We start from the raw sequence: 57,671 nt of genomic DNA, 5'->3' as shown, positions 1-57,671 counted from the left end.
TTGGCGTTGATGTCGCGCAGCACCGGCACACCACCGTAGCCTGCAACCAGATTATCGATCTCAAGCATCGAGATGATCTCCGAAATAGGCATCCACGACGCGCTGATCCCGAAGGATCTCGTCGGGCGTGCCCTGCGCGATCTTCTCGCCGAAATTGATAACCACCATACGCTGCGCCAGCCGCATGATGACCGGCATCACATGCTCCACCATCACGATGGTGACACCCTGCTTGTTGAGCTCCTCGATGATCGCGATCGGCGCGGCGGTCTCGGCCATGGTCAAGCCGGCCATCACCTCGTCGAGCAGAATGCAGCGCGGATCGGTAGCGATGCACTTCGCCAGTTCCAGCAGCTTCTTGTCCTGCAGCGACAGTGTCGCCGGCGTCTTGTGCTCCTTGCCGCCAAGGCCGACACGCAGCAGCGCCTGCGCCGCATAGTCGATGGCCTCGCGCATCGGCCGGCGCGTCAACGCTGCGGTCGTGACGACGTCGAGCGCCGTCATGTCGGCAAAGGACTGGACGATCTGGAACGAGCGCATCAATCCACGGCGCACCAGCCGATCCGGCGACACCCCGATAATGCTTTCACCGTCATAAACGACGTCGCCCGCAGTCGGCGGAATGAAGCCGGAGATCACACCGAACAAAGTGGTCTTGCCGGCACCGTTCGGGCCAATGATGCCGAGAATTTCGCCTTTCTCGACGTCGAAGCTCACCGCGTTGAGCGCGACCAGCCCGCCGAACCGCCTGGTGATGTTGGAGACTTCCAGAAATGCCACAGCCGTCCACTCTTTATGTTGCGCCGAGCCTCAGTGCAGGACCGATCAGGACTTCGGCCGCGGCGGCACCTGGGCGAATTCCTTCGGGAATACGACCTGCTGATCCTGCTCGGGAGTCCATTGGATGAACATCGCAGAGCCATCCTTGAGCAGACGGTCTTCCGCGAATTGGAGGCCCTTCGGCTTGGCAATGTAGAGGTTCGGATCGCCTGCCGGAATGTTGACGTTCTTCAGCGCCTCGAGCAATGCATCGCTCTGCAGCGACTTGGCATTCTCGAGCACCTGCTGCAGCACGCGCGCCGCCTGGGCGTATTGCACCGCGCCCTGGCCGATTTTTTCGAGCTTGGCGACATCGCGCAATTCCGAGACGATCTTCTGCATCGACTCGATCTTGGCGCCCGCGCTGAAGCCGGTCATGCCGAACAGGTTCTTCGTCAGCACGGCCTTGCCGATCTCGGGGCCGAGATCCTTCCAGAGCGACAGATCCGAGTAGCCGCCGGTGCCACCGCAGAAGATGCTGCCGTGATAGTTCAGATTGTAACGCGCCTGATGCAGCAGGATGCCGTCGCGCGGCGTCACGAGGCCGACAACGACGTCCGGCTTGAGCGAGCGGATACGAACCATGGCCGCCGTCTGGTCCTGCGCACGAATATCGAGCGCGGCTTCGCCGATGATCTGGATGCCGCTGGCCTTCAGCTTCTCGACCAGGAATTTGTTCGACTGCTGGCCGGCCTCGTAATTCGAATAGGCCATGACGGCAGTCTTGATCGGAAACTTGAAATCATCGCGCAATGAGATGACGAAGTCATGCATGGTCTGCGCATAGCCGCGATCATAGGGATAACCCAGCGTGAACATATAGTTCGACTGCGACCCACCAGCCCAGACCGACAGCGTCGGAATCTTGGCTTCGTCGACCACCGGCGTCAGCGCCAGCATCTGTGCGCTGAGAATGGTGCCGGTCAGAAGCTGCACCTTTTCCTCGGTGATCAGGCGCCGCGCTTCGGCAGCGGTCCGCGCCGGCTGGCTGGTATCGTCCGCCAGCACCAGCTCGATCCTGGCGCCGCCCTTGCTCTTGATGCCGCCTTCGGCATTGATCTTCTTGATGATGTATTCGAAAGCCGGCTGGCCTTCCTGCGCGTAAGCCGCAAGACCGCCGCTCATCGAATTGACCATGCCGATGCGGATCGCCGGCTCGGCAGCGCCTGCGCTGCGAATGAACGGCGCGGCGATCGGCCCCGCCAGAACGGCAGAGGCACCAAGTCCAAATGTGCGGCGGGTCATGGTCATGTCATATCCTCCGATGCGCAACGACGCTGAAGCGGCGCGCTTTCTTGTTCTGTTACTGGGCGCTGGAGTGTCGAACACTGCGTTACAGATTGGGAGTCTGCATATCGCAGTCGGGCAGCGTTTTTCGGACTTAGCCGCGTTTGCGCAGCTGCGTCAAATTGCGGCGCATGGAAATCGCGAATGAGGGCCATGCATCCGTGACGGGGCTTTCACAGTCGCGCAATCGCAAAGCCTGCACGCGGGAAGTGTACAACCGTCGCGCCGAGATCGGGATCCTCACGCCGCAAAGCGATGCTGTCATGACCCGCAGAAACAAACGCACCGATGACGGGATCGAAACCCCAATCGGTCGGCATGACCGATACCATTACGCCTTCCTTAAACGGCAGACCTTGATCATCTGCAATATCGTTATGAGGAGAAGCAGATGTCGCCATAGGCTGACAGAGCCGCGCTATGTCCAGCGCCTGCTCGGGCGACAGCTCCTCAACCATTCCGTGCCCCAGCGCGGCAACCCGGTCCATCCACGCGAGAACGCGCGGATGCTCGGCAAGACCTTCGCTCTCACCGAGATTGCGGCGCGCGTACCAGAGCGGATGGTAGACGGCGATGTCAGCAAGTGATGGCGCGTTGCCGAGCAGGAATGCGTCGCCATGCGCAAGCCAATCGCTGAGCCAGGCTAGATGAATGCGAAACCGGTTGCGGAGCGCAGGAATCTGCTCACGCATCTTCACGCTGTCCCAGCCATCGAACTTGCCTGACGTGAAACTCGCGCGATCGGCATGGAGCTCTGGCGGAAAACGATCGCCGTTCAGGCCGAAGACCAGTCCAAGAGCATTGGCAAAGAGCGCGCGATCGGCCCAGGCCGCGATGATATCGGCCTGACCGCGCGTGCCCGTCGGATAAAGCGTCGTCTCGGGAAAACGCCGCTCAAGCTCCGCAAGAATGCGGCGCGTATCGCAATAGATGTCGGCCCCGACCTGCAGCACCGGAACGCGGCGATAGCCTCCGGTGAGCGCCACGAGCTCTGGCTTCGGCGCGATCCGCGGCTGGATCACTGACTGCCAATGCAGGCCCTTCAATCCGAAGGCGACGCGCACTTTCTCGGCAAACGGCGAACGCGGATAGTGATGCAGAACAAGATCGGTCGCCGTCACTGCATCCCTTGCCTGTCAGCTATGTCGCATGCACCGCAGTCGTCGCGCCGATGGAATACATCGCCTCGAATTCGGCAATCGGATGCGGAAGTCCATCCGGACCGGTGATCTCAACATCCCAGCTGCCGTCATCGAGCAGCTCCCTGGCCTTCTTGACAGCTCCGGCCGCGTTGTCGCGGCGGAGTGAAACAGTCCCTGACGTATCGGTTCCCCTGACGAAAAACGGCAAGTCACGTCCTCCCTGTGTGAGGCGCCCCGCAATGCGAGACCGCGCGCGACGTCTTGATCGCGTCACTCTGCGCATCAGACCACAGGACTCACGGCAATTCCAGCAACTTGCCGTCGCAATCATCATGAACCTGTTATGCAGCCCCGCGCTGCGCTGCGGGACGCGTCAACACGAAGAAGACGAGGGTGCATAGGGTCAGGAATACCGCCATTGAGATTAAAACTGCGGGCAATCCCCAGGCGGCGGCAATCGGACTGGTAGCCGATTGCATCACGGCGGTGCCGAGGAAGAATGACAGGTTTGCTGCAGAGAGCGCTTTGCCAATATTCTCGGCAGCGACGACCTGGCGGATCATCGCATAGACGAGCGGCTGCATCGCGACGAGAAGGCCGACGACCACAAGCAGGCCGGTATCGACTGCCACGGGCATCACTGGCAGGCCGAAAAGCGTGGCCAACGGATAGCCCGGTGCACCGAGCGCCATCACGAGTAGCAACGCGGCGGCGCACAAATGGACCGCAAACAGCAGCATGCGGCGATGACCCAGCTTGCGATCGAGCAGGCCCGACAGCGCCGGTCCGATCACCAGCGCCACCGTAAACAACGCCAGCACATTGCCGGCCTCAATCCGCGACAGTCCCTTGATATTCATCAGCCAAGGGCCGGCCCAAAGGCCACGCAACACAAGCTGAACCGCAAGTGACACGAAAGCAAGGATCACGATACCGCGCACAGCACGTGACACACCGAGTTGCAGAACCGAAACCATCTCGCCCAGAAGCGCGCGCGGCTGGCCTTCGGGACGCGATGCCGGCACCATGACCGCGATCAGCATCGCCACGACAATCGCCGCTGCGGCGGCAATCCAGAATCCGGCGCGCCATCCCCAGCGCTCGACGACGTAAGCAAGCGGACTGGCCGACAACAGCAGCCCCGCATTGCCGAATGACAGAATGATGCCGGACCACAGACCGAACTGCGCTGGTGTCAGCCGCTTGGCCGCGAGTGTCATCGGGCACATCAGCATGCCCGACGTCGCCATGCCGATCGTTGCCTGCGACACGAAGAACGAGAGCGGCCCGGTCGACAGCGCCGCAATCGCCGCGCCGCAAACCGTACCGGCGAACAGTACGAGCGACACCGTACGGATGCTGTAGCGATCCAGCGCGACGCCGACCGGAATCTGCAGGAGCGCGAAGAAAAAATGATAGGCGGAAGTCAGCGCGGCCAGCGTCTGCGGCGTGACGCCGAGATCGGTCGACATCACATCGATCGCGACCGCAGGCGTGGTGCGCAGCATGTTGGACAGTACATGCCCGCAGGTCAGAATGAGCATCGCGGCCACGAGCGCTACGCTCACGGGCGGATCGATGGCAACGGGCTTGAAGGCAGAAGAGTCGGCGGCACTGGTCATGGCGCTCGCCTACGCGGAAACACGGCGCGCATCAACCGCCACGAAAGCCGTGGCGGTCATGCTCTCTCAATGCTGCGGTGCAGCTTAAGCTGCAGATGCCTCGATGCGGATCGGGATCGATTTGTAAGCCGGCGTTCCCGACTTCAAATCGTGCTGGTCGAGCGACACGAGCACATTGGCCTCGGGATAATAGGCCGCTACCGATCCTTGCGGGATGTTGTAAGCCACCGCCGTCACCCGACGCAGTGCGCGCGGTGCGCTGTCTGGACGGTCCAGCACGATGTCGATCAGATCACCGTGGCTGAGCCCGCGGCGGGCGAGGTCCTGCTCGTTGACGAACACCACATCGCGCCGCCCGGTGATGCCGCGATAGCGATCGTTCATACCGTAGATCGTGGTGTTGTACTGGTCGTGGCTGCGCAGTGTGGTCAGCGTCAACGCGGTCTCGGCGGGGCCGTCCTCATAGAGGCCGGAGAAGACCAGGAACTGCGCCTTCTTGCTCGGCGTCAGCCATTCCCGTTCCGAGGCGGCGTTGCGCAGCCGGAAGCCACCCGGCTTCTTGATCCGCGCATTGTAGTCCTCGAAGGCCGGAAAGACCGACTCGATGGCGTCGCGGACCTTGCTGTAGTCGGCGACGTAGTCCAGCCACTTCACCTTGGTATTCGGCAAAGTCGCGATGGCCATATCGGCAACGATCGCAGTCTCGGACTTCAGATGCTCGGACGCCGGCTTCAAGCCGCCGCGCGAGGCGTGCACCATCGACATCGAATCTTCCACCGTCACCAGTTGCGGACCCGTCGCCTGCACGTCGATCTCGGTGCGGCCAAGGCATGGCAGGATGATCGACTCCTTCGCGATCAGAAGATGCGAGCGATTGAGCTTGGTGGCGATATGCACCATGAGATCGAGGCTGCGCATCGCCGGATAGGTCTCCTCGGGATCGGACATCGCGACCGCGAGATTGCCGCCAAGACAGATCAACGCCTTCGAACGTCCATCGCGGATCGCCTTCACCGACGCGACGGCGTCATGACCATGCGCAGTCGGCGGCTTGAAGTTGAAGGTGCGTTCGATGCCGTCGAGCAGCGCAGCGTTGGGTACTTCGGTGATCCCCACGGTGCGATCGCCCTGTACGTTGGAGTGCCCGCGCAGCGGCGAGATCCCGGCGCCGGGACGGCCGATATTTCCGCGCAGCATCAGGAGATTGGCGATCTGCTGCACGTTGCCGGTGCCGTGGCGATGCTGGGTGATGCCCATGCCGTAATTGATGATGACGCTCTTGGCCGCGGCGTAGATGTTGCCGAGGTTTTCGATATCGGCGCGCGGCAGGCCAGACGATTTCTCGATGGCCTCCCATGAGGTCGCGTCGAGATCGGCGAGCAGCGCCTCGATGCCGTTGGTATGTTCGGCGATGAAGGCGCGGTCAAGCACGCCGGGGCCGCCTTCGGCAAGGCTCGCGGCGTCGAGCGCCACGACGGTCTTCATTATGCCCTTCAGCACGGCAATGTCGCCGCCGACCTTGACCTGGTAATAGGTCGACGAGATCTGCGTAGAGCTCAACGTCAGCATTTCCGCTGGATGCTGCGGGGATGTGAATCGTTCCAGCCCGCGCTCGCGCAGCGGATTGATTGAAACGATGGCAGCACCGCGCTTGGAGCATTCGCGCAAGGTCGTCAGCATGCGCGGATGATTGGTGCCGGGATTGTGCCCGATACAGAACACCGCATCCGCATGATCGAAATCCTCGAGCGTCACCGTGCCCTTGCCGACGCCAATGGATTCCGGAAGGCCCACGCTGGTGGCCTCGTGGCACATGTTCGAGCAATCGGGGAAATTGTTGGTGCCGAACTCGCGCACGAACAACTGATACATGAACGCTGCTTCGTTAGAGCAACGGCCCGACGTGTAGAATTCGGCCATGTTCGGATCGGGCAAAGCGCGCAAGCCGGCACCGATCCGCGCCATCGCATCTTCCCATGAGATCGGAAGATACTTGTCGCTGGCCCGGTCATAGGCCATCGGATGGGTGAGGCGTCCCTCATTTTCGAGGTCGTGATCATGCCAGTCCCAGAGTTCACTCACCGTATGGGCCGCAAAGAATTCCGGCGTCGTGCGCTTGGCCGTTGCTTCCCACGACACCGCCTTGGCACCGTTCTCGCAGAATTCGAAGGACGATGTATGCTTTGGATCAGGCCAGGCGCAGCCCGGGCAATCGAAGCCGTGCGGCTGGTTCATCGTCAGGAGGCCATGCGTTTCGTTGACCACCGCCAACTGTCCGCGCACAGCGTCGGCCACTGCTTTCAACGCGCCCCAACCTGCGGCGGCACCTTTGTAGTTTTCGACGCCCTGAACCTGCTTCTTCGCCATCGCGATCCGTCCTTCGTCGTCAGGGCCCATATGGCCCAACCTAATTCCGCCTCGTAGCATTAAAGGCTGTAATACAGCGAATAGATGCCATCAACTTTGATTGACCGACCCCTGCGCTGTATTGAACGATACGAATGCCGCGACACCTGTTCACCAAGGCTATCGCCCGATTGATATTTTGAATGGAGCGCCGATGACCTCTTCTTCCCTGTTCCAGCCGCTGCAAGTTGGCCCGTATCAACTCAGCCACCGGGTTGCGATGGCGCCGCTGACGCGCATGCGGGCCGAGAAGACAACGCTCGCGGCCTGGACCCTCAACGCCGAATATTACGCGCAGCGTGCGACCGAAGGCGGACTGATCATCGCCGAGGCCTCGCAGGTGATGCAGGAAGGCCAGGGCAACCCGAACACACCGGGCATCTATACGAAGGAGCAGATCGCCGGCTGGCGTCAGGTCACTGACGCCGTGCATGCCAAAGGCGGCATCATCTTCCTGCAGCTCTGGCATGTGGGCCGTGCCTCACATTCCTCATTCCAGCCCGGCGGTGGGCTTCCGGTGGCACCGTCAGCCATTGCGATCGACGCTACCACGCGGACGGCTTCAGGCGAGACGGTATCTTACGAAACACCCCGCGCCCTGGAGACCAGCGAGATTCCCGGCATCATCGACGCCTACCGGCAGGCCACGCGCAACGCCAGGGAAGCCGGCTTCGACGGCGTCGAGGTGCACGGCGCCAACGGCTATCTGCTCGAACAATTTCTGCAGACCCGCAGCAATCAGCGTACCGACCAATATGGTGGCTCAATCGAGAACCGCGCTCGCCTGCTGCTCGAAGTGACCAATGCCGTCATCGACGCCTGGAGCACGGATCGTGTCGCCGTCCGCCTGTCGCCTTATGGTGTCTCGAATGACTCCGGCGAAACCAATCCGATGCCGCTCTACAGCTATGTGGTCCGTGAGCTCGACAAGCTCGGCCTCGCCTACCTCCATTTCGTCGAGCCGCGCACCAGCGGCGTCGGCCGCGCGGAAGTGTTTCATAACAATGTGCCTAAAGCCTATGAGCTGTTCCGGCCGATGTGGAGCGGCGTGCTGGTCACGGCCGGCGGCTTCGACGGCACCTCCGCCGAGGAGGCCGTCGCTTCCGGCAATGTCGATATTATCGCCTTCGGCCGCCCGTTCATCGCCAATCCGGATCTGCCGGAGCGTATCAAGCGCAAGGCGCCCTTTACGCCTTATAACCGGGCGACGTTTTACGGCGGCGATGTGGCTGGCTACACCGACTACCCGGTGCTTGGCGCAGGCTAGTCTGCGGATTATTCAATAGAAAGCACTTCTGGCGCGCTATAGGCTGTGTATGGGCCCGTAGCGGGTCAGGAGTATCGCCCCATGGATTCCACCCTATCAGCCGCCGAGCTCGACGATCGCATCGCCATCCTTCGCGACAATATCCGGCAGTTGATCGAGCAGGCCACCGCGGCTTCCGGCGAGAGCAACGAGGAGCGCACCGCGGATCGGCTGGCTCAGCAGAATGAGGAGCTGGACCGGCTGATCGCCCAACGCGACGCCTTGGGCAAATAGCCGAGAGGACTACGGACTGGAAGCCTGCCCGGTTGTCGGGCGGGATGCGTAAAACCGCGGCTTTTCCTCCAGTAAACTTTTGGCTAGCTTGGCTGCATGAACGTTCAAGCCAAGATCGACATCAAGCACTCCACCTGCCCGCATGATTGCCCCTCCGCCTGCGCCCTCGACATCGAGGTGATCGGCGGGAACACCATCGGCCGGGTCCGCGGCTCCAAGGAGCAAAGCTATACCGCCGGCGTGGTCTGCGCGAAGGTCGCGCGCTATGCCGAGCGCATCCATCATCCCGAACGGCTGATGTATCCGATGCGCCGCACCGGCCCGAAGGGCTCCGGCCATTTCACCCGCATCAGCTGGGACGAGGCGCTCGACGAGATCGCTTTGAGGTTCAACGAGGCCGAGCGCGACTTTGGCGCGGAGTCGGTGTTTCCCTATTACTATGCCGGCACCATGGGCCTGGTGATGCGCGACGGCATCAACCGCCTCGCCAATGTGAAGAAATATTCGCGCTTTTACTCGACGATCTGCGCAACCATTGCCTGGGCCGGCTTTGCCGCCGGCACCGGCAAGGTCGCCGGCGTCGATCCGCGCGAGATGGCGAAGTCGGACCTGATCGTGATCTGGGGTACCAACCCCGTCTCGACGCAGGTCAATGTGATGACCCACGTCTCGCGCGCGCGGAAAGAACGCGGCACCAAGCTGGCGGTTGTCGACATCTACGACAACGACACCATGAAGCAGGCCGATATCAAGATCCTGCTGCGGCCAGGTACAGACGGCGCCTTCGCCGCCGGCGTCATGCATGTGCTGTTCCGCGACGGCCTAGCTGATCGCGACTATCTCGCCAAATACACCGATGCCTCGCCGGAGTTCGAGGCGCATCTTGCTTCGCGAACGCCGGAATGGGCGTCAGACATTTGCGGCGTACCCGCTGCGGAAATCGAAGCCTTCGCGCGCCTGGTCGGCGAGACCAAGCGCAGCTATTTCCGCCTCGGCTACGGCTTCACCCGCAGCCGCAACGGAGCCGCGCAGATGCATGCAGCGCTGTGCGTGCCCACCGTTACCGGCGCCTGGCAATATGAAGGTGGCGGCGCTTTCTTCAACAATGCCGCAATCTGGAAATTCGACAAGACGCTGATCGAGGGCCTCGACGTGCTCGACGAGAGCGTTCGGCGTCTTGATCAGTCGAAGATCGGCCGCATTCTGACCGGTGACGCGGAAGCCTTGCACAACGGCCCGCCAGTGAAGGCGATGCTGATCCAGAACACCAATCCGATGACGGTGGCGCCGGAACAGGCCTTGGTACGGCAGGGCTTTGCCCGCGAAGACCTGTTCGTCGCGGTGCATGAGCAGTTCATGACCGAGACCGCCATGATGGCCGATATCGTGCTGCCGGCGACCATGTTCATGGAGCACGACGATCTCTATTACGCCGGCGGCAACCAGCACATCTCGGTCGGTGCCAAGCTGATCGACGCACCGGAAGAATGCCGCTCGAACCACGACGTTCTGCAGGGCATCGCCACCCGCCTCGGCGCGAAACACCGCGCTTTCGACATGCATCCGCGCGACATCATCGACGAGACGCTGCAAGTCAGCGGTCGCGGTGGCATCGAAGGGCTGGAGGCCGACAAATGGCGCGACATCCAGCCGGATTTCCGCACCTCGCATTATCTCGACGGTTTCGCCCATGCCGACGGCAAGTTCCACTTCAAGGCGGACTGGTCGACAGTGCCGATGCCCAATGCCGGGCTGATGGGGGCGTGGGACGAGATGCCGTCGTTCCCCGACCACTGGGCGGTGATCGAACAGGTCGATGAGGCGCATCCGTTTCGTCTGGCCACGAGCCCGTCGCGCAGCTTCCTCAACACCTCGTTCAACGAGACGCCATCATCGCAGGCCCGCGAGGGTGCACCCAGTGTGATGATGCACCCCGTCGACGCGGCGAGGCTCGGCATTGCCGATGGCGATGCCGTGACACTCGGCAACACGCGCGGCGAGACGACCCTGACCGCGCGTATCTTCGAGGGCCTGCGGCGCGGCGTGCTGATTGCGGAATCGGTGCACCCCAACAAGGCGCATATCGGCGGTCATGGCATCAATATGCTGACCGGCGGCGAAGCCGTCGCGCCCTATGGCGGCGCGGCGTTTCACGACAACAAGGTGTGGGTGAAGAAGGCGGGATAGCCCGCCTTCTTACGCCGTCGATACCTGCACCAGGATGTCGGAGAAGGTCGGCGCACGTCCGAGATCGGCCATCGCCGGCGAAGTCAGCGCATGCACCGTTGCACTCTTGCGGGTCGAGCGTTGCCAATAGCCGCTCGGTGCCACCACCACGCCGGGCTTCACATCCGCCGAGATGGTGACGAGCGCCTCGAACGAGCCGCGATCGTTATAGACACGGATCGGCGCGCCCGCTTCGATGCCACGTACTGCAGCATCGTCGGGATGCAGTAGTACGGCCTGCTCGCCGGCATGATGGAGCTGCTTCGGCATATTGCCGAAATTGGAATTCAAGAATGCGTGGCTCTTCGGCGAGATCAGGCTGAGCGGATATCTCTTCGCCAGTTCAGGATTGGTCTGCGGCGATTCTCGTGGTGGAATATAGGACGGCAACGGATCGACCGGCTCGCCGGACTGTTGGCCACCATAGCCCTGCCGGAACAACGGCACGACGAAATTGCCGCCGGCGGCGATCGAGGATTTGAATTCGCATTTGCCTGACGGCGTGAAAAAGTTGCCTTCGCGATGTGGCGCGTAAGTATCGGATCGCTCGACTTTCAAGCGCGCATAGCCGGTTTGCTTCAATTGCTCGATGGTGATGTTTTCCAGCACGGGACTGGTCCAGTCCATCGAATCCGCAATCATCTCGTCATCGCTGCGGAAGAACGACGGATCGTCGATGCCCATGGCGGCGGCGAGCCTGCGAAACAGCTCGGTGTTCGATACGGCTTCGCCAAGGGGTTCGATCGCCTGGTTGTTGTAGGACAAATAAAGATGCCCCCACGAGAACATTAGATCCTTCTGTTCGAGCTGCGTCGTCGCCGGCAACACGATATCGGCAAAGCGCGCGGTGTCGGTCATGAAGTGTTCGCTGACGACGGTAAACAGATTCTCACGCGCCAGGCCAGCCTCGATCTTGCCCTGCTCTGTGACCATGGCCATCGGATTGGCATTGTAGACGAACAGCGACTTGATCGGTGGATCGAAACCAAGCTCGCCGGTGAGCACCGGGCCGAGTTGCCACAGATTCACGATGCGCAGATCCTCTCCCTGTAGGTCCGGGCGCATCAGCACGTCCCATTTCACCGGAAACGCCCAGATCGGCAGCTGCAGCAGACCGCCGCCGACGTGACGCCAGGCACCGATCAGCGCGGGCAGACATGAGATCGCGCGCACGGTCTGGCCTCCGCCGGCATGTCGCTCGACGGCGACGCCGATGCGGATTACCGCGGGCGGCGTGGTGGCATATTCACGCGCCAGCGTGCGGATGTCGTCCACCGCGATCCCGGTGATTCCAGACACGTAGTCGGGCGTGTAAATCGCGGCACGTTCGGCCAGCTCGTCATAGCCGATCGAATAGTTGTCGACGTAATCGCGATCGATCAGCCCCTCGGTGGTGATGACGTGGATGAGGCCCAGCGCCAGCGCCGCGTCTGTCCCCGGCCTTATAGCGATGTGCCAGTCCGCCTGCTGCGCGGTCCGCGTCCGTACGGGATCGATGACCACAAGCTTGGCACCGTTCTTCATCGCCTGCTTGATGTAAGGCCAGTGATGCGAGTTGGTGCTGAGCGTGTTGCAGGCCCAGAGGATAATGTACTTGGAATGGACGAAGCTCTCCGGATCGGTACCCGGCGTATGGCCTATCGTCATCAGATAGGCAGTACAGGCGCCGGAATCGCAGAACGTACGTTCGGCCACCGTGGCGCCGAGCTTGTTGAACAGGGGATCGCCGACATTGAGGCCGTTGATGATGCCCTGGGTGCCAAGATAGCTGCACGGCAGGATCGCCTTGGCGCCGTCCTCGGCGATGATCGTCTTCCATTTGCCGGCGATCTCGGACAGCGCGTCGTCCCATGAGATGCGCGTAAACTGGCCACTGCCCTTCGGCCCCGAGCGCCGCATCGGATAGAGAATGCGCTGGTCGCTATAGACGCGCTCCTGATAATCGTTGACCTTCACGCAGAGCCGACCTTGCGTGAACGGGTGATCCGGATTGCCCCGCACGGACACGGCGCGGCCATCTTCGACCGTCGTGATCATGGAGCAGGTGTCGGGGCAATCATGGGGGCATGCACCAATTACGGTTATCTGGGTCAAGCTGGCCTCCGCTGGCTACCGATCTGGGTCGATGCCGAGCATGCTGAGCTGACGGACTGTTGGCTTTTCCGAGCCTGCTGTTCTGTTTGCAAATCCTGCTGACCACGCGGCGGGTTCCGCCCCGCGCCCATGGCACAGGAATTGAATGTTAAGCGGCGATCATTTCAGCGAGTGGGGGTTGGCTATGACGATTGCAGGCCACGGCGCGGAAAAGTATGTCACCGGACATCTCATCGATGGGTCTCAGGACCGGAATTGGCCCCATCTGCTCGCGGAGCGCTGGAGCCATCGGGCCGGCGATTTACCCTCGGTGCTGCCACGAGATACCGAGATTGCCATGTTCCTGCGCGGCAACTCGGTCGTAGAGCGTCAGGGCGGCGGTATGCGGCAACGAACGTCGGGCCATCGCGGCACCATCTGGCTCTGCCCCGCCGGCATTCGCGAAGAATATATCAACGTCTCCGAACCGGTCGCGGACTGCCTGCACATCTATCTTCCCGGCCAGCCCTTTGAGGACACGCTTCTGCAGGATCTGGAAATCGATCCATCACGTATGACCTTGCGCTATGAGAGCGTCGATCATGATCCATTCATCGAACAGGTCGCCGAGCTGATCCTGCAGGAGCTGAATACCGAGACCTCCGCCGGCCGACTGCTGATTGAAACACTCAGCAGTGCATTGTCCGCACATCTCGTTCACAAATATGCGGCGAACGCGCTTCCGCTGAAGCCGCCACCGTCATCCGACAAGCCATTGGATCAACGGCGGCTGGCGCGGGTAATCGAATTCGTTGACGCCAACATCTCGCGCGAATTCGCGGTCGCCGATATGGCCCGCACGGCCTGTCTCAGCCCGGCGCATTTCGCGCGGGTGTTCAAGGTCCGAACCGGTCTCACACCGCATCAGTTCGTCAGCGAACGGCGGCTGACACTGGCGAAACAAATGCTGGCGGATCTGTATCGACCAATCGTCGATGTCGCCTATACCGCGGGCTTTTCATCTCAAGCCAATTTTACCCGCGCCTTCCGCCGGGCGACCAACATGACGCCCGGCCAGTTCCGCGGCCAGACAGCCGCCTATCGGATGTCCGACGAACTGTAGCGCTGGAGCTCGCAACTGGAGCTACCGCGCATCCTCCAGGATCATATCCGACGCCTTTTCGGCAATCATGATCACCGGCGCGTTGGTGTTGCCCGACATCAGGTCCGGCATGATGGATGCATCGATCACGCGTAGACCTTCCAACCCACGCACGCGCAGGCGCTGATCGACCACCGCTTTCGTATCATTGCCCATGCGACAGGTCGAGGTCGGATGATAGACCGTGCTGCCGCGCTGGCGGCAGTAAGCGAGCCATTGCTCATCGGTCACCGTGCCCGGGCCGGGCTCGACTTCCTTGGTCACGAAGGGCTTCATCGCCGGCGCGTTCAGCATCTTGCGCAGGATCTTGAGCCCTTCGACATTCGCCGTACGATCCGTTTCGGTCGCGAGATAATTGATGCGGATCGCCGGCGGCACCGAAGGATCCGCACTCTTGATGCGCAGCGAGCCGCGACTTTCCGGGCGCAGCTGACAGACCGAGGCGGAGAAGCCGGAAAACGGATGCAGTTTCTCGCCCATCTTGTCGGTGGAGAACGGCAGGAAGTGGATCTGGATATCTGGCGATGCCATGCGCGGATCGGTCTTGAAGAAAGCTCCTGTGGTGCCGGCAGCATAGGTCAGCGGGCCGGTGCGGAACGCCGCGTATTGCAGCCCCATCATCGCCCTGCGCACGGGATGATTGACGAAGTCATTGAGCGTGATCTTCTGCGGACACTCCATCACCATGCGGACCTGCATGTGATCCTGCAGATCACTGCCGACGCCGGGGGCATCGAGAAGGACCTCGATGCCGTGCTCCTTGAGCAGATCGGCGGGACCGACGCCGGAGAGCTGCAGCAGCTGCGGTGAATTATAGGCGCCACTCGACACCAGCACTTCCTTGCGGGCGCGCGCCTTACGCACCACGCCGTGCTGCTTGAACTCGATGCCGATGGCACGCTTGCCTTCAAACAGGATGCGCTGTGCCAGCGCTTCGGTCTCGACGCGGACATTGCCCTGCTTCAATGCCGGGCGCAGATAGGCCCGCGCGGTCGAGGCGCGGCGGCCACCCTTTGTCGTGGTCTGGAACCAGCCAGCGCCTTCCTGCGTGGCACCGTTGAAGTCGTTGTTCACCGGAATGCCGGTCTCGGCAGCAGCGGCGATGAAGGCCTCCGACAACGGATCGGGGCAGCGCGAATCCGACACCGGCAGCGGGCCACCGACGCCGTGATACTCGCTCGGCCCACGCGTCTGATTTTCCGCCTTCTTGAAATAGGGCAGCACATCGTCATAACCCCAGCCGGTATTGCCGAGCTGGCGCCAGCGATCGTAATCCTCGTGCTGACCGCGTACATAGAGCAGGCCGTTGATGGAGCTGGAGCCACCGAGCACTTTTCCGCGCGGCTGAAACACGGAGCGTCCATCGAGGCCCGGTTCGGGCTCGGTCTGATACATCCAGTTGACGGACTTCTCCTTGAAGAGCTTGCCGTAACCGAGCGGAACGTGAATCCAGATATTCCGATCCTTCGGGCCGGCTTCCAGCAGCAGCACCGAACATTTGCCGGAGGCCGACAGGCGATTGGCGAGCACACAACCGGCGGAGCCGGCACCGACGATGATGTAATCAGCCTCAATGGCATCAGCCGACGCGCGATGCGTCGACGCAGTTTGACCGCTCATGTTTCCCCCGACTGTTTTCAGCAACTGAAAACGGAAATGACGGGGATGTAAATGGGCGCGGCCGGAAGCATGGCACGCATGCGGCTAGAATCGTCGCAATGCGAAAGTGGGAGACTGCGCTAGGTAAGCTCCCTCTCCCCGCTCTGCGCGGGGAGAGGGTTGGGGTGAGGGGCGAGGCACATACGATGCAAAAGGAGTGGTCTCTCGGGTCGAAGACATGTGAACCGAGAGACCCGTGATGGAGGCTTCGTCCGAAACGGCCCCTCACCCGCCGCGAAGACGCGGCGACCTCTCCCCGCAATGCGGGGAGAGGTTAAGAAAGAGCGTTGCTTCAGTTATAACGGCTGATCGCCAGATCCTTCACGTCCAGCTCCGGTGCCTTGCCGGAGATCTGGTCGGACAGCACGCGGGCGGTGCCGCAAGCCATGGTCCAGCCGAGCGTGCCATGGCCCGTATTGAGATGCAGATTACCCAGATGCGTCGGGCCGACGATGGGCGGACCATCCGGTGTCATCGGGCGCAGGCCGCTCCAGAAGGTCGAGCGTGAGAGATCGCCGGCGGTCGGAAACAGGTCGGTCACCGACTTGTCGAGCGGCATCCTGCGCGGCGCAGTCGGCACCGGGTGATAATTACCGACTTCGGCGGTACCGCCGACGCGGATGCGGTCACCAAGGCGCGTGATGGCCACTTTGTAGCTTTCGTCCATGATCGTCGACTGCGGCGCAACGCTCTCATCGGTGATCGGCACAGTGAGCGAATAACCCTTTACCGGATAGACCGGCGCATCGATACCGAGCGGTCGCAATAGCAGCGGCGAGAAGCTGCCAAGCGCCATCACGTAACTATCTGCGGTGAAGACGCCCTTGTCGGTCGTGACCTGTGCGACGCGGCCGCCGGCGACATCCACCGACTTGATCGTGGTCTCATAAACGAATTTCACGCCGAGCCCGGCCGCGATCTTTTCCAGCCGCTGCGTGAACAGATGGCAGTCACCGGTCTCGTCCTCGGGCAGACGCAAACCGCCGACGAACAGATCCTGCACGCCGGCGAGGCCCGGTTCATACTTCACGCAGCCGGCACGATCGAGCACCTCATAGGGCACGGCATATTGCTTGAGTACGTCGATATCGCCGCCGGTCGCATCGAGCTGCGACTGCTTGCGGAACAGTTGCAGCGTGCCCTGGCTGCGATCGTCATAGGTGATGCCGGTCTCCGCGCGCAGCGCACGCAGGCAATCGCGGCTGTATTCGGCGATTCCCACCATACGCGACTTGTTCAGCGCATAGCGCGCGCTCGTGCAGTTGCGCAGCATCCGCAACATCCAGCGCCACTGATGCGGATCGGCCTGTGGCCGCACCACCAGCGGACCGTATTTGTCCATGATCCAGCCGAGCGCCTTCTTCGGCACACCGGGGCCGGCCCAGGGCGAGGCGTAGCCGGGCGAGACTTCGCCGGCATTACCGAACGAGGTCTCCAGTGCGGCGCCGGGCTGACGGTCGATCACCGTCACCTCGTGGCCTGCCTTGGCCAGATAATAGGACGTGGTGACACCGATCACGCCCGCGCCAAGAACCAGAACCTTCATCGCACCGTGCCTCCAGACCGGGCGGTCCACCGCACATCGATCTCATCCGAGTAAATTCTCTCATAGCGCTGACCCAGCGAGGTCAGCATTTCGTAGCCAATCGTGCCCGCGGTTGCGGCCAGCGCATCGAGCGACTGATGCCCACCGATGATCTCCACTTGCGAGCCCCGTGCCAACATGCCGGGCGGCAGATCGCCGAGATCGACGGTCAGCGAGTCCATCGAGACGCGCCCGGCAACCGCCAGCCTCCGCCCGCGGAAATAGACAGCGCCGCCATTGCCGAAGGCGCGCTGCAATCCGTCGGCGTAACCAATGGCCAATGTCGCCAACCGCGTCGGCTTCGTCGCCCGGAAAGTCCAGCCATAGCCGACATGGGCATCGGCTGCGACCTCGCGCATCTGGAGCACCTGCGCGGTGAGCCGAACCACTGGCAGCATCGGATTGCTTTGCGCGGGATGGGGATTGAGCCCGTAGAGCGCGGCGCCGGGGCGGACGAGGTCATGATGATAGTTGCGCCCAAGGAAAATGCCGGACGAATTGGCCAGAGATTGTCGCGCAGCAGGGAAGCGTTTCGCGAGCGCCTGAAACGCGGCGAGCTGGTGCGCATTGGCCGGATGCTCCGGCATGTCGGCACAAGCGAGATGGCTCATCACCATCTGGATATCGAGAACTGAGGTGTCCTTGCCCGAGAGTTCGGCGACCTCACGCGGCGACATGCCCAGTCGCGACATGCCGCTATCGACCTGAACGACCGCGGGCAGAATCCGGCCGCGTTGCCGCGCCTGATCCGACCAGGCCTCAAGCTGTTCGCGCGAATTGAGCACCGGAATGATGCCGGCTTCCGCGCAGTCACGCTCGCTGCCCGAGGGCAGACCGTTGAGCACGTAGATCGTAACGTCGCGGGCCAGATGGGTCTGGAGATCCAGCCCTTCGTCGAGATGCGCCACGAAGAAGGTGCGGCAGCCGGCCCGATAGAGTGCCGGCGCGACACGATCAGCGCCGAGGCCATAGGCGTCGGCCTTCACTACGCCGGCGCAGGTGACGCCGGGGCCGACCCGCTCGGCCAATAGCCGGTAATTGCGTGAGATGGCTTCGAGATCGATGGTCAGCACCGCGCTCGCATGCCGCGTGCCCGTTCCGCCTGTCCAAGGTGCCAGCATCACATCCCCCGCTACGAATGATCGCAACGGCAGTATCTCACCTTCCGCATGGCGCTTTACGGCGATTCCGGCCGCTGCTACGGTCATAAACGGTGATTATCGGCGTAAATTTACGTCCCTGTAGAGAAATCCTGCAAAACTTTGGCGAGAACCATGGCAAGCGACCTCGATTCGACCGACCGGAAGATCCTTCGCGAGGTTGTCCGGGATGCCCGGATCAGCCAGATGGCACTGGCAGAGAAAGTCGGCCTGTCACCCACCGCCTGTACCCGGCGTCTCACGGCCCTGGAAAAGAAGGGCGTGATCAAAGGCTATGCCGCCGAGATCGACGCATCCGAGCTCGGCTACATGATGACGGTCCACGTCCACATCACGCTCGACAAGCAGAGCGAGGATGCGCTGTCCGCCTTCGAGCGCGAGATCGCCAAATGCCCGGATGTCGTGTCGTGCTACCTGATGTCGGGCAATGACGACTATCTCGTCCATGTGCAGGCGCGCGACATGGAAGACTATGAGCGCATCCACAAGCAGCACCTCTCGCGGATGCCCGGCGTGGCGCGGCTGCATTCAAGCTTCGCGATGCGCAGCGTGGTGAAGCGCGGCGTCTCGGTGTCCGCGCTGACGGGCTGAACTTGCTTAACCTCTCCCGCCTAGCGAAGCTTCGCTTCGCCGGGCGGGGCGTAGGAAACAGGCGCGCTTAATTCGGATGCAAACCCGGCGCTTCCTGGCCGGTACGTTCGACATATTCAGTATAGCCGCCGCCATATTGCTGGATGCCGTCCGGGGTCAGTTCGAGCACGCGGTTCGACAGCGCCGCGAGGAAGTGGCGGTCATGCGACACGAACAGCATGGTGCCTTCGTAATCGCCGAGCGCCTTGATCAGCATTTCCTTGGTGGCCATGTCCAGATGGTTGGTCGGCTCGTCGAGCACCAGGAAATTCGGCGGATCGAACAGCATCTTGGCCATCACCAGACGCGCCTTCTCGCCGCCTGACAACACGCGGCAGCGCTTCTCGACATCGTCACCGGAGAAGCCGAAGCAGCCGGCGAGCGCACGCAGCGTACCCTGCCCGGCCTGCGGGAATGAGTCTTCGAGATTCTGGAAGATCGTGCGCTCGCCATCCAGCAGATCCATCGCGTGCTGCGCGAAGTAACCGAGCTTGACGCTGCCGCCGATGGTGACGTTGCCGTTGTCCGGCTCGGCCGCGCCGGTCACGAGCTTCAACAGTGTCGACTTGCCGGCGCCGTTGATACCCATCACCGCCCAGCGTTCTTTACGACGCACCGAGAAGTCCAGCCCTTCATAGATGGTACGGCTGCCATAGGCCTTGTGGATGTTCTTCAGGCTGACGACGTCTTCGCCCGAACGCGGCGCCGGCAGGAAGTCGAATGACACGACCTCGCGGCGCTTCGGCGGCTCGACGCGCTCGATCTTGTCGAGCTTCTTGACGCGGCTCTGCACCTGCGCGGCATGCGAGGCGCGGGCCTTGAAGCGTTCGATGAACTTGATTTCCTTGGCCAGCATCGCCTGCTGGCGCTCGAATTGCGCCTGCTGCTGCTTCTCGCTCATGGCGCGCTGCGCTTCGTAGAATTCGTAATCGCCGGAATAGGACGTCAGCGAGCCCGCATCGATCTCCATGATCTTGGTGACGATGCGGTTCATGAATTCGCGGTCATGCGAGGTCATGAGTAGCGCGCCCTCGTAGCCCTTCAGGAACCCTTCGAGCCAGATCAGGCTTTCGAGGTCGAGATGGTTCGAGGGTTCGTCGAGCAGCATCACGTCGGGGCGCATCAACAGAATGCGTGCCAGCGCGACGCGCATCTTCCAGCCGCCAGACAGTTTGCCGACATCGCCGTCCATCATTTCCTGCGTGAATGAGAGACCGGCGAGTACTTCGCGGGCGCGGCCTTCCAGCGCATAACCGTCGAGTTCCTCGAAGCGGGCCTGGACCTCACCGTAGCGCTCGATGATTGTGTCCATATTGTCGGCCTGGTCCGGATCGGCCATGGCCGTTTCCAGTTCCTTCAGTTCGGTCGCGACCACGCTGACGGGGCCGGCGCCCTCCATCACCTCGGCAACGGCGCTATGGCCCGCCATTTCGCCGACATCCTGGCTGAAATAGCCGATGGTGACGCCGCGCTCGACCACCACTTGCCCCTCGTCGGGCAGTTCGCGGCCGGTGACCATGCGGAACAGGGTCGTCTTGCCGGAACCGTTGGGCCCAACCAGACCGATCTTCTCACCCTTCAGCAGCGCGCCGGCGGCTTCGATGAAGACGATCTGATGACCGTTCTGCTTGCTGATATTGTCGAGGCGGATCATGGGAACTACGGGCTCACGAGACAGGGATTGAGGCCTGCCAATAAGGCATCCGGCCCGCCCAAGGAAGGATATTTTGCACCGCAAAAGAGCTAAGTGCCTGCCCGCATCTCGCTCAGGCTCTTCATCAGGATTTCCGCGAAAGTCGCCGCGGCTACCGGTAGTGTGCGACCGCGCAGCTGGCACAGCACTAGATCGGCGGTGGGCACATCGCGGGTATCGATCGGGCGGCCGACCAGCCCCATGCCGAGGTTCCCGGTGGGGGCTCCGATCTCGATCTGGAACGAGATCATGTTGCAGCGGAACACCAGCCCGCGCAGCATCTCGAAGGAGTTTGATTCCGCGAGCATGTTGAGGCGCAGATCGCGCCGGGTCGTGACCTCATCGAGAATCTGGCGGCCGCTCAAAGTCCGATCTGGCAGGGCTGCGGGATAATCGACACAATCGGAGAGGCGCAGCATCTTCTTGGCTGCCAGCGGATGATCCGAGCGGGTGATCACCACAAGACGCTGGGGAAGGCTGGCGATGACGCGCAGTGACGGCCACATCGCCGGACGATGCACCAGAGCGAGATCGACGTCGTAAGCCGCCAGCGCGGCCAGCGCGCGCTCGTGATCCATCACCTTGAGGTCGAACACCACTTTCGGATGCTTCTTCTGGAACGCAGCGACGCGCAGCGCCAGAAAATCCAGCGCCAGCGCCTGGCTGCAGGCGATCTGGATCGGACCGCGCCGCAGACCTCTGAGATCCTCGACCTGCGATCTCATCCGCTCGGCATCGGCAATCTGGCTGCGCGCGTAGCGCACGAACATCTCGCCGGCGGTGGTCAGCTTCACGCCCCGCGGCCGGCGCTCGAACAAAGGCGTGCCGATTTCGGCTTCGAGGTCCTGAATGCGCCGGTTCATCGCGGAAGGCGTCAAGTTGAGCAGTTCCGCGGCGCGGCGGATCGAGCCGGTGCGGGCCACTTCGACCACATGGGTCAGCAACCTCAGATGCCTCATTGCCCCTCGCTTCTCAAGTGATGCCTTTTTCACACCGGTCACTGGAAAAGATAGCAGCAGATGTGACCACTCGAATAGGCCTATCCTGATTCACACAGGAAGATAGTCGCGAGAGCGACGTCGCCCACCGACCAATCATGTCACGTTTCGCAACAGGAAAGCATCGATGACCGAACGCCGGGCACTTCGTGGATTACTGACGCTCGTATTAGCCTTGGGCGTAGCCGCAGGAACCTTCACTCTTGCCCAGGCTGCCGGGCCAACCAAGATCAAGTTTACCCTCGACTGGAAAATCCAGGGTCTGCATGCGTGGTACTACTGGGCGAAGGCCAAAGGGTACTTCAAAGATGAAAATCTCGACGTGACGATCGATCAGGGCGAAGGCTCGGCGGCGACCGTTACGCGGATCATGTCGGGCGCTTATGATGCCGGCTTCGGCGATATCAACGCCATCATTCAGAACGCCGCCACCAAGCCGGACGATGCACCGGTGATGGTCTACATGATCTATAACAAGACGCCGTTCGCGCTGCTCAGCAAGGCGGATGGACCGATCAAAACTCTCAAGAATCTCGAGGGATCCAAGCTTGCCTCGCCTTCCGGCAGTGCGTCGCTGAAATTACTGCCGCTGCTCGCCAAGCAGAACGGCATCGATTACAGCAAGATCAGCATTTTGCAGGTTTCGCCGGCCTTGCAGGAACAAATGCTGCTGCAGGGCCAAGTGGATTCAATCGCGGTGTTCGCGGCCACCAGCTATCTCAACCTGGTGTCGCTCAAGGTCGATCCCGACAAGGACTTCCGCTGGAATTTTTATTCTGACGCCGGCCTCGACCTCTATTCCAACGGCGTAATGGTGTCGCAGAAGCTGCTGAAGGAACATCCGGAGGCGGTGAAAGGTCTGCTGCGCGCCATTAACCGCTCGATCAAGGAAACCGTCCAGGCACCGGACGCCGCCATCGACCTGCTCGCCACCGAGGAACCGCTGATCAAGAAGGATATCGAGAAGCGGCGCCTGACCTACGTTTACAACAACTTCATCAACACGCCAGAGGTCGGGGATCTGGGCCTCGGCGAGCTCGATCAGAAGCGCCTGACTTCAGCGATCTCCACCATCGTCACCTCGTTCGAACTGCCGCGAACACCGAAGCCCGACGACGTGTTCAACGATACGTTCCTGCCGGCCAAGCCCGACCGGATGCCCCCGACCATCGCGCCGTAATGACAACGGCTCGCTCCACCGGCGCGCCGCGTCGCATCACCTGCGCTCATGTGCTTGGCCCGGACGGGCCGATGCCCGGCGCGCAGGTGATCGCGCTGCACGACGGCAAGATCCAGTCGATCGCGCGGACAACTGAAGCAGCAGAGCCGATCATGGCGCTGCCCGCTTTGGTCAATGCCCACGACCACGGCCGCGCGGTCCGCACCAGCTCCATCGGCGCCGACGCCAAGCCGCTGGAGTCCTGGATCCACTATCTTGCATTGTTTCCTGCGGTCGATCCCTATGTAGCGGCCTGCGTCGCGTTCGCCAGCAGCGCGCTGGGCGGTGCCGGTATCGTCATGAACCATTACACCCGCGTGCAGGGCTTCACTGATCTGCCGACCGAACTGGCCGAGGTATCGCGCGCGGCACGCGATGTCGGCGTGCGCACCGGCCTCGCCGTGGCAATGAGAGATCGCAATCCTTTGGTCTACGGTCCCTCGGAACCTGTGCTAGCAGCGCTGCCGCCGGACGTTCGGGCGGAGATCGCGCAGCGCTTCACGCGTCCGCCGCTGTCACCGCGCGATTACATGACGCTAGTGGACGAGATTGTCTCCGCCGCCGATGGCCCGACATTCGATGTGCAATATGGTCCCAATGGCGTGCAGTGGTGCAGCGACGCGCTGTTGCAGGTGACCGCCGACGCCTCGGCACGCACCGGCCGCCGTGTCCACATGCATCTGCTCGAGACCAAGTATCAACGCCAGTGGTGCGACGCCAATTATCCTGGCGGCGTAGTCCGCATGCTGGACGAGATCGGTCTGCTGTCCCCGCGGCTGACGCTGGCACATTGCGTCTGGGCCCGGCCCGATGAACTCGAACTCCTGGCCGAACGGGGCGTCGTCATTTCGGTCAATACCAGCTCCAACCTGCATCTGCATTCGGGTCTGGCTCCCATGACCCGGATGTGGACCGCCGGATGCCGGATCGCCCTCGGCATCGACGGCAAAGCATTCGACGACGACAACGATGCACTGCGCGAGCTCCGATTGTCACATCTGCTCCATGCCGGCAGCGGTTTCGATCAAGTCGTGACCCGCCACCGGGCGCTGCATGAGAGCGTAAGCAACGGCCGTTTCGCCGTCACCAATATCGCCAGCGACGGCGGCCTGCGGGACTGCGCCGATGCGGACATGCTGCTGCTGGACTGGAACGCCCTCAACGACGACGCGCTGCGCAGCGATCTCGACCCGATCAATCTGCTGTTCTCGCGGGCAACCGCGCGCCATATCCGGGAGGTGATCGTCGCAGGCCACACGATCGTGCGCGATGGGCATGTCACCGGGATCGACTTCACGGCCGCGCGGCAGGAGATTCTGGCGCAGATGCGCGCCGGCATGCCCTCTGGCCAGAACCTGGCTGGGGCCCTCGCTGCGCTCGACGGCGTGATTGCCGCAAGCTTTTGCGGATGCTGCTGACGCACCTCCGCCTCACGGTTCTGCAAGCGCCGGCCCGAACAACGCGTTATCTGGACAGCTCCAAGTGAGGCCTTTTTTGCACCGCTTAAGCAAAAAGATAGCAGCAGATAAGTTCACTCGGATGGGTTTAACTTTGCTCCTGAGGGCGGCCGCAGGCAGAAACACCCCACCGGCCGATCGTGTCACTCTTCTCAACAGGAACACACCGATGACCGGACGCCATGCATTTCGTGGATTGCAGACGCTTGCCCTGACACTGATCGTGACGGCCGGATCGTTTGTCGCCGCGCAGGCCGACACCAGGATCAAGATGGTCCTGAACTGGAAGTATGAAGGTCCGCAAGGCATGTTCTTCCTGGCGCAGGATCGCGGCTACTTCAAAGCGGAAGGCCTCGATGTCAGTTTCGACCAGGGTAACGGCTCTGGTGCGGCGGTGCCGCAGGTTGCCAACGGGGCCTATGACATGGGGTTCGGCGACATCAATGCGCTGATCGAACTTGCCGCCAGGAAGCCGGACGAAGCGCCGATCGGCGTCTACCAGATGTACAACCGCCCGCCTTTCACCGTGGCCGTGAAAGCCGACAGCCCAATCAAGACCCCCGCTGATTTCGTCGGACGAAAGCTGGGCGGTGCGGCCAATGACGGCGCGCTGAAGCTATTCCCGGCGCTCTGCGCGGCGACCAAGATCGACTGCACCAAGGTCGAGGTTACCAACATGCAGCCGAACCTGCGCGAACAGATGCTGATGAAGGATCAGGTCGACGGCGTGTTCGGCTACATCACCACCATCCGCTTCAGCGCCAGGCTGATCGGCATCGATCCTAAAAAAGAGATTCGCTTCATCAAGTTCGGCGACTACGGCATGGATCTGTATTCCAACGCCATCATCGTCTCGCGCAAGTTTGCCAAGGAAAACCCCGACGCCGTGAAAGGCTTCCTCAAGGCGCTCAACCGTGGCGTCAAGGATGCCATGGCCGATCCGAAAGCCGCCATCGAGGCCGTGCAGAAGCGCGAACCGCTGATCAAGCCGGAGATCGAACGCGCGCGCCTGGAAGCCACGCTGTCCGACGAAATGACTTCGCCGGAAATTTCAAAGATCGGCCATGGCGACATCAACGACGCACGCATGAGCAAGGCGATCGATATCCTCGTCAGCGCCAAGGAGCTGCCACGCACGCCGAAGGTCGGCGACGTATTCGACCGCAGCTTCATGCCGCCGCTGGCCGATCGCCCAACGGCCATCAAGGCCGCGATGTAACGACGAACCGGCCCCTCAGCATCATCGCCTCTCAACCGTCATTGCGAGCCCTGGCGAATTGGCGAAGCCAATTCGTTGGGCGAAACAATCCAGTCTTCTTCCGCTCGTGGCTTCTGGATTGCCGCGTCGCCTTCGCTCCTTGCAATGACGTGGAGGGGCCAGAGCAAACGACCCAAGAAAGATAACACCATGAAACTCTCCCTCGAAAACCGCGTCGCCATGATCACCGGCCCCGCCAAGGGTATGGGCGCCTCCATCACCCTCGCCTTTGCCGAACAAGGCTGCAAACTGGCGCTGCTGGGCCGCGATACCTCGGCGATTGAGCCGGTTGCCGCCGAGGTGAAAGCCAAGGGCGGCGAGGTGATCGTCATTCCCTGCGATCTCACGAAGTCCGAGCAATGCGAGGCCGCGGCGGAGAAAACCAAGGCGGCGTTCGGCGGGCGCATCGACATTCTTGTCAATGTCGCCGGCGGCTCCGGCCCGATCGGCAAAACGGGGGTGCAGACCACGCCGGAGGAGTTCGACGAGATCGTCACGCTCAACATGAACGGTTGCTTCCACTCCATGCGCGCGGCGTTGCCGACCATGATCGATCAGCGCTACGGCAAGATCGTCAATGTTGGCGGCACCTTCGGCATGCGCGGCCGCGCCGGCCGGATGGCCTACTCGGCCTCGAAATGGGGTCTGCGCGGCATCACCAAGAGCTTCGCGCTCGAGGTCGGCCCGCACAACATCAACGTCAATTGCGTGGCGCCTGGCATGGTCGATGGCCCGCGCTTTCGCGACAAGGTCTGCCGCGACATGGCGCTGAAGCTCGGCATCACCGAACAGGAAGCCGCCGAGCGTCACGCCATGGACTACGCGCTGCGCCGCGTCACCGTCGATGCCGACGTCGCCAATGCCTGTCTGTTTCTGGCCAGCGACGTCTCGCGCCAGATTACCGGCGTCGACCTGCCGGTCGATGGCGGTTGGGCCATGCTGTGAGCGAGGGGGCTAACATGAGCGACAAGGTCGATCTGGTCATCAATGGCGGCACCATCGTATCGCCCGATGCAAGCTACAAAGCCAGCATCGCCATCAAAGACGGCGTGATCCACGCTATCGGCGCGCCGGAGGCGATGCCGCCGGCGACGCAGATACTCGACGCCACGGGCCTTCATATTCTGCCCGGCGCCATCGACGTGCACGTGCATTTCCGCGATCCCGGCTATCCGCAGAAGGAAGACTTTGCCAGCGGCACTGCCGCGGCGGCCTTTGGCGGTGTCACCACCGTGTTCGACATGCCCAACACGCTGCCCACCATCAACAATGCGGAAGCACTGGCCGACAAGCACAGGATCGCCTCCTCAAAAGCCTATGTCGACTACGGGCTCTATGCGGTGCTGGGCGAAGACAGCATCGAACATGTCGACGCGCTGATCGATGGCGGCGTGATCGGCTTCAAGCTCTATATGGGCAACACTTTCGGCCGCATCCCCTCGCCGACCACCGGCGCGATGCTCGAAGCCTTCGAAGTGGTGGCCCCGACCGGCAAGCGCATCTCGCTGCATGCCGAGACCAATTCCATCATGGAGCGCCGCGAAGCGCGGCTGCGTGCCAGCGGACGCATCGAGCCGATCGCGCATCTGGCAGCACGGCCCGCCGTCGTCGCCGTCGAGGCCGTCGCTCGCGCGGCGATCCTCGCCGAATGGACCGGTGCGCGCATCCACGTGCTGCACATTTCCTCCGCTGCCGAATTGCAGCCGCTGGCCGAAGCCAAGGCGCGGGGCGTCGACATTACCGGCGAGACCTGCCCGCAGTATCTGCTGCTGTCGGAGACCGATTACGAAAAATTCGGCGGCGTCGTGCGCGTCAATCCGCCGGTGCGCGAGAAGCCCAACCAGCAGCCGCTGTGGAACGCGCTGATGGATGGCACGATCGACATGATCGCCACCGACCATGCGCCACATGCACCGGACGAGAAGACCCGGCGGGACATCTGGACGGTCGACTGCGGCTTTCCCGGCGTCGAGACCCAGATGCCGCTGATGCTGACCGAGATCAACAAGGGCCGCGCCACCATCAACGACTACGTGCGCTGGAGCGCCGAGAGCCCCGCCAAAATCTGGGGCCTGTATCCACGCAAGGGTACGCTGACGGTGGGGTCCGATGCCGATATCGCCATCGTCGACCTCAAGCGCGAATGGACCGTCGACGACGCGATGATCCAGTCGCGCGCGAAGATTTCGCCGTGGCATGGCCGCAAGGCCTCGGCACTGCCGATCCATACCATCGTGCGCGGCCGCTTCGTGATGAAGGACCGGATCTTGCAAGAGGAAGCCCGCGGCACCGGGCAATCGGTGCATGCGATCCAGCAGATGCCGCCGGCGATGCCGGCCAACACCGACTCGACCATGGCCGCGATCACCTCCGTGCAGAAAGCCTGACCCGATGAACGCACCGCTCGCCCACCCAAAGCCCCGCGCTGTGGACAATGTGATCGAGCTCGAAAAGGTGCTCGTCACCTTCGGCACGGCGAAGAACGCCGTGACCGCGCTGGCCGAGACGTCGCTACGCATAGACAAGGGCGAATTCGTCGCCCTGGTCGGTCCGTCCGGCTGCGGCAAGTCGACGATTCTGAAACTGGTGGCCGGCACGCTGAATGCGACCCAGGGCAACGTGTTCGTTGCCGGCCGCGAAATCGGCGCGGGCGCGGCACGGATCGGCATGGCGTTCCAGAACCCCACGCTGCTGCCGTGGCTGAATATCCGCGACAATGTCATGCTGCCACTGAAGATCGTGCCGCCGTTCAAGGAAAGCTTCAGCGCCAAGCGCAAGAACGAATATCGCGACCGCGTCGAGGCCTCTCTGACGCAGGTCGGCCTCGGCGGCTTCGGCGACAAGTTTCCCTGGCAGCTCTCCGGCGGCATGCAGCAGCGTGCCTCGCTGTGCCGCGCGCTGATCCATGATCCCACGCTGCTGCTGCTGGACGAGCCGTTCGGCGCGCTCGATCAGTTCACCCGCGAGGAATTGTGGGAGATCATGCAAAATCTCTGGATCGAAAAGCGGCCGACGGTGCTGCTGGTCACCCACGACCTCAAGGAAGCCGCCTATCTGGCGTCGCGCATCTGCGTGATGCAGGCGCGGCCCGGCCGCATCGTCGATGACAGCGCGGTGCCGTTCGCGCGGCCGCGCACCATCGACGTGTCGTTCGAGCCGGATTTCGTCACGCTGACCCAGCGCCTGCGCCAGCGCATCGTCGCGGCTCGCGCCGTTCAGGAGATCGTGTCATGAGCGAACGCGTCCGCCGCCAGGTCATGTCCACCGCCTGCATCATCGGCTTCTTCGTACTGTGGGAATTGTTGTGCCTGATGTTCCATGTCTCGGACATCGTGCTGCCGCGGCCGAGCCAGGTGCTTGCGACGCTCTGGACGCGCTTCCCCGCGATCTGGCCGCATGCGCTGCAGACGCTGTACACAACCATGGTTGGGTTCGGCTTCGGCATCGCGATCGGCATTCTCTTGGGCATGCTGATCGGCTCGTCGAAGCTGGCCTATGACGTCGCCTATCCGATGCTGGTGGGATTCTCGTCGATCCCGAAAGTCGCGGTGGTGCCGATCTTCGTACTGTGGTTCGGCGCGGGCACCGTGCCGGCGATCCTCACCGCGATGATCATGTGCATCTTCCCGATCGTCGTGAACGTCGCCACCGGCCTTGCGGCGACAGAGCCCGAATTGCAGGACGTCATGAAGACGCTGCGCGCGACCAAGCTGGAAATTCTGTGGAATGTGGGCCTGCCGCGCACCATGCCGTACTTCTTCGCCTCCCTGAAGGTGGCTGCGACGCTGGCTTTCGTCGGCACGGTGATTTCGGAGACCGTGGCCTCCAATCGCGGCATCGGCAATCTGATGATGATCGCGTCGTCCAGCTTCGATGTGCCGCTGGTGTTCGCCGGCCTGTTCATTCTGGCTGCATTGGGCGTCGGCTTGTATATTGTGTTCTCGCTGATCGAGGCGCGCGTCACCGGCTGGGCCGTGCGCAGCGACAGTTTTGCCGCCGGCGGCTGAACACAGGACATTCCATGACGCAGACACTGCTTCCGAGCCCGACGACCGTTCATTGGGGTTATTTCGACGCCACGCTGAAGCCGATCGCCGCCATCGATCCCGGCGAGACGGTCACGATCACAAGCGTCAGCGGCACGCGCGAGAACCTCCCGACAGAAGCGGGCATGACCATCCGCCCCGAACTTGTCGCCATCCTGGATGCCGTCACGCCAGAACTCGGGCCGCATATCCTCACCGGGCCTATCGCCGTGCGCGGCGCCCAACCGGGTGACGCATTGCGTGTCGAGATCCTTGATGTCCAGCTCGCGGATGACTGGGGCTACACGCTCTTCAAGCCCGGCATGGGCACGCTGCCCGACGACTTCGACTATTTCCGCCGCGTCCATATCGGACTTGATCGTGCCAGCGGCGCGGTAAAGACCCCATGGGGCATCACGCTAAAGGCGCAACCGTTCTTCGGTGTGATGGGTACCGCGCCGAAACCTGCGGTTGGCCGGGTCAGCACGACCATGCCCTCGCATTTTGGCGGCAATATCGACAACAGGGAGCTCGGCGCAGGCTGCGTTCTCTATCTTCCTGTCTGGGCCGAGGGTGGCCTGTTCTCCTGCGGTGACGGTCACGCCGTGCAGGGTGATGGCGAAGTCTGTGTGACCGCCGTCGAGACCGGCCTCACCGGCACATTCAAGATCGATCTCGTCAAGAATACGCAGTTGGAGGCACCTTATGCCGAGACGAAGGATCACCTCATCTCGATGGCCTTCGATCCCGATCTCGACGAAGCCGCGCGTATCGCGCTCCGCCGGATGGTTAGCATGATCGTCGCACGCACAACGCTGACGCCCGACGATGCCTATATGCTCTGCAGTCTTGCGGCCGATGTCCGCGTCACCCAGCTGGTCAATCTCGACAAGGGCATCCATGTGATGATGCCGCATGCGGTTCTGAACCAGTCGAAGCGCTAAACCGCGCGTTCGGCCGGCTCAAACGCGACCCCTTCGTCGTCGATCTTGTCGACGAAGGTTGCCGGTACGAGGCGCTTGCGATTGATGGTCAGATCGAACACGTCGAAACGATTGTAATAGCCGACCACGTCGTGGAACTGCTTCGGCTCGATGCAGCGCCGCAGGTCGAATTCGGCATAGGCGATGCCCTCCTCGTCCTGCAGCATGTCGCCGAGCACTTCGCCGGTCGGGTCGACGAAGAAGCTGGCGGCCCGCTGCGTGCGATCGATCACATCGACCACGTCGGGATCCCGCGCTATCAGGAAGTCGCGCATCGCCTTGTCCATATAGCCGGCGGTGACGATGCCGAAGGCCTTGGCCTCGAACGAATGCGCGCTGGCGCGAATGCGATTGGCTGCGACATTGTTGAAATTGCCGCCGCTGCTCGGGCGGCGCGTCGGCCACATCGGCGGCCAGCTCGAAATGTGAATCTGCTCGGCCTGCGCCATCAGTGTATAGCGGGCCAGCGGATTGGTGTTCTCGCCACAGATGAGATTGCCGACACGACCCACGGGCGTATCGGCGACACGGAGGCCCGCGCCATCGCCGGCAGCCCAGACCAGCTTCTCATAGAACGTCGGCACCAGCTTGCGGTGATGATTGAGAATACTGCCGTCGGGCCCGATCAGGACATTGCTGTTCCAGATCAGGCCGACGCTGACCGGCGAGCTTTCGCTGATGCCCATCGAAACCGTCACGCCAAGCGCCCGCGCCTCGTTGCGCAAGGCGGCCATTTCCGGACCTGTAATCGAGACCGACTGTTCGGCCATCGTCACGAACAGATCGTGATTCTCGATTGGCGCCCATAGTGCCGCCCAGACCGGAAACGCCGGGATATAAGTTTCAGGAAATGCTATCAGCTGCGCACCCGCGGCCGCAGCCTCGCGAATGATCGAAATCGCCTTCGCCGTGGTGGCCGCGCGATCGAGAAATACCGGCGCAGCATGGACCGCAGCGACTTTAACCTGTGACGACATCGTCATTCTTCCTCTTGCATCGATGCAGCCATGTCTCAGGCTCGTCGGAAGGCCCCGAAATGTCGCTGAACCATGTTCGAGGAGGAACCTATCCATTCAGGGCCGCGGGACCACCGGGCATTTCTGCAACCCGGGGTGCACGGACCACCATGCTTCGAGGATCGACCGGGCCTGGCTGGGCGCCTCGCTTCACCACGTCTGGTTTCGGGAGTTGTCGCCGATGCCGTAGCCATAGCTTGTCGGCGCACTCGCATAGGAATCCATCGGCCGCACCGGCGGAGCAACGGAAGGAACCGTCACGCGGGCGGGAGCATGGACACGTCGCTGCTGTACACGGCGGGCTGCGCTGATGTCGGTGGAGAGCCGGGGATCTCCGATCCAGCGATAGGCCTTGTCGGACGCCGCCGAGCTCTCCGCCATGGAGGTCAACATCACGAAAGCCACGGATGCGGGCACTAAGAGCCACCGCCGGGCCGATTTCATCATCGTGTTGCGCGCAGACATTTGAGCGATCCTTTCATAGTGGTTGAGATAGCGAGATATTTTGGGGTGGAGCATTGATGCGAACTATTCGTCAAAGGCGGGGCGATCATGCAAGCGTCCGTGGCCCGCTTCTGGATACTCCCCGAGGAGCATCACTGCTGTGTTGCGAGTGCGGACATCATCATGTTGTCGCGGCGCCAGACGTTGGGGCTGGCCCCGGTCGCGCGGCGAAACTGGCGGCACATATGGGCCTGATCGGAGAAGCCACAATCGATGGCGATCTCGCAGAGTGACTTGCTGGTGGATGTCATCAGCTCCATCGCACGCGTCAGACGGCGGGAGACGATATAGGCATGGGGAGACTGGCCAAAGGTGGTCTTGAACGCATTTGAGAAGTAACCGCAACTCAGGCGAGCGAGACTCGCGAGATCCGATACTTGGATCGCCTCATCCAGATTTGAATCAATGTGGCGCTTGATCCGCTCCGCCTGCCAGCGTGCGAGGCCGCCCCTCGCGGGGCTGACGGGCGACGGTTGGGAGGGCGCCTCGAGCAGCGATGCAGCCTGCCTGATGCAGCGAAGAGCCGCACCGACATCCGATCCAATCGCCTGCCGTGCATCTAGCAGGAGCTGGGCGACCGTCGTAGAACTTGCGTCAGACAATACACCGGCAAACGAGTCAGAATTCTGGGACTGTGAATCGAGCAGCATATCGGTCTCCTTTGGGTGGTGAATGCCATCGACATCGCGATGACTTCGACGATCCAAGGATGAGAGATTCCGGCCGCGCTAACCATTCTACGAGAATAGAGATTCAAGAAACGAAGGTAATCCCGCCCTATACCAAGGTTTATTTCGGGCGAGACGCCACAGACTTCGGACGACTTCACCATTCCCTGCAGGACGCACGCCCTGCTTCCTATTTTGCGGCTCAAATGACCAATTCTGATCGGGTGCACCGCCCCTCACAGCTGCCCATGGCCATTGCGACAGCTATCCTTGCTGCGGGTATTTTCGCGTTCGACGCCTTCAGCACGTTCGAGATCGCCGTCGCGGCGCTTTATATCGTCGTGCTGCTGATGGCGCTCCGTTTCACCAATGTCACGGGCATCATCCTGATCGCTCTGGGCTGCATCGGCCTGACAATCCTCGGCTATCTGATCGGCCACGCGAACGACCCCAATGAGGGAGCAATGCTGCGCGGCGCCGTCAGCGCGCTCGCCATTGCCATCGCCGCCGTGCTCTGCGTCCAGATCAGGATGTCGGACGCAAGGCTTCGGCGGAGCGAAGAGCGCTATCGCAACATCTTTCAGGGCACGAGTGTTGCCATCTGGGAGCAGGACTTCACGGAAGCGGCCAATGCCTGCGCGCCGATCCTGCAACAAGGCATTCCCCGATTGCGCGACTATCTCATCGCCAATGAGGGCTTCCTCAAACATTGCCTGTTTCTCGTCCGGACCCTCGACGCAAATGACGCCGCGAAGCAATTGATCGGCGATCTCGACCAGAAGAACGTTCGGCAGTCCTGGGATGCGGCACTTGAGCCGGAGACTTTGGTCGCCTTTCGCGAAATCCTGCTCGCATTTCTTGCGGGAGAAAGCTCATTCACGATTGAAGCGGCCATCCGTGCCGTCAACGGCGAGTTGCGCACGACCATCGTCACGGCAACCTTCCCCACCGATCGGTCTCGCTCCGTCCTGATCAATTCGCTCGATGTCACCGCCAAGATCGCAGCCGAGCAAGCGCTCCAGCAGAGCATCGCAGAACTCACCCGCGTCTCGCGCATCGCGACATTGGGGGCCCTGACGGCATCGATCGGCCATGAGGTCAACCAGCCGCTTGCCGCCGTGGTGACCAATGCGGAGGCCGCCTTGCGCTGGCTGTCGCGGGAGCGGCCCGATCTCGGCGAGACCACGGCCTGCCTCAAGGAAGTCGTGCAGGAGGGCCGCAGGGCCGGCGACATCATTCACCGGCTGAGGTCGCTCGCCGTGAAGGGCGAGTTGGCGCGCGGCCAGGTCGACGTCAACGCTATCGTCACGCAGGTACTGGCGATGGTTCAGCGCGATCTGGCACAGCACCAGATTTCAGCAGTCCTCGACCTGACACCCGATCTGCCCACCATCGTGGGCGACGAGGTGCAGCTTCAGCAGGTGCTGATGAATCTCGTCAACAACGCCGTCCACGCCATGAAGGCGAGTGCGACGAAGGAGCTGAGGGTGTGGTCGGCACTCGATGCGACGCGGGGAATTCTCGTCTCGGTGCGCGATTCAGGATCAGGTATCCCGGACGACCATATGCAACGCCTGTTCGCGCCGTTCTTCACGACAAAGGCCGAGGGAATGGGCATCGGCCTCTCGATCTCCCGATCCATCATCGAGTGGCATCACGGACGCATCTGGGCGGAACGAAACGAGAGTGGTGGAACCACCTTCCATTTCGTGATACCGACGGCCACCGCAGAAGGATCCGGCAACCTTGCCTAACGACGCAGAAGCACCTTTGGTCGTCGTCGTGGACGACGAAGCCGCCATCCGCACTGCGGTTGGCAGTCTGCTGCGCTCGGTCGGATATGAAGTCAGCTTCGCCTCCTCGGCGGTCGAGCTTCTCGAGAGCGACATTCTCACCAGGGCCAGCTGCCTTGTCCTCGATATTCGGCTGCCGATCGTCAGCGGCCTTGATTTCCAGAAGCGCCTGGCCGATCTCGGCGGCAATACGCCCATCGTCTTCATGACCGGCCATGCCGATGTGCCGATGACGGTGCGCGCCATGAAGGCCGGAGCCGTCGATTTTCTCGCCAAGCCGTTTCGCGATCAGGAAATGCTCGATGCCGTCGCGGGCGCCGTGGAGCGCGACCGCAAGGCGCGGCAAGAGCGCGATGGACTGGCCGATATCAAGGAGCGTTTCGGCACTTTGAGTGCGCGGGAACGCGAGGTGATGGAATTTGCCACCGCGGGGTTGCTGAACAAGCAGATCGCCGCAAAGCTGAACCTCAGCGAAATTACGGTTAAGATCCATCGCGGCAAGATGATGAAGAAGATGGACGCAAAATCCTTCGCCTCCCTGGTGCGCATGGCCGAGGCAATCGGCATGAAACCAGCTCCCGGTACCTCCCGATAAACCTCAGTATGATTTCGCTGCACGGCGTTATTTGACAATATTCTGGGCGAAACGGCTCAACACTGGGGTCGCTGTCAAAGCCGCCGTGTGGAGATTGCGTTGAACTCTGAACATGCCATTGCCATCATCGACGATTCCTCGTCGGTTCGCCGCGCGCTTGAAAGCCTGCTGCGATCGCTGGGCTTTATCGTCCTCAGCTTCGAATCCGCCGAAGCGTTTCTGACATCGCCGTCGGTGCTCGCTACGTCATGCGTAGTGACCGACGTCGAAATGCCGGGCCTCACCGGCATCGACCTCTATGAGCGCATGCGCTCGGACAAGAACCAGACGCCGGTCATTTTCATCACGGCCAATTCCGAAGAGAAAGTGCGCGCGCGACTGGGCAGCACGCCCTGCGTCCTCAACAAGCCGTTCGAAGTCGACGAACTAGCCGCCTGCATCAACCAGGCCATCGCGGCGCCATAGCCGCCCGCACCGCCCCGGTCGTCATGGCGCCGATCCCCCATGAATGACGGGCTCGCATGCCCTGCACGCCGTCACGCGGCGGTTTTAACCCGCGTAGGTGTCGGATAGTGTGCGCGCACTTACATGGGGGAATGACATGAGTTTGTCTGGAGTTTTTGCGCGCGTCGTTGCGGTCATCGGCGGCGCGGCGCTGCAGTGGCGCCGCCTGCAGGGCAATACACACGCGCCCGCCTGGGGCAGCGCGCCCGTTGTGCCAGAGGCCAAGCCGCAAGGCGCCATCCCCACGCTGAAGATGCCGACCGCTCAGGGCTGGGCCGCGGGACAGAAGCCAGTTGTCGCGCCCGGGCTCAAGGTCAATGCCTTTGCCTCCGGCCTGAAACATCCGCGCTGGATCAACGTGCTGCCCAATGGCGACGTTCTGATCGCCGAGGCGACGCAGGTTGCCGGTCCCGTCCGTAACATGTTCGGCTATGCGATGCAGGCCACGATGCGGCGGGCCGCGGCGCTCGGCGTCAGCGCCAACCGCATCACGCTGCTGCGCGACCGGGATGGCGATGGCGTCGCCGAGACCAGCCAGACCTTCATGGAGGGACTGAACCAGCCGTTTGGCATGGCGCTGCTGAACGACACGTTCTATGTCGGCAATGTCGATGGCGTGGTGGCCTTCCCTTATGTGGCGGGCGCTGACAGCATCACCGCGCCGGGCAAGAAACTCACCAATTTCAAGTCGGGCGGCCACTGGACGCGGAGCATCCTGCCGAGCCCCGATGGCAGCAAGCTGTATATCGGCGTCGGTTCGCTGAGCAACATCGCCGAAGGCGGCATGGAGGTCGAAGAAGGCCGCGCCGCTGTCTATGAGCTCGATATTGCGACGGGCAAGAGCCGCATCTTCGGCGCCGGCTTGCGCAACCCCGTCGGCCTCGCTTGGGAGCCGACGACCGGCGCGCTATGGACCGTGGTCAATGAGCGCGACGGCCTCGGCGACGAGACGCCGCCGGATTACCTGACCTCGGTGCGTGACGGCGGCTTCTACGGCTGGCCCTATTGCTACTGGGGCAAGACAGTCGACGACCGCGTGCCGCAGGATCCAGCGCTGGTCGCCACCGCGATCACGCCCGACTATGCATTGGGCGGCCATACCGCCTCGCTCGGCCTCTGCTGGCTGCCCGCCGGCACGCTGCCGGGATTTCCGGACGGCATGGTTATCGGCCAGCACGGGTCGTGGAATCGCAGCACGCTCAGCGGCTACAAGGTCGTCTTCATCCCGTTCGTGAACGGCAAGCCGTCCGGACCGCCGCGGGATATCCTGTCGGGCTTCCTCGCACCGGACGAGAAGGTGTCCTATGGACGCCCCGTCGGCGTCACACTCACCCCGGATGGCGCGTTGCTGGTGGCCGACGATGTGGGCGACGTGATCTGGCGTGTGACGGCCGCGGCCTAAGGGCGCGGAATAGACCGGCAGGCTCGTGGAGCACGCGTTAGTCGCGCGCCCCACGCTCCGACCTTACTTCATTGTCGGCATCACGAATTCCGGACCTTGCGCAATGCTCGTTGGCCAGCGGCTGGTGACGGTCTTGAGGCGGGTATAGAAGCGAACGCCTTCCGGTCCGTGCATCGAGTGATCGCCGAACAGCGAGGCCTTCCATCCACCGAAGGAATGGAACGCCACGGGCACCGGGATCGGCACATTGATGCCGACCATGCCGACGCGGATGCGATGAGCGAATTCACGCGCGACGTCGCCGTTTTGCGTGAAGATGGCCGTGCCGTTGCCGTATTCGTTGTCGTTGATCATGCGCGCTGCCGTCGCATAGTCCGGCGTACGCACCACCGCGAGCACCGGCCCGAAGATCTCTTCCTTGTAGATCTTCATGTCCGGCGTCACGTGATCAAACAGCGAACCGCCGATGAAGTAGCCGCCTTCGTTGGACCGGAAGTCCCGACCATCGACGACCAGCTTGGCGCCCTGTTCGACGCCGGAATCCACATAGCCGCGCACCTTGTCGAGATGCTGCTGGGTCACCAGCGGGCCCATTTCAGATTCAGCATTGAAGCCAGATCCGACCTTGAGCGCACGAATCTTTGGCTCCAGCTTGGAGATCAAGGCATCCGCCATCTTCTCGCCGACCGGCACCGCGACCGAAATCGCCATGCAGCGCTCGCCAGCTGAGCCATAAGCGGCACCCATCAACGCATCGACGGCCTGGTCGATGTCGGCATCCGGCATCACCACCATGTGGTTCTTGGCGCCGCCGAGTGCCTGGCAACGCTTGCCGGTGCTCGTCGCGGTCGAATAGATGTAGCGCGCGATCGGGGTCGATCCGACGAAGCTGATCGCTGCAACATCAGGATGATGCAGCAGCGCATCGACGGCTTCCTTGTCGCCATGTACGACGTTGAACACGCCGGCTGGCAGACCGGCTTCGGCCAGCCATTCAGCAATCAGAAGCGATGCCGACGGATCACGCTCCGAGGGCTTCAGCACGAAGGTGTTGCCGCAGGCCAGCGCCACCGGGAACATCCACATCGGCACCATGACCGGGAAGTTGAACGGCGTGATGCCGGCCACGACACCAAGCGCCTGACGTACGCCGTAGCTGTCGACGCGCGTGCCGACATTCTCGCTGACTTCGCCCTTCAGCAGCTGCGGAGCACCCACCGCGAATTCGACCACTTCGAGGCCGCGCTGGATTTCGCCCTTGGCGTCCGACAGGGTCTTGCCGTGTTCGGAGGTGATCACAGCCGCGAGATCGTCGATGCGATCTTCACAGATGCGCAGGAATTTATTGAGAATACGGGCACGACGCAGCGACGGCGTATCGGCCCAGCTCTCTGCTGCCGCGAGTGCGGCAGCAACCGCGGCACCCACTTCGGACGTGCTGGCGAGGCCCACCTGAGCGGTCTGCTCTCCCGTCGCAGGGTTGAAAACCGGCGACGTCCGGCCGCTGCGACCTGCCACCTCCTGTCCGCCGATATAGTGCTTGATTTCCGAAGCCATCGAACTCTCCTTTGATGCTCCGGCGGTCTTGCGCCGCTTCCCCGGCCCGGACAACGCGAAGTATTGCGGCTTCGATGTGCAGCAAATAGAGTCCAACGATGGATTGGGACAAAGTTCGGATTTTTCTGGAAGTCGCCCGTACCGGCCAGATTCTGGGTGCCGCCAAGCGGCTGAAACTCAACCATGCAACAGTGGCGCGCCAGCTCACCGCCCTCGAAAAAGACCTGAAGACAAAGCTGCTGAACCGGCAGACAACGGGCTCGTCGCTGACACCATCAGGGGTTGCCCTTCTCGCAGCGGCAGAGCGCGCCGAATCCGAACTGCTCAAGGTCGGATCGCAGCTCACATCGGCCGCCGACAAGGTGGCCGGCACGGTACGGATCGGCGCGCCGGACGGGCTCGGCAATTATTTTCTGGCTGACAAGCTTGGCGGCTTTGCCGCAGCCAATCCGGATCTCATCGTCCAGCTCGTGGCGCTGCCGCGCACCTTTTCGCTTGCCAAGCGCGAGGCCGATATCGTGGTGACGCTGGAGCGGCCCGACGAAGGCAAGCTGATCTGCACCAAGCTCACCGACTACACGCTCAGCGTCTACGCGTCTGAGGACTATCTGGCTCGGTCGACGCCGATCCGCGAGCCCGGCGATCTCGCCGACCACCTGCTGATCACTTACATCTACGATATCATCTACAGCCGCGCGCTGGACTATGCATCGACCTTCAGCGAACTGATCACCCGCCGCTTCGAATGCGGCAGCGTGGTCGGCCAGCTTGAAGCAGTTCGTGCGGGCCACGGCGTCGGCATCCTGCACGACTACGCGGCGCAGCTTTATCCCGAGTTGAAGCGCATTCTGCCGGCCAGTCGCTTTACGCGAAGCTACTGGCTGGTGTCACATCCTGACACGCATGATACGAGCCGGGTCCGCGAAGTGCGCCGCTATATCGTCGCCAAGGTGCGCGAGGCGCGCAACCAGTTCATCGTGCAATAGGTCACAGCCGCTGCGCTCAGATTGCGGAAACGACCGCGCCGAATTTGGTGAAGAACTCACCCGCCAGCTTCTTGGCTGTGGAGTCGATCAAGCGCCCACCGAGCTGCGCCAGCTTGCCGCCGATCTGGGAATCGACCTCATAGTACAGGATCGTTTCACTGTCGCTCACCGCATCGAGCCTGATTGCTGCGCCGCCTTTGGCGAAACCGGCGACACCGCCGGAGCCTTCACCCATGATCCTGTAGCCGTTTGGCGGGTCGAGATCACTCAGCGTCACCTTGCCCCCGAAGGTCGCTTTCACCGGGCCCACCTTGATCACGACCGTTGCCGTCATCTCGGTCGGTGACGTCATATCCAGCACCTGACAGCCGGGAATACACTGCTTCAGCACAGCGGGATCGTTGAGCGCGGCCCAAACCTTGTCGCGCGAGGCCGGAAGGGTTTGGCTGTCTTTCATCTGCATGGGAGTGACCTGTCTGCAAGCATGCGCGTCAGACCGCGCAATAACGTTCCTGGATTTCCTTGTCGGCAAGCAATGCCGCCGAGCTGCTCTCGTAAACGACCTCGCCCTGGTCCATGATGATCGCGCGATCAGCAAGGCGCAGCGCCCATTCCACATTTTGCTCGACCAGCAGCAGCGTGACGCCCTGATCGCGCAGCTTGCGGAACAGAACGCCCATCTCTTCGACCAGCACCGGCATGATGCCTTCCGAGGGCTCGTCCAGCAGGATCATCTTGGGTTTGGCGATGGTGGCGCGGGCGATGGCGAGCATTTGCTGCTCGCCGCCGGACATGGTGACGCCTTCCTGATCGAGGCGCTCCTTGAGGCGCGGGAAGCTCTCTGCGATTTCCTCGATGGCTTCGCGCTCGTCGATCTTCCCGCGGTTGGCAACGAGACCAAGCTGGAGATTTTCGCGCACCGTGAGTCCCGGAATGATCCGGCGCTCTTCGGGCACATAGGCAAGGCCGAGCCTGAAACGATCATGGGCGGGCATCGACGTCAGGTCGTTACCGTCGAATGTCATGCCGCCCGTGGTTTTCGACATCAACCCCATGACCGAACGGATCGTGGTGGTCTTGCCGGCGCCGTTACGGCCGACCAGCGCGACGACTTCGCCCTGCGCCACCGAGATCGAGACCCCATGCAGCGTATGGCTGGCGCCGTACCAGGCGTTCAGGTCTTTGGTTTCAAGCATAGCCATCGTTCTGTCCCAGATAGACGCGACGAACCTCGGGGTCCGTCTGAATGTCGTGCGGCGTGCCATCAGCGATCAGCCGGCCATGGTGCAGCACCAGAATCCGGTCGCTGAGGCCGAGGATCATCTTCATCTTGTGTTCAACCAGGAGGATGGTGCGTTCCGCCGCCAGCTTCTCCAGCAGCGCCACCATTTCCTTGGTCTCTTCCGGACCCATGCCGGCGGTCGGCTCGTCCAGCAACAGCACTTCCGGATTGGAGATCAGCGCGATGGCAATCTCCAACGCACGCTGCTGGCCATGGGCTAGAAACTTGGCGGTCTCGTCGCGCTTGGTGACCAGACCGACAGCCTCCAGCGCCGCATCGGCTTTGGCATCAAGCTCTGTGAACTTGTTCCGGTTGGTCCAGATATTGTAGCGCGAGCGACTGGCCTGCGCGGCGACACGAACGTTCTCGTGGACGCTCAGATCGGGAAAGATGTTGGTGATCTGATAGGAGCGCGCGATGCCGCGATGCACGAATTCGTGCTGCTTCGTGCCCTTGAGATCGTCCCCCTTGAAGCGGATCGATCCGCTGGAGGGGGTAAGCACGCCGGACAGCACATTGAAGAACGTACTCTTGCCGGCGCCATTAGGGCCAATGATAGAGGTGACGCGACCCGGCCGGAACTCCGTCGTCACGCCTTGCAGCGCGACGAAGCCGCCGAACCTCACTCCGATATCGTTGACGGCGAGAAGCGGCGCGTTCATCGCATGACCCTTGTGAGAAATGTGCCCCAGATGCCCTTGGGCAGGAACAGCACGAACAGCACGAAGATGGATCCGACGATGATCTGCCAGTGCGACGTCCACAGCGAGAACACGTCTTCCATCACTAGGAACACCAGCGCGCCGATGAACGGCCCGAAGAAGCTGCTGGCGCCGCCGAGCAGCGTCATCATCACGATCATCCCGGAGGACAGGTAGTGCAGCGAATCCAGTGGCACGAAGGCCAGATGCAGCGCCGACATAGTGCCGCCAAGGGCGCAGATCGTGCCTGACAGGGTAAATGACAACAGCTTGGTGCGCTCGACATTGTAGCCGCAGGTCCGCGCACGACGTTCGTTCTCGCGGATCGCCTCGATAGCTGCGCCGAATGGCGAGTTGAGAATGCGCGAGACGAGCCACAGCGCTAGCGCTGCGAATACCATCAGCACGTAGTATTTGTTGACCGGGTCGAGAAAATTGATCTCGAATCCGAACAGATTGATCTTGTTGACAGTGAAACCGCGCAGTCCGTTCTCACCACCTGTCCAGGACGGTGTCTGGAGCGCCACGTAATAGACCAGCTGCGCGAGCGCGAGCGTCACCATCGAGAAGTAGATGCCGCGCGTGCGCGTGGACAGCGCGCCCATGACGAAGGCCAGCAGCGCACCGCCAATAACACCCATCAGCACCGCGAGATACCAGGGCACACCGAACTGGCCGATGGCGATGCCGGTGATGTACGCCCCGGTGCCGACAAAGGCCGCGTGGCCGAACGACAGCAAACCGGTATAGCCGAATAGCAGATTATAGCCGACGGCGACCGTGCCGTAGATCAGGACGTTCACCGCCAGCGCCTTGGACGGCAGCAGCCACGGCAGCAGGCATAGCGCGAGGATCGACAGCGGGACGCGATATTTGGTCACGAGCGATTTGAAGCGCGCAGGCTTTCGCGCACTGGCGGAAGGAGAAACGGCGAGCGCCGGTGATGTCATGGTCCGCTCCGTTACGCGAGTTTGCCGAACAGGCCCTGCGGCCGGATCAGAAGAACGATGGCCATCAATGCGAACATCACGATGGTCGCCATTTCCGGTGCGAACAGCGCGGTCATGCTGATCACGACGCCGACCAGAAGACCCGCGATGATCGAGCCGACCAGCGAGCCGAGGCCGCCGATGACAGTCACGACGAAGGCTTCGGCCAGCACCAAGGCGCCCATTTCCGGATTAACTGACCGCATCGGCCCGGACAGCACGCCGCCGAGCGAGGCGAGACCGACACCGAGCCCGAACACCAGCAACCAGACCTTGCTGATATCGACGCCGAGCACCTTCATCATGGTCGGATCGCGCGCGCCGGCGCGCACGATCAGGCCGAATTTGGTCTTCTCCAGCCCCATCCACAGCAGCACCACGACCAGGAAGACGACGCCGACGACGAAGATGCGGTAGATCGGAAAGAAACCGACGCCGAGATCGACCACCCCGGTCAGTGATGACGGCGTCGGGAATGGAATGCCGTCACTGCCGAATACGATCCGCACGCCTTCCACCAGCACGTAGCTGAGACCGAAGGTGAGCAGAAGCGGATCGTCGATCGAACGGCCGTAAAGCGGACGTATCAGGACATATTCGATTGCCATCCCGAACACGCCGATCATGATGGGGGCAACGAGCAGCCCCCACCAGAAACTGCCGGTCAATGAGGCGACCCATAGCCCGGCATAGGCGCCGACCATGAACAGCGCGCCATGCGCGAAGTTCACCACACCGAGCATGCCGAAAATGATCGACAAGCCGAGCGCGGTGATCACGAGGATCGCACCGAGGGCAACTCCGGAGAAGAGTTGCATCAGAATGAGTTCTGTATCCATGGACGACGAATGCTTTCGTTAGGCCGGGAAGCCGAGTTCAGTGCAGCTGCGCAGCACGTTTTCCGAAGCCGGCTCATTGGCCACGATGCTGAACAGATCGCTGTCGCCCTTCATATCGGCCTTCTTTTTGGACTCGAGCACGAGGACCGACTGGACCGACTGGTGATCACATTTGCGATAATATTGCGGGCCCTTGGCGACATCGTATTTCAGGCCTTCCAGCGCCGCGATCACCTTGTCGGTGTCGGTACCGCCAGCCACCTGCATCGCCTGCAGCAGCGACGAGACGCCGGTATAGCCATAGGCGCCGTAGTCGGTCGGGATCGCGCCGCCATTGGCCGCGCGATAGGCGTCGTTGAACGCCTTTGCGCTCGGCAACTGGCTCTCAAGGCCCCAATAGTAATTTGAACCGCCAACGACACCTTCGAACACTTCCGGGCTCACCGCCAGCCGCTGGTTATGCAGCAACACTGGCACGACGATCTTGGCCTGCTGCTTGAGGCCGAAATCCACCGCCTGCTTGATCGAATTGGCCTGGTCGCGGCCGAAATTGCTGATGCACAGGATATCCGGACGCATCGAGCGCAGACGCGGCATGAAAGTCGAGTAATCCGCAGCACCGAACGGGTGCATGATCTCGCCAACGGTCTCGGCGCCGATTGCGGCCTGCGCACGCTTGAAGCCGCGCAGCATTTCATGGCCATAGGCATAGTCGGCCACGAGATGCGCGACCTTGGTGCCCTTCTTGAACGCATGGCGCGCCACGGCACCTGCGGTCATGGTTGGGTTGAGAGCTTCATGGAAGGTGTATTTGCTGAAGTCCTTGACCTCATTGATGGTGTCGGACTGGCTGATGGAGACATAGAGCACGCCGCGGGCACGCGTCACTTCATTGACCGCGAGCTGCACCGCGCTGGACAGCGATCCGACGATCGCATGGACCTTGTCTTTTTCGATGAGCTCAAGCGTGCGCGTTGCCGCCTCGCCGCCATTGAGCTTGTCATCGCGCACCAGCAGCTCGATCTTGCGACCGTTAACGCCGCCCTTGTCGTTGAACTGCTTGACGGCGAGCTCTGCGCTCTTGACCTGATCCTTGGCTTCCGCCGCGAACGGGCCGGTCAGCGGTGTCGGAAAGCCGATGCGGATCGTGTCATCGGCAGCGCGTGCGATCCACGGCATGGCGACGACGCTCGCGCCGGTGCCGAGCGCGGCCAGCACGTGGCGGCGCGAAATATGAGTGCGTTTGGTGTCTCGAATGTCCTTCGTCATGATGTCCTCCGTTTGATTTCTTTTATGAGTCAGATGTGTCCAAGCGCCTTGAGTATTCGTGCAGGTGTCATTGGCACCTGCGCGAGCGTGCCTCCGAATGGCTTCATCGCATCATTCATCGCATTAAGTGCTGCTGCCGATGCCGCAGCCGTGCCGGCCTCGCCGACACCCTTGGCGCCGAGCTGGGTATCCAGCGTCGGCGTCTCGACATGTCCGATTTCGATGTCCGGCATCTCCACCGCCATCGGCACGAGATAGTCGGCGAGCGAGCCATTGGTGAGCTGGCCGTTGTCTCCGTAGACGCATTCCTCGAAGAACGCCGCGCCAAGGCCCTGCACGACGCCGCCGCGGATCTGCTCGTCGACCAGCAGCGGATTGATGACCCGGCCGCAATCTTCGACGACCCATAGCTTGAGTATCTTGACCAGACCTGTCTCGACATCGAGTTCGAGATGGCAGGCCTGAACGCCATTGGTGAAGGCGAAGGGATAGCCCTGCGGCGCATAGTGGTGCGCGACGGACAGCTGCGCTTGGGTGCCGGGCGGCAGTGTATCGGAACGGAAGTAAGCGATGCGCGCGATCTCGGAGAGTTCGATACGCTGCTGGGCGGTCGCGACATCTACGATCCAGCCACTATGAATATCGAGCTTCTCCGGTTCGTCCTGCAGGATCGCCGCAGCCACCGCGAGAACATTGGCTTTTAGCTTTTTCGTCGCTTGCAGCGCCGTCTCGCCGCCAATGCCGGCGCCGCGACAGGCGTAGGTCGCGCCGCCATGTGGGGTAGTGTCCGTATCACCTGTCATCACCTTGATGCGATTGCTATCGACACCGAGATGTTCGGCGACGATCTGCCCGATGATGGTCTCGGTGCCCTGCCCGAGTTCGGTCACTGAAATCGAGCAATGGACATCCCCCGACGGCGTGATCTTGATGATGGCGCCATCCTGCGACGAGATGCGCGCACCGCCGACGCCATAGAAGGCCGGACCGGGATTGGTGATTTCCACAAAGGTGGCAATGCCGATGCCGCGATGAATGCCTTTGGTCCGCAGTTCCACCTGCTCGGCGCGCAGCCGGTCGTAATTCATCATCTCCTTCAGCTTGGCGAGACAGGCATGATGCGACAGTGCTTCGAACTGATAGCCGGTCGGCGACGTGCAGGGATAGGCATCGTCGGGGATCAAGTTGCGGCTGCGGATGTCGAACACATCCTGCGCGGTCTTGTCGGCGATCATGTCCACCAGACGCTCGGTGACGGTGCAGGCCACCGGATGACCGACGGCGCGGTACTGGCTCATCTGCACCTTGTTCTGGAATACCACTTGGAGATCAGCCCGGTAATTCCTGAACGTGTAAGGCGCGCCCATCAGGCGATAGACCTGATTGCCTTCGACCACACTGGTGCGCGGATAGGCCGAGAACGCGCCGATGCCGGTGACATCCTCCACATCCATCGCCAGGATATTACCGTCGATATCCGCCGCCATGCGCGCGCGGACGCGGTGATCGCGCGCATGGATGTCCGACACAAAGGATTCAATACGGTCGGCGACATATTTGACTGGGCGGCCCAGCATCATGCTGAGCCCGACCACCGCCATGTCCTCGTGATACATGTGCAGCTTCATGCCGAACGAACCGCCGATATCCGGTGCGATCACGCGGACGCGGGATTCAGGGAGGCCGTAGTGGCGGGCATAGATGTCCTGGAACTGATACGGCGTCTGCGTCGCATGATGCACCGTCAATTGCCCCTCGCTGGCATCGTAATCAGCGATGATCGCGCGCGGCTCCATGGTGACCGCCGTGTGGCGGCCGAAGTGAAACTCCTCCTCCACCACATGCGCGGCGCCGGCGAAGACATCCTCGACACCACCGGTATCGATCTTGCCATGGAAACAGAGATTGCTGCCGAGTTCCGGTGAAATCACCGGCGCATCCGGTGCGCGCGCAGCGTCGATATCGACAACGGCGGGCAGTTCATCGAACTCGATATACACCGCCTCCGCTGCATCTTCAGCCAGTGCGCGCGCATCGGCCACGACCGCGACAACCGCCTGGCCGGACCATACGACCTTGTCGATCGGCAACGGCAGCTGCGGCGGTGACTTCATGCCCTTGAAGTGATCCATGGTGCCGATCCATGGCGCGCACAGTTTTGCGAGATCCTCGCCGGTAGCCACCAGTCGCACGCCGGGCATCTCGCGCGCCGTCGTCGCATCAATCGAGACGATGCGGGCGTGCGCATAAGGACTGCGCACATAGGCGACATGCAGCATGCGCGGCAGAGTGATATCGGTGACGTAACGGCCGCGGCCGGCGAGCAGCCGCTTGGCGTTCGGGCGCGGCACCGAGCGGCCGATATAGGAATTCGGACGATCGAGTGGAGTCAGCACGCTCATGCGCCAACCTCCTCGGGAGCCGAAGCATTCGCGCCCGCATGACGATCGCGCGCGACCTTCTCGATCGCATCGACGATTGCCTCATAACCGGTGCAACGACAGTAATTGCCCGACAGTGCGTCGCGAATGTCCTCACGCGACGGCACACCTGGCTGCGACAACAGGGCGTGGGCTGTCATCAACATGCCGGGCGTACAGAAGCCACATTGCAGGGCGTTACGCTGATGGAACGCCTCCTGGATGTCCGCAATCACCGCCCGATCATTGAGACCTTCTACCGTCTCGATGGCCGCCCCGCTCGCCTGCACCGCGAAGGTCAGACAAGAATGTACGACGCGGCCATCCAGAATAACCAGACAGGCGCCGCAAACGCCCATCTCGCAGCCGGTATGGGTGCCGGTCAGTTCCAGCGTCTGGCGCAGGAAATCCGCTAGCGTGATGCGCGGCGCGATGCTGCGCGACACCTCAGCGCCATTCACCGTCATGGTGACATTGACGAGATCGCTCATGCGCCCTGCCTCCCGATCTCGCCCAGCAGTCGACCGAGAAGAACGCGCGCAAGATGGCGCTTCATGGCAGGCGGCGCGTGCTCGTCTTCAGGCGGATCGAGATCGTCGCCAACGACGGCCTGCGCCGCAGCGATCGCGGCCTGATCCAGCCTCTTGCCGACCAGACTGTCCTCGGCCTGCCGGGCGCGCAGCGGCGTGCTGCCGACGGAGAAGAACGCAATACGCACCTGTTTGACGACGTCATCGACGAATTCGGCGAGAACACCGCAGCCGACCAACGCAAAGTCGCCACGCCGACGCGCAAGCTCATGAAAGGCCCAGCGATGATTGGGCTGAACCACCGGCACATGAATCGCGACAAGAAGCTCGCCCGGTTCGATCGCTGTCTGAAACAGATCGAGGAAGAAATCGTCGGCCGGCACGCGGCGTACGCCGTCGCGGCTAGCAATTTCGAGCTCGGCGCCCAGCGCCAACGTCATCGCCGGGAATTCCGACGCAGGATCGGCATGAGAGATACTGCCGCCGAGGGTGCCTTTGTTTCGTATAGCCGGATGCGCCACATGCGGCGCGGCTTCGCTGTAGAGCGGCGCGTGCCGGCGGATCAACGGATCGGTCAGCACTTCGTGATGGCGGGTGAGCGCGCCGATGCGCAACCAGTCACCCTGCAGGTCGACACCACGAAGCGTCGAGATATGCGCGATGTCGATCAGCAATTGCGGCGCCTGCAACCGCAAGGCAAGCGCCGGCACGAGGCTCTGGCCACCTGCGATGTAACTCGCATCGTCGCCGGCTTCCTCGAACGCTTTCAAAGCCTCCACCACCGTGGAAGCCCTCACATAGTTGAACGCCCTCGCCTTCAACGTCTTCTCCCTAAACGTCTCGCGGACGTCCAGTTGTGACCATTTGGTCGGAAATCTAGAACACGTCGATTTCCCCGGGTCAACTTAAAATGACCATTTGGTCTCTTTTTCGAATTGAGCTATTCAGAACTCCCGCAACGCGAAGAAAAAATGGCAAAAAAGCCCATCAAATCAGTCGAAAGGCCACCGCGTCGCAACATGCGCGCGGCGGAGCGCGAGCGGTTCATCGTCGATGAAGCCGTGAAATTTTTCGCGGAACACGGCTTCGGCGGGCAGACGCGCGAACTGGCGAAACGCATGGGCATCACCCATTCGGCAATCTATCGCCACTTCCCGAGCAAAGAGGCGCTGATCGAACGCGTCTATGAAGAGATCTATCTCAGCCGCTGGTCGCCGTCCTGGGCCGGCCTGATCCAGGATCGCACGCTGTCGCTGCAGGCCCGGCTGTCGCGCTTCTATCTCGAATATGTCGAGCAGGTCTTCGAATACAACTGGGTGAGAATCTTCGTCTTCTCCGGGATGAAATCGTTCGACATCACCAAACGGTATCTTCAGATCGTCCGCGAACAAATCATCGAGCCCGCCTGTTGCGAACTTCGTCACGAGTTGAAGCTGCCTTCAAGCGATCAGGTCCCGCTGTCGGAGCGCGAAGTCGAAATGTTCTGGGGTTTGCACGGCCGCATCTTCTATATGGCCATCCGGCGTTTCGTCTACGACACGCCGACACCGGAGCGACTGGACGACATCGTCAACGACGCAGTGAGGGTGTTTCTTGATGGCTCAAAACAGCTGATGCCTGAGCTTGTACAATCGGCATCATGACATTTGTAGCACAGCCACGCCGGCAGATTGATCAAGCTGCTCGAGCGCATGAAGTGCAGCTACGGAGCCAGGTTCTGCCGCGGCATTGATGTGACCCGGCACCGGCGCACGCATTTTGCGTCGAAAGAGTGAGATCGCGCCACACCGACATTACGGGCTTTCCGAAGTGCAACGTCCGAAATGGGCACCCGAGGTCGGAGAGAAGCTTGCTGTCGTCGTCACGAGTGCAACTGCAGCAGAGGAAAGCGAAACGCGCGTCACCGAGTATCATTTCTCTCAGCGATACTTATGCGCGCTTGTGTAGTTCCTTCACCGCATCGGGACTATCGAAAAGTACCGCTGCGAACAGATTGAATCGTTACGCACCGTGCTAACACTTCTCTGATACCAGCCTCCAAGTTTTAGCACAATAAACTCACTGTTTCGTCCGGTGCTGCGACAAACTCCCGCCTCAAACGTAAACAAACGTTAATCCATGGGCGCTTCGATCAAAGCTAACGCAGAACTGTAGTTACATACCTGCATTTACTTTTACGAAGATTCTTGGGGGCCTCGTCAACGTACTACAATACAGGGGAACGGTATTGGCAACATTACACTACGCATCAGGCGACAACATCGACGCACAAGGTAACTTCACCCCAGCTCAAGCAGGCTTCAATCTTGCCGACGTTTCGTCGGTGGAGCAAGTGAACGCTTTGCCGGCAGGCGTGAAGGGCCTCGTCTGGCTCGATCAGGGTGACGGCGTCACCCAGAGCTTCATCGACGCTGTGAAACCTTACATCGGTAATCCCAACGTCTACGGTTTCTTCCTTAAGGACGAGCCAGATCCCACGGGGCAGTGGAATACCCTCGTGACCGCTGCAAACCTGAAGGCTGAGTCCGATTGGATTCACGCCAACGTTCCGGGTGCGAAGACGTTCATCACCATGATGAACATGGGATCTTCGGATAATCCCAGCTTCGCGAATACGTACACCCCGGAGAACACCCATATCGACCTCTTCGGAATCGATCCGTATCCGGTGCGGTCGGATAGCTCGACAGTCGACTACAGCATGATTGACAAGGCTGTCGCTGCCGCCAAAGCCGCTGGAATTCCGGAGGCCAGCATCGTCCCGGTATTTCAGACATTCGGCGGCGGTAACTGGGTCACCGATCAGGGTGGTCACTATGTGATGCCGACCGCCGCGCAGGAACAGCAAATGCTCGACCATTGGGCATCTGTCGTTCCCAATCCGGCTTTCGACTACGCCTACGCCTGGGGATCGCAGAACGGAGACGTGGCGCTGGAAAACTCGCAAGCGCTCCAGAACGTATTCCTGCAGCACAATACGAGCACGACGACGGATTCGACGTCGACTGGAAGCACGACTCCGGTTGACACGTCGAGCAGCAACCCGACGACGCCGGTCGATACGTCGCATAGCGGCACCTCGACGGATACGACGTCTTCGAGCGATTCTTCGACGACGCCCACGGCCTCTCAGCCAACGACGACGGCGCCGACCACCGATACCAGCGGCTCCGGGCACAACCACCATCACAAGGCTGACTCCTCCCAGTCGACAGATGGAAGCACATCGTCCGGTTCCGGAGGTGGACACCATCACCACGGATCCGCGGCAAACGCGTCCGTGAGCACTGCAACGGATACCGCTTCCAGCAGCGTTACCGACACAGCGTCGGTCGACACCTCGACTGCGCCCACGACCACCGAGCCAACGACGACGGCGCCGACCACCAACGCCGGCCACTCCGGGCATAACCACCATCACAAGCTGGACTTCTCCCAGCTGACCGATGGAAGCACCTCATCCGGAGGTGGACACCATCACCACGGATCCGCGGCAACCGCGTCCGTGAGCGTTGCAGCGGATACCGCTTCCAGCAGCGTTGTCGACACCTCGACTGCGCCTACGACCACCGAGCCGACGACGACGGCTCCGGCCACCGACGTCGGCAACTCCGGGCACAACCACCATCACAGGCTGGACTTCTCTCATCTCACGGATGGGAACAAATCTTCCTGGGGTGGTCATCATCAGCACGCATCCGCTTCGCCCGCTGCAACCGCAGCAGCGACGGCTGCAACGGATACGGCTTCGAGCGACGTCACCGACGCAACTCTGGCGCCGCATCTGGACCTCGCCAGCCTCCACAACAACCATCACGTGGATCACCATTCGTGGCACTGGTAAACCCGCAGAACTGAGTCTGCGACAAAGAACGACATATGCGCGGTGATCCGCGCATATGAAAGCGACTTGGGGGGCCTTCATGGCCCCCCATTTGGGGATCATCGCGGCCAGTATGGTCGCGAGAGGAATGCCGTCTCGCGCAGTGCGGGATGTGTTGCGTACGAGCCAATTCGCGCTCGCTTCTTCGCATATGGCTTCTCTAACGTTAGCGCCGTCCGATCCGGGCGGCCTGGATGCACACATGTATACTTCAGCAAGACCGCCCGCGCTTGCGGACGCTTTCCGCCAGATACGTCCAGGCCTGCTTGCCGCTGGCGGGCTGTCTATCTTCATAAATCTCTTGGTGTTCGTTTCGCCGCTTTATACGATGCAGATCTACGATCGCGTGCTGACGAGCCGAAACGCGATGACGCTGTTGCTGCTTTCGCTGATCGCGCTCGCGCTTTTCATCAGTTACGCAGCACTCGAGCACTTTCGTAGCCGTGTTCTCGTGCAAACCGGAATTCGCTTCGACCATTTGCTGTCAGGAGAAGCTTTCGAAACGGCTCTCGCACAGGCAGTGCGCACAGGAAGCTCGCATCATGTTCAGCTGTTGCGCGACGTCGACACATTGCGCGACGTTCTATCCGGCGGCGTGATCACGTCTCTGATGGACGCACCCTGGACTCCGATTTTTCTCGGCATGTGTTTTCTGCTTCATCCATCGATCGGCATGGTTGCTCTGACAGGCGCGCTGGTCATCCTTGCGCTCGCCTTTCTCAATGAGCGCGCCACCAAAGCGCCGCTGATGGCGGCTTCGTTCAAGAATCTCCACGCTCTGGACCGATTGACGTCCTCGCTTCGTAACGCGGAAGCGATCCGTGGTCTCGGAATGGGGCCTGCCATACGCGCCGCCTGGGGCGCCACGCATGGACAGGCGCTCGTTGAAAGCGCCAAGGCCGGAGAACGCGGCGGAACGCTGCTCGCAATCTCGAAATTTCTGCGGATGGCGATTCAGGTGGCGATTATGGGCGTCGGGGCTTACCTGGCAATTCATCAGGAGATCTCGGGAGGCGTTCTCTTCGCTGCCTCCTTGATCATGGGGCGCGCGCTCGCACCGGTAGAGGCGGCTGTCGCGCAATGGAGAGCGTTCGTGTCGGCGCGGACGTCTTTTTCCCGCCTCGACGAGGCTCTGCGGACGCGGGCGACGGAAAGACAACCGACGCGATTGCCGCCCCCGGTCGGCAACATCTCCGTCGAGGCTTTGACCGTTATGGTACCGGGATCGCAGCTGGCGGCGATTTCCGATGTCAGTTTCCGGCTGTCACCTGGCGAAGTTGTTGCGATCGTCGGTGCGTCCGGTTCCGGCAAATCTTCCCTAGCGCGCGCGCTGGTTGGAGCCTGGCCAGCCGCACACGGTTGCGTACGCGTCGATGGAAATGACATCCGGCATTTCGAGGCCAGTTTCCTTGGACAAAGTTTCGGTTACTTGCCGCAGGATGTTGAATTATTCGCCGGGACCGTCCGCGACAACATCGCTCGCTTTCGTGACGGCGCGTTGGATGAACAGGTTGTCGAGGCGGCGCAGCTGGCTTCGGCGCATGCCATGATCCAGCGGCTGCCGCAGGGCTACGACACTGTCATCGGGGAAAACGGGGCGGGTCTTTCCGGCGGCCAGCGACAACGCATCGGGTTGGCCCGCGCACTTTTTGGCAGGCCCGTCTTTGTCGTGCTCGATGAACCGAACGCCAATCTGGACGGTGACGGCGATCGTGCTCTGGCTGATGCCATCCAAATGCTCCGTCAACAGCGTGTAACGATCGTGATCATCAATCACAGACCAAATCTCCTTTCATTGGTCGACAAGATTGTTTTCATGCATGACGGACGCATCGGGCGCGCGGGTACGCGCGAAGAGCTTCTTCCCTTGCTTCTTGGTGAGACCGTTGCGCCCATGCGCCGCGAACCGCGGATCGCAACAGAAAGCCACCGAGTTGATGGGGCCTCGCGCCACGCGCCGTTCCCAAGTTCGGTTCGGCCTGTCCATGTCACGAGGCAATGATGAAGATTCCCAAATTGCGAGCAGAGATTGCTGCTCAGGACGAACTGGCGCGACTCCTCAGACGTTTGAGCGATGGTGGCCACGCGTTTCGCAGGCCTGATGTCTTGCAACGATTTGTGGAGATCAAGGCGCAGTTGCTGATCTGGCTATCAAAGGTATGGCTGTCGATATTCCCGAATCGAGACGCCGGGAACGCAAATGGCGATCCATCGGGCGATTGGCGCACTCCGGCGAGACGCGGCTTTGGTATCGTGTTCCTGACCTTCGTAGTGTTTGGTGGTTGGGCTGGCCTGGCCTCCATCGATGGTGCCGTCGTGGCTGCAGGCTCGATCGTCGTCGAGAGCGACCGTAAGTCCGTTCAGCACCTGGAAGGTGGCATCGTCCAAAGCCTGATGGTGAGGGGCGACGCGCATGTCGAACAGGGACAGGTGCTGTTGCGACTCGATCCAACACAGGACCGGGCGCGGGAGGAGATGGCGCGTTCGGCCGTGTATTCGGCAATCGCGGAAGAGGCGCGTCTGCTTGCGGAAGCCGATGGGGCCGATACGATCACGTTTCCATCCGAACTGACGCAGAAGGCCTCCGATCCCTCTGCGCAGCGTGCCATGGGCGACCAGAAGCGGCGGTTCGAGGAACGCCGCGTCGCGCGAAAGATCGAGGTTTCGATCCTTGAAGAAAAGATCGGACAGGCGCAGCGCCAGATCCAGGGAAACGCTGCGCAAAGCAAGGCTGCACGCGCACAGTTCGACAGCATGGCGCAGGAATATACCAAGCTCAAGCCGCTCGCCGACCAGGGGATCGTTCCGTTCGCGCGGATTGCGACTCTGGAGCGTTCCAAATCCGACCTTGAGGGCCGAATTGGTTCATACGACGCCGACATCGCGCGCTTCGGACGGATCATCGACGAAGCACGGTTACAGATCAATCAGGTCGGGCAGAAAGTTCTGGAGGAAGCCACCGGTAAGCTTGCCGACACCCGCGCTCAGCTCGCTGACGCGCGCGAGAAGCTGCGCATGGCCGCAGACGTTCTCGGTCGGATGGACGTTCGCGCATCTCGCTCCGGACGTATCGTCAATCTGAAAGTCCACACGGTCGGCGCGGTGATCAAGCCGGGCGACGTCTTGATGGAGATCGTGCCGGACAACGACGTCCTCGTGGTTGCCGCGAAAATATCCTCTCTCGACGTCAATCACGTACAAATCGGCATGCCCACAGAAGTGCGGCTTCCCTCGTTCAAGGCTCGCTCGACGCCGATCGCCATCGGCGAAGTTCTTTCGGTGGCAGCCGATGCGCTTCGCGACGAAGCCACGCACCAGCCTTACTACGAAGTCAAAGTTTCAGTGCAAGTGACGAAATTTCCCGACAAAATTCGCGAGAAGCTCAAACCCGGCATGATGGCCGACGTCCTGATCGCGACTGGTGAACGCACCGTTCTTGCCTATCTCATGCAACCGATGACCGATGCGATACGGCGTGGCATGCGGGAGGACTAAGGCGGCCAACCGGCGTCGCGACTTGCCGAGGCATCGCCGGCGGCTTGGTTCAGCACAACCATCGTTGCCGCAACGCCTAGACATTGCAGATGTTGGAGCGTTGGATGAACGAGCGGGTGCGAAGGCAGCTGCGCATGCGGCGAGGCGACAGATATGTCGGGCTGGTATCTTCGCAACGGAGGTGAGGGAACTGGTCGCGTTGTCCTGCACTCGTACGCGCGTCGGTCAGGGCGCGGGCCAGTTGCATGCCGTCGCCATCTTGCGTCGGACGGCATTCAAGCCGACCAATTGAAACGTACTTTCATATGGTGGACCTTTCCCAACGTGGACTTTAACGAGAAGCTGGCCACCATCCGGCATTGAGCGGAGCAAGCGAACAACGTCGCCTGGAAAGGCAAGACCTTTCCCCGTTTCTAACGCCCGCCAGCGCTGTTCAACAACTGGCTCTTCGTTGATCCGGTGCGCGACCTTCACCTCGCCATCCGGGACCGGCTTCCAGGATCCCGTTGTGGAAATTATCAACTCCGTGCGATGGGCGCGACAATGGATGGCGAACGCGGAGGCAGCATTTTGCGATGCTGTGCGCGCTGTCATCAGCGCCTCAATCTGCGGCTGATAATCCACCGGAGAGGTGGTCTCGCTGATGATCCAGTTCGGACTTGGAGACGGCGTGGTAGCGTGGGTTTCGGTCATCTCCCCCAACAGCTCATCGACGCACTTCAAGCGCTCCATGCCTTCAAACTGTGAGCAGGTCTTCAGGCGATCTATGGCGCCACCGGTTTGAGCACACACAGTCTGGCTCATAACCAAGAGCACAGCCAGACCGAGAGTACCCGTGTCCTTCATGGGGACCGTCCCGCTGTTACGGCTTGCGGAAGATCAAGCCATTCCTGCGCCGGCTTAAACCGGCCGAGGCTCGGCACGCTGGCCCGCAGATTGACCTCTTTCCATTTCGGATCGAAACCAGAGGACTGCAACCGGTCGAAGCGACCAAACAGGTGATCGACAAGGCGCGCCACGCGCCGGTATCGGTCAGACTGTTGTGGCCAGTTATAGGCCGCAAGAATGGTGGGGACTGCAATCGTCGCTATCCGCTCACCTTTCGGCACCAGACTCGGATAGTCCGCCGCATCGATAGACGATGGAAGATAGTAGTCCTCAAATTTGGCGCCGTATTCGACGGGGAGGAACTTAAATCCGGGATCCCAGCGTCCCTTCAGAAAGGCGTCGACGGGCTTTGACGTCACAAACACAACGGCCGCGATTTCTCCGCGCTTCATTTGCTCCAATGCGACCTGGTGCGGAATGAACATTTTTTCCACGTTTAGTCCCAGCCGACTGAAGATCAGCGGACCGGAATAGGCGGCTGCCGTACCTTGCGTATTGAAATTGACCTTTTTTCCCTTGAGCTCTTCGAGCGACCGGATCTCCGGGCGGACGAATATGTGCAGTTCGGACGGAAAGAGGTTCAGAACGTAAACGATGCGCCGTTCGATAGACGGAACTTGAGCTTTATATTCCTCAAGAGCATCCGTGTTGATGATCGCCGCATCAACGCCTCTAAGATACAGCAGCGAATTGACGTTTTCCGTTGCTCCGCGCGTCACGATCGGGAGGACGTGAAGCTTATCCTCCTCGTTTACGACGCGAGCAATCTCTGCCGCGAGACGAAGCGGAGCCCCTTCAATGAGCCCGCCGGCGAGGCCGACAGTCCATGCATTGATGCGCTCTTTCGCGGCCGTTTCGGTCCTTTTCACCGCCGCCATAGCCTGCGTCTCGCGCGTCGGGAGAGATTGGGCATTGGCAGCCAGTTGCAGCCCGAACGCCGCTAATGCCATAGCAAATGAGAACTTGATGAGCGACATGCGAGTCTCCATTCTCGGAATGACCATCTACGCGTCACGAGCTGGCTGCTATTTCAGCGACTCAATCCTCGCCTTCGCATCCTCAATGCCGCCCGCCTGTGCCTTTTCATACAGTTCGAGTGCCTTTCTGGAATCACCGAGGACCCCACGTGCGCTCCACGATTTCAGCACGCGGGCGTCGTAGGTCTCCGCGAGCATAAAGGCGGCTCGCGCGCTACCATGTCCAAGAGCGTGTTCAAGCAATGGGCGCGCTCCGCTGATGTCAGCTTGCCGGAGCAATGCGTTCGCCCGAACAAGCAGTCTCTGTTCGTCCGCCACAGAATAGGGAGCGACACTCGCCAGCACGGTTGCCTCTGATGCCACGGGGACTTTCGACTCCACACTTGGTACGGCTTCGCGAGCGGTCGACCGTGCTTGCGGTGGCGTTTC

At 61.6% G+C, this 57,671-nt stretch carries 51 protein-coding genes (2 of these 51 cut by a window edge); 22 read left to right on the top strand and 29 right to left on the bottom strand.

Annotation, left to right across the window (positions count from 1 at the left end):
- The 7 genes from AB8B02_RS26585 to AB8B02_RS26555 all read right to left on the bottom strand — a co-directional run.
- A protein-coding gene (locus AB8B02_RS26585) for an ABC transporter ATP-binding protein (RefSeq protein ID WP_089266697.1) crosses the window boundary here: on the bottom strand, window positions 1-68 show its 5' end (the start). The gene continues 637 nt to the left of window position 1, outside the view; 68 of the gene's 705 nt are visible here — the first part of the coding sequence; the start codon lies at window positions 66-68; the stop codon falls past the left edge of the window.
- Window positions 61-780 carry an ABC transporter ATP-binding protein gene (locus tag AB8B02_RS26580; protein ID WP_439065607.1) on the bottom strand — a complete coding sequence of 240 codons (720 nt, stop codon included), beginning with the start codon at window positions 778-780 and terminating at the stop codon, window positions 61-63. Before AB8B02_RS26580 ends, AB8B02_RS26585 begins: the two co-directional genes overlap by 8 nt.
- A gap of 45 nt (window positions 781-825) precedes the next feature.
- Entirely contained in the window at window positions 826-2,070 is a 1,245-nt protein-coding gene (locus tag AB8B02_RS26575) for an ABC transporter substrate-binding protein (protein ID WP_439065606.1), read from the bottom strand.
- A 209-nt stretch (window positions 2,071-2,279) separates the two neighbouring features.
- Window positions 2,280-3,227: a glutathione S-transferase family protein gene (locus AB8B02_RS26570; protein ID WP_439065605.1), complete on the bottom strand. Its 948-nt coding sequence runs from the start codon at window positions 3,225-3,227 to the stop codon at window positions 2,280-2,282.
- Window positions 3,228-3,246: 19 nt separating this feature from the next.
- Entirely contained in the window at window positions 3,247-3,456 is a 210-nt protein-coding gene (locus AB8B02_RS26565) for a hypothetical protein (protein WP_439065604.1), read from the bottom strand.
- 133 nt (window positions 3,457-3,589) lie between these two features.
- The gene (locus AB8B02_RS26560) at window positions 3,590-4,870 is read right to left on the bottom strand and encodes an MFS transporter (RefSeq protein WP_439065603.1); all 1,281 of its coding nucleotides are present in this window, start codon (window positions 4,868-4,870) and stop codon (window positions 3,590-3,592) included.
- Between the two features lie 84 nt (window positions 4,871-4,954).
- Entirely contained in the window at window positions 4,955-7,237 is a 2,283-nt protein-coding gene (locus tag AB8B02_RS26555; RefSeq protein ID WP_439065602.1) for an FdhF/YdeP family oxidoreductase, read from the bottom strand.
- A 193-nt stretch (window positions 7,238-7,430) separates the two neighbouring features.
- Here AB8B02_RS26555 and AB8B02_RS26550 point away from each other — a divergent pair, with 193 nt between their 5' ends.
- From AB8B02_RS26550 to AB8B02_RS26540, 3 genes are all read left to right on the top strand, one after another.
- Window positions 7,431-8,543, top strand: a complete 1,113-nt coding sequence (locus tag AB8B02_RS26550) for an alkene reductase (protein ID WP_439065601.1) — start codon at window positions 7,431-7,433, stop codon at window positions 8,541-8,543.
- 81 nt (window positions 8,544-8,624) lie between these two features.
- Window positions 8,625-8,816 (top strand): hypothetical protein, encoded by a 192-nt coding sequence (locus tag AB8B02_RS26545; protein WP_081422070.1) that lies wholly within the window; start codon window positions 8,625-8,627, stop codon window positions 8,814-8,816.
- 96 nt (window positions 8,817-8,912) lie between these two features.
- A complete protein-coding gene (locus AB8B02_RS26540; protein ID WP_439065600.1) occupies window positions 8,913-11,003 on the top strand; it encodes a molybdopterin-containing oxidoreductase family protein in 2,091 nt (696 codons plus the stop codon).
- Between the two features lie 9 nt (window positions 11,004-11,012).
- On the opposite strand, the gene AB8B02_RS26535 is transcribed toward AB8B02_RS26540, so the two are convergent.
- The gene (locus tag AB8B02_RS26535) at window positions 11,013-13,136 is read right to left on the bottom strand and encodes a molybdopterin-containing oxidoreductase family protein (protein WP_439065599.1); all 2,124 of its coding nucleotides are present in this window, start codon (window positions 13,134-13,136) and stop codon (window positions 11,013-11,015) included.
- Between the two features lie 184 nt (window positions 13,137-13,320).
- Between AB8B02_RS26535 and AB8B02_RS26530 the strand changes: the two genes are divergently transcribed.
- A complete protein-coding gene (locus AB8B02_RS26530; protein ID WP_231078444.1) occupies window positions 13,321-14,238 on the top strand; it encodes a helix-turn-helix domain-containing protein in 918 nt (305 codons plus the stop codon).
- Window positions 14,239-14,259: 21 nt separating this feature from the next.
- On the opposite strand, the gene AB8B02_RS26525 is transcribed toward AB8B02_RS26530, so the two are convergent.
- From AB8B02_RS26525 to alr, 3 genes are all read right to left on the bottom strand, one after another.
- Complete coding sequence (locus AB8B02_RS26525; RefSeq protein WP_439065598.1) at window positions 14,260-15,897, bottom strand: GMC family oxidoreductase; 1,638 nt, start codon at window positions 15,895-15,897, stop codon at window positions 14,260-14,262.
- Window positions 15,898-16,228: 331 nt separating this feature from the next.
- A complete protein-coding gene (locus AB8B02_RS26520; RefSeq protein WP_439065597.1) occupies window positions 16,229-17,482 on the bottom strand; it encodes a D-amino acid dehydrogenase in 1,254 nt (417 codons plus the stop codon).
- Window positions 17,479-18,642 (bottom strand): alanine racemase, encoded by a 1,164-nt coding sequence (alr, locus tag AB8B02_RS26515; RefSeq protein ID WP_439065596.1) that lies wholly within the window; start codon window positions 18,640-18,642, stop codon window positions 17,479-17,481. The genes AB8B02_RS26520 and alr overlap by 4 nt, the downstream gene beginning before the upstream one ends.
- A gap of 153 nt (window positions 18,643-18,795) precedes the next feature.
- Between alr and AB8B02_RS26510 the strand changes: the two genes are divergently transcribed.
- Window positions 18,796-19,272, top strand: a complete 477-nt coding sequence (locus tag AB8B02_RS26510; protein WP_068737711.1) for an Lrp/AsnC family transcriptional regulator — start codon at window positions 18,796-18,798, stop codon at window positions 19,270-19,272.
- Between the two features lie 67 nt (window positions 19,273-19,339).
- Here the strand turns inward: AB8B02_RS26510 and AB8B02_RS26505 are convergent, their stop codons facing one another.
- The gene (locus tag AB8B02_RS26505) at window positions 19,340-20,965 is read right to left on the bottom strand and encodes an ABC-F family ATP-binding cassette domain-containing protein (RefSeq protein WP_439065595.1); all 1,626 of its coding nucleotides are present in this window, start codon (window positions 20,963-20,965) and stop codon (window positions 19,340-19,342) included.
- A gap of 89 nt (window positions 20,966-21,054) precedes the next feature.
- On the bottom strand, window positions 21,055-21,963 hold the full coding sequence (locus AB8B02_RS26500; RefSeq protein ID WP_175369547.1) for a LysR family transcriptional regulator: 909 nt from the start codon (window positions 21,961-21,963) through the stop codon (window positions 21,055-21,057).
- Window positions 21,964-22,129: 166 nt separating this feature from the next.
- Here AB8B02_RS26500 and AB8B02_RS26495 point away from each other — a divergent pair, with 166 nt between their 5' ends.
- The 8 genes from AB8B02_RS26495 to AB8B02_RS26460 all read left to right on the top strand — a co-directional run bounded on the left by AB8B02_RS26495 (window position 22,130) and on the right by AB8B02_RS26460 (window position 30,905).
- Window positions 22,130-23,182: an ABC transporter substrate-binding protein gene (locus AB8B02_RS26495; protein ID WP_439060411.1), complete on the top strand. Its 1,053-nt coding sequence runs from the start codon at window positions 22,130-22,132 to the stop codon at window positions 23,180-23,182.
- Entirely contained in the window at window positions 23,182-24,639 is a 1,458-nt protein-coding gene (locus tag AB8B02_RS26490; RefSeq protein WP_439065594.1) for an amidohydrolase family protein, read from the top strand. Before AB8B02_RS26495 ends, AB8B02_RS26490 begins: the two co-directional genes overlap by 1 nt.
- 208 nt (window positions 24,640-24,847) lie before the next feature.
- Window positions 24,848-25,897, top strand: coding sequence for an ABC transporter substrate-binding protein (locus AB8B02_RS26485; RefSeq protein WP_439065593.1), 1,050 nt, complete (start codon window positions 24,848-24,850; stop codon window positions 25,895-25,897).
- A 189-nt stretch (window positions 25,898-26,086) separates the two neighbouring features.
- A complete protein-coding gene (locus AB8B02_RS26480; RefSeq protein ID WP_439065592.1) occupies window positions 26,087-26,881 on the top strand; it encodes an SDR family NAD(P)-dependent oxidoreductase in 795 nt (264 codons plus the stop codon).
- 14 nt (window positions 26,882-26,895) lie between these two features.
- A complete protein-coding gene (gene allB, locus AB8B02_RS26475) occupies window positions 26,896-28,323 on the top strand; it encodes an allantoinase AllB (RefSeq protein WP_439065591.1) in 1,428 nt (475 codons plus the stop codon).
- A 4-nt stretch (window positions 28,324-28,327) separates the two neighbouring features.
- Window positions 28,328-29,170 (top strand): ABC transporter ATP-binding protein, encoded by an 843-nt coding sequence (locus AB8B02_RS26470; RefSeq protein WP_439065590.1) that lies wholly within the window; start codon window positions 28,328-28,330, stop codon window positions 29,168-29,170.
- Complete coding sequence (locus tag AB8B02_RS26465) at window positions 29,167-29,943, top strand: ABC transporter permease (RefSeq protein WP_068737726.1); 777 nt, start codon at window positions 29,167-29,169, stop codon at window positions 29,941-29,943. The genes AB8B02_RS26470 and AB8B02_RS26465 overlap by 4 nt, the downstream gene beginning before the upstream one ends.
- A 14-nt stretch (window positions 29,944-29,957) precedes the next feature.
- Window positions 29,958-30,905: an acetamidase/formamidase family protein gene (locus tag AB8B02_RS26460; protein WP_439065589.1), complete on the top strand. Its 948-nt coding sequence runs from the start codon at window positions 29,958-29,960 to the stop codon at window positions 30,903-30,905.
- Here AB8B02_RS26460 and AB8B02_RS26455 read toward each other — a convergent pair.
- From AB8B02_RS26455 to AB8B02_RS26445, 3 genes are all read right to left on the bottom strand, one after another.
- Window positions 30,902-31,921, bottom strand: coding sequence for a carbon-nitrogen hydrolase family protein (locus tag AB8B02_RS26455; RefSeq protein WP_439065588.1), 1,020 nt, complete (start codon window positions 31,919-31,921; stop codon window positions 30,902-30,904). The genes AB8B02_RS26460 and AB8B02_RS26455 overlap by 4 nt on opposite strands.
- A gap of 189 nt (window positions 31,922-32,110) precedes the next feature.
- Entirely contained in the window at window positions 32,111-32,377 is a 267-nt protein-coding gene (locus AB8B02_RS26450; RefSeq protein WP_439065587.1) for a hypothetical protein, read from the bottom strand.
- A gap of 179 nt (window positions 32,378-32,556) precedes the next feature.
- On the bottom strand, window positions 32,557-33,114 hold the full coding sequence (locus tag AB8B02_RS26445) for a helix-turn-helix domain-containing protein (RefSeq protein ID WP_439065586.1): 558 nt from the start codon (window positions 33,112-33,114) through the stop codon (window positions 32,557-32,559).
- Between the two features lie 266 nt (window positions 33,115-33,380).
- On the opposite strand from AB8B02_RS26445, the gene AB8B02_RS26440 reads away from it, so the two are divergent.
- From AB8B02_RS26440 to AB8B02_RS26425, 4 genes are all read left to right on the top strand, one after another.
- Window positions 33,381-34,886: a sensor histidine kinase gene (locus AB8B02_RS26440; protein ID WP_439065585.1), complete on the top strand. Its 1,506-nt coding sequence runs from the start codon at window positions 33,381-33,383 to the stop codon at window positions 34,884-34,886.
- Window positions 34,879-35,520, top strand: a complete 642-nt coding sequence (locus tag AB8B02_RS26435; protein WP_089266657.1) for a response regulator transcription factor — start codon at window positions 34,879-34,881, stop codon at window positions 35,518-35,520. The genes AB8B02_RS26440 and AB8B02_RS26435 overlap by 8 nt, the downstream gene beginning before the upstream one ends.
- A 99-nt stretch (window positions 35,521-35,619) precedes the next feature.
- Complete coding sequence (locus AB8B02_RS26430; RefSeq protein ID WP_158596738.1) at window positions 35,620-35,985, top strand: response regulator; 366 nt, start codon at window positions 35,620-35,622, stop codon at window positions 35,983-35,985.
- Window positions 35,986-36,121: 136 nt separating this feature from the next.
- On the top strand, window positions 36,122-37,426 hold the full coding sequence (locus AB8B02_RS26425) for a PQQ-dependent sugar dehydrogenase (protein WP_439065584.1): 1,305 nt from the start codon (window positions 36,122-36,124) through the stop codon (window positions 37,424-37,426).
- Window positions 37,427-37,489: 63 nt separating this feature from the next.
- On the opposite strand, the gene AB8B02_RS26420 is transcribed toward AB8B02_RS26425, so the two are convergent.
- Window positions 37,490-38,983 carry a CoA-acylating methylmalonate-semialdehyde dehydrogenase gene (locus AB8B02_RS26420; protein ID WP_439065583.1) on the bottom strand — a complete coding sequence of 498 codons (1,494 nt, stop codon included), beginning with the start codon at window positions 38,981-38,983 and terminating at the stop codon, window positions 37,490-37,492.
- Window positions 38,984-39,081: 98 nt separating this feature from the next.
- Between AB8B02_RS26420 and AB8B02_RS26415 the strand changes: the two genes are divergently transcribed.
- Window positions 39,082-39,969 (top strand): LysR family transcriptional regulator, encoded by an 888-nt coding sequence (locus tag AB8B02_RS26415; protein ID WP_439065582.1) that lies wholly within the window; start codon window positions 39,082-39,084, stop codon window positions 39,967-39,969.
- A gap of 16 nt (window positions 39,970-39,985) precedes the next feature.
- Here AB8B02_RS26415 and AB8B02_RS26410 read toward each other — a convergent pair whose 3' ends face one another.
- From AB8B02_RS26410 to AB8B02_RS26370, 9 genes are read right to left on the bottom strand one after another with little or no spacing between them, the layout of a single operon-like run.
- On the bottom strand, window positions 39,986-40,432 hold the full coding sequence (locus AB8B02_RS26410) for a CoxG family protein (protein ID WP_439065581.1): 447 nt from the start codon (window positions 40,430-40,432) through the stop codon (window positions 39,986-39,988).
- Between the two features lie 28 nt (window positions 40,433-40,460).
- The gene (locus tag AB8B02_RS26405; RefSeq protein ID WP_439065945.1) at window positions 40,461-41,165 is read right to left on the bottom strand and encodes an ABC transporter ATP-binding protein; all 705 of its coding nucleotides are present in this window, start codon (window positions 41,163-41,165) and stop codon (window positions 40,461-40,463) included.
- Window positions 41,158-41,913: an ABC transporter ATP-binding protein gene (locus tag AB8B02_RS26400; protein ID WP_175369530.1), complete on the bottom strand. Its 756-nt coding sequence runs from the start codon at window positions 41,911-41,913 to the stop codon at window positions 41,158-41,160. Before AB8B02_RS26400 ends, AB8B02_RS26405 begins: the two co-directional genes overlap by 8 nt.
- Window positions 41,910-42,902 (bottom strand): branched-chain amino acid ABC transporter permease, encoded by a 993-nt coding sequence (locus AB8B02_RS26395; protein WP_439065580.1) that lies wholly within the window; start codon window positions 42,900-42,902, stop codon window positions 41,910-41,912. Before AB8B02_RS26395 ends, AB8B02_RS26400 begins: the two co-directional genes overlap by 4 nt.
- Window positions 42,903-42,913: 11 nt before the next feature.
- Entirely contained in the window at window positions 42,914-43,780 is an 867-nt protein-coding gene (locus tag AB8B02_RS26390) for a branched-chain amino acid ABC transporter permease (RefSeq protein WP_089266642.1), read from the bottom strand.
- 18 nt (window positions 43,781-43,798) lie between these two features.
- Window positions 43,799-45,049, bottom strand: coding sequence for an ABC transporter substrate-binding protein (locus AB8B02_RS26385; protein WP_439065579.1), 1,251 nt, complete (start codon window positions 45,047-45,049; stop codon window positions 43,799-43,801).
- Window positions 45,050-45,078: 29 nt separating this feature from the next.
- The gene (locus AB8B02_RS26380) at window positions 45,079-47,451 is read right to left on the bottom strand and encodes a xanthine dehydrogenase family protein molybdopterin-binding subunit (protein ID WP_439065578.1); all 2,373 of its coding nucleotides are present in this window, start codon (window positions 47,449-47,451) and stop codon (window positions 45,079-45,081) included.
- On the bottom strand, window positions 47,448-47,960 hold the full coding sequence (locus AB8B02_RS26375; RefSeq protein WP_439065577.1) for a (2Fe-2S)-binding protein: 513 nt from the start codon (window positions 47,958-47,960) through the stop codon (window positions 47,448-47,450). The genes AB8B02_RS26380 and AB8B02_RS26375 overlap by 4 nt, the downstream gene beginning before the upstream one ends.
- On the bottom strand, window positions 47,957-48,820 hold the full coding sequence (locus AB8B02_RS26370; RefSeq protein WP_439065576.1) for an FAD binding domain-containing protein: 864 nt from the start codon (window positions 48,818-48,820) through the stop codon (window positions 47,957-47,959). The genes AB8B02_RS26375 and AB8B02_RS26370 overlap by 4 nt, the downstream gene beginning before the upstream one ends.
- A 150-nt stretch (window positions 48,821-48,970) precedes the next feature.
- On the opposite strand from AB8B02_RS26370, the gene AB8B02_RS26365 reads away from it, so the two are divergent.
- From AB8B02_RS26365 to AB8B02_RS26350, 4 genes are all read left to right on the top strand, one after another.
- Window positions 48,971-49,642, top strand: coding sequence for a TetR/AcrR family transcriptional regulator (locus tag AB8B02_RS26365; protein ID WP_439065575.1), 672 nt, complete (start codon window positions 48,971-48,973; stop codon window positions 49,640-49,642).
- A gap of 584 nt (window positions 49,643-50,226) precedes the next feature.
- The gene (locus AB8B02_RS26360) at window positions 50,227-51,843 is read left to right on the top strand and encodes a calcium-binding protein (RefSeq protein ID WP_439065574.1); all 1,617 of its coding nucleotides are present in this window, start codon (window positions 50,227-50,229) and stop codon (window positions 51,841-51,843) included.
- Window positions 51,844-52,084: 241 nt separating this feature from the next.
- The gene (locus tag AB8B02_RS26355) at window positions 52,085-53,884 is read left to right on the top strand and encodes a type I secretion system permease/ATPase (protein ID WP_184512812.1); all 1,800 of its coding nucleotides are present in this window, start codon (window positions 52,085-52,087) and stop codon (window positions 53,882-53,884) included.
- Entirely contained in the window at window positions 53,884-55,377 is a 1,494-nt protein-coding gene (locus AB8B02_RS26350; protein ID WP_231078473.1) for an HlyD family type I secretion periplasmic adaptor subunit, read from the top strand. The genes AB8B02_RS26355 and AB8B02_RS26350 overlap by 1 nt, the downstream gene beginning before the upstream one ends.
- Window positions 55,378-55,602: 225 nt before the next feature.
- Here AB8B02_RS26350 and AB8B02_RS26345 read toward each other — a convergent pair whose 3' ends face one another.
- The 3 genes in view from AB8B02_RS26345 to AB8B02_RS26335 are tightly spaced (at most 48 nt apart) and all read right to left on the bottom strand, a layout consistent with a single transcriptional unit that may run on beyond the window.
- Window positions 55,603-56,223 (bottom strand): hypothetical protein, encoded by a 621-nt coding sequence (locus AB8B02_RS26345; protein WP_439065573.1) that lies wholly within the window; start codon window positions 56,221-56,223, stop codon window positions 55,603-55,605.
- On the bottom strand, window positions 56,220-57,242 hold the full coding sequence (locus tag AB8B02_RS26340) for a TAXI family TRAP transporter solute-binding subunit (protein ID WP_439065572.1): 1,023 nt from the start codon (window positions 57,240-57,242) through the stop codon (window positions 56,220-56,222). Before AB8B02_RS26340 ends, AB8B02_RS26345 begins: the two co-directional genes overlap by 4 nt.
- Window positions 57,243-57,290: 48 nt before the next feature.
- On the bottom strand, window positions 57,291-57,671 hold the 3' end of the coding sequence (locus tag AB8B02_RS26335; protein WP_439065571.1) for a hypothetical protein. The gene runs 894 nt beyond the window's last position; only the last 381 of its 1,275 coding nucleotides appear in the window; its start codon lies off the right edge, out of view; it ends in the stop codon at window positions 57,291-57,293.

The sequence above is a fragment of the Tardiphaga sp. 862_B3_N4_1 genome, assembly GCF_051811085.1.
In the GTDB taxonomy this organism is placed as follows: Bacteria; Pseudomonadota; Alphaproteobacteria; order Rhizobiales; family Xanthobacteraceae; genus Tardiphaga; species Tardiphaga robiniae.
This window is presented reverse-complemented; position numbering and strand designations above follow the sequence as displayed.

Coding starts and splice junctions, on each gene's coding strand:
- AB8B02_RS26575 (WP_439065606.1), bottom strand. CDS start 2,070: ATGACCATGACCCGCCGCACATTTGGACTTGGTGCCTCTGCCGTTCTG.
- AB8B02_RS26560 (WP_439065603.1), bottom strand. CDS start 4,870: ATGACCAGTGCCGCCGACTCTTCTGCCTTCAAGCCCGTTGCCATCGAT.
- AB8B02_RS26555 (WP_439065602.1), bottom strand. CDS start 7,237: ATGGCGAAGAAGCAGGTTCAGGGCGTCGAAAACTACAAAGGTGCCGCC.
- AB8B02_RS26550 (WP_439065601.1), top strand. CDS start 7,431: ATGACCTCTTCTTCCCTGTTCCAGCCGCTGCAAGTTGGCCCGTATCAA.
- AB8B02_RS26545 (WP_081422070.1), top strand. CDS start 8,625: ATGGATTCCACCCTATCAGCCGCCGAGCTCGACGATCGCATCGCCATC.
- AB8B02_RS26540 (WP_439065600.1), top strand. CDS start 8,913: ATGAACGTTCAAGCCAAGATCGACATCAAGCACTCCACCTGCCCGCAT.
- AB8B02_RS26530 (WP_231078444.1), top strand. CDS start 13,321: ATGACGATTGCAGGCCACGGCGCGGAAAAGTATGTCACCGGACATCTC.
- AB8B02_RS26525 (WP_439065598.1), bottom strand. CDS start 15,897: ATGAGCGGTCAAACTGCGTCGACGCATCGCGCGTCGGCTGATGCCATT.
- AB8B02_RS26520 (WP_439065597.1), bottom strand. CDS start 17,482: ATGAAGGTTCTGGTTCTTGGCGCGGGCGTGATCGGTGTCACCACGTCC.
- alr (WP_439065596.1), bottom strand. CDS start 18,642: ATGCTGGCACCTTGGACAGGCGGAACGGGCACGCGGCATGCGAGCGCG.
- AB8B02_RS26510 (WP_068737711.1), top strand. CDS start 18,796: ATGGCAAGCGACCTCGATTCGACCGACCGGAAGATCCTTCGCGAGGTT.
- AB8B02_RS26505 (WP_439065595.1), bottom strand. CDS start 20,965: ATGATCCGCCTCGACAATATCAGCAAGCAGAACGGTCATCAGATCGTC.
- AB8B02_RS26500 (WP_175369547.1), bottom strand. CDS start 21,963: ATGAGGCATCTGAGGTTGCTGACCCATGTGGTCGAAGTGGCCCGCACC.
- AB8B02_RS26495 (WP_439060411.1), top strand. CDS start 22,130: ATGACCGAACGCCGGGCACTTCGTGGATTACTGACGCTCGTATTAGCC.
- AB8B02_RS26490 (WP_439065594.1), top strand. CDS start 23,182: ATGACAACGGCTCGCTCCACCGGCGCGCCGCGTCGCATCACCTGCGCT.
- AB8B02_RS26485 (WP_439065593.1), top strand. CDS start 24,848: ATGACCGGACGCCATGCATTTCGTGGATTGCAGACGCTTGCCCTGACA.
- AB8B02_RS26480 (WP_439065592.1), top strand. CDS start 26,087: ATGAAACTCTCCCTCGAAAACCGCGTCGCCATGATCACCGGCCCCGCC.
- allB (WP_439065591.1), top strand. CDS start 26,896: ATGAGCGACAAGGTCGATCTGGTCATCAATGGCGGCACCATCGTATCG.
- AB8B02_RS26470 (WP_439065590.1), top strand. CDS start 28,328: ATGAACGCACCGCTCGCCCACCCAAAGCCCCGCGCTGTGGACAATGTG.
- AB8B02_RS26465 (WP_068737726.1), top strand. CDS start 29,167: ATGAGCGAACGCGTCCGCCGCCAGGTCATGTCCACCGCCTGCATCATC.
- AB8B02_RS26460 (WP_439065589.1), top strand. CDS start 29,958: ATGACGCAGACACTGCTTCCGAGCCCGACGACCGTTCATTGGGGTTAT.
- AB8B02_RS26455 (WP_439065588.1), bottom strand. CDS start 31,921: ATGTCGTCACAGGTTAAAGTCGCTGCGGTCCATGCTGCGCCGGTATTT.
- AB8B02_RS26445 (WP_439065586.1), bottom strand. CDS start 33,114: ATGCTGCTCGATTCACAGTCCCAGAATTCTGACTCGTTTGCCGGTGTA.
- AB8B02_RS26440 (WP_439065585.1), top strand. CDS start 33,381: ATGGCCATTGCGACAGCTATCCTTGCTGCGGGTATTTTCGCGTTCGAC.
- AB8B02_RS26425 (WP_439065584.1), top strand. CDS start 36,122: ATGAGTTTGTCTGGAGTTTTTGCGCGCGTCGTTGCGGTCATCGGCGGC.
- AB8B02_RS26420 (WP_439065583.1), bottom strand. CDS start 38,983: ATGGCTTCGGAAATCAAGCACTATATCGGCGGACAGGAGGTGGCAGGT.
- AB8B02_RS26415 (WP_439065582.1), top strand. CDS start 39,082: ATGGATTGGGACAAAGTTCGGATTTTTCTGGAAGTCGCCCGTACCGGC.
- AB8B02_RS26410 (WP_439065581.1), bottom strand. CDS start 40,432: ATGCAGATGAAAGACAGCCAAACCCTTCCGGCCTCGCGCGACAAGGTT.
- AB8B02_RS26405 (WP_439065945.1), bottom strand. CDS start 41,165: ATGCTTGAAACCAAAGACCTGAACGCCTGGTACGGCGCCAGCCATACG.
- AB8B02_RS26400 (WP_175369530.1), bottom strand. CDS start 41,913: ATGAACGCGCCGCTTCTCGCCGTCAACGATATCGGAGTGAGGTTCGGC.
- AB8B02_RS26395 (WP_439065580.1), bottom strand. CDS start 42,902: ATGACATCACCGGCGCTCGCCGTTTCTCCTTCCGCCAGTGCGCGAAAG.
- AB8B02_RS26390 (WP_089266642.1), bottom strand. CDS start 43,780: ATGGATACAGAACTCATTCTGATGCAACTCTTCTCCGGAGTTGCCCTC.
- AB8B02_RS26385 (WP_439065579.1), bottom strand. CDS start 45,049: ATGACGAAGGACATTCGAGACACCAAACGCACTCATATTTCGCGCCGC.
- AB8B02_RS26380 (WP_439065578.1), bottom strand. CDS start 47,451: ATGAGCGTGCTGACTCCACTCGATCGTCCGAATTCCTATATCGGCCGC.
- AB8B02_RS26375 (WP_439065577.1), bottom strand. CDS start 47,960: ATGAGCGATCTCGTCAATGTCACCATGACGGTGAATGGCGCTGAGGTG.
- AB8B02_RS26365 (WP_439065575.1), top strand. CDS start 48,971: ATGGCAAAAAAGCCCATCAAATCAGTCGAAAGGCCACCGCGTCGCAAC.
- AB8B02_RS26355 (WP_184512812.1), top strand. CDS start 52,085: ATGTATACTTCAGCAAGACCGCCCGCGCTTGCGGACGCTTTCCGCCAG.
- AB8B02_RS26350 (WP_231078473.1), top strand. CDS start 53,884: ATGAAGATTCCCAAATTGCGAGCAGAGATTGCTGCTCAGGACGAACTG.
- AB8B02_RS26345 (WP_439065573.1), bottom strand. CDS start 56,223: ATGAAGGACACGGGTACTCTCGGTCTGGCTGTGCTCTTGGTTATGAGC.
- AB8B02_RS26340 (WP_439065572.1), bottom strand. CDS start 57,242: ATGTCGCTCATCAAGTTCTCATTTGCTATGGCATTAGCGGCGTTCGGG.